This is a genomic window from Pseudomonas sp. DWRC2-2 (assembly GCF_049897885.1).
GTDB lineage: Bacteria > Pseudomonadota > Gammaproteobacteria > Pseudomonadales > Pseudomonadaceae > Aquipseudomonas > Aquipseudomonas azotoformans_A.
The window spans coordinates 1,673,773-1,722,801 of record NZ_JAFCXD010000001.1; the positions used below are offsets into that span (position 1 = coordinate 1,673,773).

Consider the following 49,029-nt stretch of genomic DNA (forward strand, 5'->3'; position numbering starts at 1 on the left):
TGGACGACAGCATCGCCGAGCCGGATCGCACCTGGTTTGCCCTGGCCGCCTACAACGTCGGCACCGGTCACCTGGAAGATGCGCGCACGCTGGCCAAGCGTGAAGGCCTGAACCCGAACAAGTGGCTGGACGTGAAGAAGATGCTGCCGCGTCTGTCGCAGAAACAGTGGTACAGCAAGACCCGCTACGGTTATGCCCGGGGCGGTGAGCCGGTGCACTTCGTGGCGAACATCCGGCGCTACTACGACATTCTCACCTGGGTGACCCAGCCGCAGCTGGAAGGCAACCAGGTGGTCGAAGGCAATCTGCATGTGCCGGGTGTGGATAAGACCAAGCCGCCGGAAGACAACCCGAAACTGTAAGAGTACTACCGAACCTATGTGGGAGCGGGCTTGCTCGCGAAAGCGGTGGGTCAGTCAGCTCATCTGTTTCTGATACACCGTATTCGCGAGCAAGCCCGCTCCCACATTTGAATCTCCATTGGGCTTAGAGGCCGGTGAGCAGATGCACCACGCCGCCCGTCAGCATCATCACCCCCGGCACACCCGCCGCCTTCAACGCCGCCGCATCCAACTTCGCCCCATCCAACAACTGCACCCTCACCCGCGTCAGCGCCACACGCTGCTGTGACTTGAGGTTATCCGCCCCACCCAACGCATTCAGCACCTCGGCCGACAGCAGGCTCTGTGTTGGCACAACGACCGTCTCGGCAATCAAATCCGGCGTCAGGGCTTTCCAGAACGCCCACTGTAATTTCTCGAACATACTCAGTGCTCCACGACAGGTGAGGTTTCAACGGTAGCCGCGTGATACTGGCGCAAGGCCTCACGCACCTGGGCGGCTTCTTCCAGGCCCAGGACCTGGCGGGCGATAATCTGGCAGTCGGCCAGGTCCAGCTCGCGCACGGTGGCCTTGATGGTGGGGATCAACGGCACGCTGACCGACAACTCGTCCACACCCAGCCCGATCAGCACGGGCACGGCCAACGCTTCGGACGCCAACGCGCCGCACACACCCACCCACTTGCCATGGGCGTGGGCGGCCTTGACCGTGGTGGCAATCAGGCGCAGCACCGCCGGGTGGAAACTGTCGGCCTGGCTGGCCAGGCGCGGGTGGTCGCGGTCCATCGCCAGCGTGTACTGGGTCAGGTCGTTGGTGCCGATGGAGAAGAAATCCACATGGGGCGCGAACACATCCGCCATCAGCGCGGCGGACGGCACTTCAATCATGATGCCCAGCTTTGGCAACTCGGTGAGCCCCAGCGCCAGCGCTTCCTCTTCAAGGATTTTGCGCGCCAGGTGCAGCTCCGAGAGCAGGCTGACCATCGGCAACATGATATGCAGCCGCGCAAAACCAGCGCTGGCGAGGATCGCGCGGAATTGTTCGCGCAACAGCTCCGGACGCTCCAGGCACAAACGAATGCCGCGCAGACCGAGGAAGGGGTTGGTCTCGGCGTCCATCGGCACATAGGCCAAGGGTTTGTCGCCACCGACGTCGAGGGTGCGCACCACCAGGTTACGCTCGGTGCCCAGGGCACGGGCGATCGCGGTGTAGGTCGCTGCCTGTTCGTCGGGACTTGGGGCACGGTTGCGATCCAGATACAGGAACTCCGAGCGCAACAGGCCGACGCCTTCTCCACCGAGGGTCAGGGATTGCTCGACTTCCTGCAACGACGCCACGTTGGCAGTGACTTCAACGTGGTGGCCGTCACGGGTCGTGGCGGGTAACGAGGCCTGCGCCACATCGCGCTGATGGCGCAGCCCCTGTTGTTGACGGGCAGCGTCCAGTTGCTCGATTTCGGCCAGGTTCGGGTCGAGGTGCAGCTCGCCTTTGTCGGCGTCGAGCAGCACCTGCTTGCCATTGGCCAACGCCAACACCTCGACCGGAACACCACAAATAGCCGGCAGGCCCAGGGCGCGCGCGAGGATTGCGACGTGGCTGGTCGCGCCGCCCCCGACAGTGACAAACCCCAGCACCTTGCGGGTATCCAGGCTGGCCGTCTGCGACGGCGTGAGTTGCTCGGCGATGAGGATCGCGCGCTCCGGCAAGTCCCAGGCGCTGTCCTGAATACCCAGGATCAGTTTCAGCACGCGCTGGCCGACGTCGGCCAGGTCTGCCGCACGCTCGGCGATCAGTGCGTTGCCCAAGCCCTGGAAGAGCGTGACGGTCGCAAGCGTTGCACTGTTCCAGGCAAAGGCCGCGCTCTTGCCTTCCGCCAGCAGGCGGTGGGCGTGTTCCAGCAAGGTCGGGTCTTCGAGCAGTTCCTGATGGGCACGGAAAATCTCGGCCTGGGCGCTGCCAGCCGCTTTGTCCTGCAACACCTGCAACGCTTCAGTGGCGGCGAGCAGGCCACGGGTCAAAGCAGCACGTTCGGCAGCTTCGCCCGTGCCTTGCTGCGTGATGACCAGCTCGGGCTCGGTCACTTGAACGACCTGACCAAACGCCGAGCCCGGCGATGCACACACGCCCCGCAGCAAGGTCGCCGACGACTGCATTGCGGCTGGCTCGGCAACACTCGCTACCACCTCGCCACAGCCTTCAGCCAACAAGACCACCAGCGCCTTGATCGCCGCCTCGGCGTCCTCGCCCGCCGCGCTCACTTGCAAGGTATCGCCCTGCATGGTTTGCAACGCCATGATCGCCACCAGCGATTTGGCGTTGGCGCTCTGGGTTTGCTTGTGCAGGTAGATGCTGGCGTTGAAACCTTTCGCCGCCTGGGCAAATACCGCTGCTGGGCGCGCGTGCAGGCCGTTGGCGTTGGGCAAGGTCAGCGGTTTGGAGAACAGTGCATCGCCCTCCTCTTCGTCCGCTGCTTGCACGGCCTCACCTGGGGACAACTGCAACAGCGGCTGGCCCGTTTCCACCAGGCCGTCTGCCAACAGGCTGAAGGGCTCGCCGCTGACCACCAGCATCAAGGTCAGCAAACTGCGTGCGTTGAGCGCCACGTAGTCGGCATCGAATTCGATCAACGGCTGCCCGGCCTCCACCCGCTGGCCTTCCTGCACCAGCCGGGTGAAGCCCTGGCCTGCCAGGTTCACGGTGTCCAGGCCGATATGCATCAGCACCTGAACGCCGTTGTCAGCGGTGACACTGACCGCATGCCCACTGTCCTGGATGTTGCTGATCACCCCCGCCAGCGGCGCGCACAGCGTCTGCGACGTGGGGTCGATGCACAGGCCATCGCCGATCAGGCGGCTGGAGAACACCGGGTCCGGCACCTTGTCCAGCGCCAGCAGCACACCCGATAAGGGCGCCAGCAATTCCAGGGGTTGAGTTGTGGTCATGACTTCACCTGCTGTTTTGTTCTGTAGATATCATTGAGCGGAGGAAGGATTACTTCCACCAGTACTCAACCTGCACACCAACGTTCGACCCATGCCGCGCCGTGCCATAGGAGCCGGTATCGGACAACGCCGACCCTGCCGCCAATTCATTCGCAGCACGCTTGGCCGCTTCGTTCCAGGTTGCATAGGTGTAGTACAAGCGCACTTCCGGCCGTGCCCAGAAATCCGGGCCTTTGGGCGACCATGTGGGAGCGAAGGTAAATTTGCTCAGCTTGCGGGTGCCGCCCGTGGCATCGACCTGGTCATGCCCAAGCTCGGTGACCAGTTTGAATTGCTCGCTGATGGCATACGCCGGGCGCACGCCGATGGACATCCAGGTCTGGTCCTGGCTGCCAGGACGGATGTCCTTCTGGTACACCGCTTCGACCTGACCACCGAAACGCGGGGTCACCTGCCAATCGAAAAACTCCACGGCGCGGTAACTTTTGCTGCTGTTGTCGAGGAAGGTATTGCCGGTGTAGCCCAGTCCGGTGCCGGGCCCTTCGCCGTACTGCAAGGCGAACTTGTTCTTGCCACCGAGGAAAGGTTTTTGCACGTGCTGCGCGGTGATCGCCCAACCGCTGTTGGTGTCGCGCCCGCCGGCTTTTTCGATATAGCTCAAGCCCAGTTCCAGCTCGCCGCCGGGGTTGGTCTTGAAGCCCGCGACGTTGAAGTCGTGACGGGTGGCGTATTCCTTCTGGTACAGGTTGTCCTTGCGGGAAATCGCGTAGCTGTACTTGAGGTCGCCGATCAGCACGTCCTCGATACCGCCGCCCGTGGCGCTCTGGTTCCAGTAGTAGAAGTCGGAGATATGGATGTCGTTTCGTTTGTAGTAACGCCGGCCGGCCCACAGCGAACCGCCATTGAGGCTGGGCAGGTTGGACCACTGCGCATACATCTGCGGCATGCGCGCCGAGCCGTTGTTCTCGCCCTGGAACTTCAGCGCACGGTCGTACTTGTTGTAGAGCGACGCCATGGCATCGACGCTGAGTACCGAACCGTCATCGAGGGTGAGCAAGTCCTGGCGCAGTTCCAGCTCGGCGTACTGTTCGCATTCGTTACCCAGGCGGTATTTGGATTGCGCCCCCGGCAGTTGGAAACATTGCTGTGGACCGCTGCCCGTCGAGGTGCCTGCGCCGCTGCGCAGGTAACCGGCAAATTCCAGGGCTTGAGCGCCAAACGGCAGGCTCAGACAAGACGCAACGAGGCCCAGCTTTATAGTTGTTCTCATGAAGCACTCCGATATTTTTATTATGATTTTTGAAGCGCCCCGTGCTCCCACACGGGGTTGCAGCAGGTCTCAGTCCTTGAGGTGCAGCACAAACGATTCGTAGGGGCGCAGCGTTACCGTGGCGGTGCGTTGCGGGCAGTCGGGGTAGTTGCTGATCAGCAGGCGCTGTTCGCTGGCCGGGTTGATCAGGTTGTCCGGCAGCTGGATTTCGCAGGGCGTGCCGTAGAAGTTGTTCAGCACCAGCAGGCGCTCGCCATGGCCCTCGCGCAGGTAGGCCCAGACTTGCAAATGATCCTGCAACAGTTGGCGGTATACGCCTTCCTGGATCAGCGGTTCGTGACGACGCAAGGCAATCAGCGCGCGGTAGTGATGCAGCACTGAATCCGGGTCATCCAATTGGCTTTCGACGTTGATCTGCGCCGCGTTGGCCGGAATACCGATCCATGGCTCACCGCTGCTGAAACCGGCGTTTTCCCCGGCACTCCACTGCATCGGCGTACGGCCGTTGTCCCGGGACTTCTGCATGATCGCCGCCATGCTCGACGCCTCGGACTCCCCGGCATCGCGCTTGAGACGGAAGATGTTCAAGGTCTCCACATCACGGTACTGCGAGATGCTGTCAAAGCCCGGGTTGGTCATGCCCAGCTCTTCGCCCTGGTACACATACGGCGTGCCCTGGAGAAAGTGCAGCGCGGTCGCCAGCATCTTGGCCGAGATCACGCGGTGCTCGCCGTCATTGCCGAAACGCGAGACCACCCGAGGCTGGTCGTGGTTACACCAGAACAGCGCGTTCCAACCGCCACCGGCCTGCATGCCCAACTGCCAGTCAGAGAAGATCTGCTTGAGTTGCAGGAAGTCGAAGTCGGCTTTCACCCACTTTTGCAGGTTCGGGTAATCGACTTTCAGGTGATGAAAGTTGAAGGTCATCGACAGCTCTTTTGACTCCGGCCGCGAGTAGCGGATGCAGTGTTCCAGGCTGGTGGACGACATCTCGCCGACGTTGATCAGGTCATGCCCGTCGAAGACTTCACGGTGCATTTCCTGCAGGTAGTCGTGCACGTTCGGACCGTCGGTGTAGAAGCGGCGGCCGTCGGTGTTGTCTTCGGGGAAATCGGCGGGTTTGGAGATCAGGTTGATCACGTCCAGGCGGAAACCGCCCACGCCCTTGTCGCGCCAGAAACGCATCAGCTTGAACACTTCGGCGCGCACGTTGGGGTTGTCCCAATTGAGGTCGGCCTGGGTGTGGTCGAACAGGTGCAGGAAGTACTGACCGGTTTGCGCCTCGTATTCCCAGGCCGAACCGCCGAACTTGGATTCCCAGTTGTTCGGCTGGTCCCGCCAGATGTAGAAGTCGCGGTACGGGTTGTCGAGGCTACTGCGTGCCTGCTGGAACCATTCGTGTTCGATGGAGGTGTGGTTGACCACGATATCCAGCATCAACTTGATGCCGCGCTTGGCCGCTTCACTGATCAGCAGGTCGCAATCGGCCATGGTCCCGTAGCTGGGATCGATGGCGTAGTAGTCGCTGATGTCGTAGCCGTTGTCCCGTTGCGGCGAGCGCAGGAACGGGGTGATCCACAGGCAGTCGACGCCCAGCCATTTGAGGTAGTCGAGTTTGTCCACGATGCCCAGCAGGTCACCGGTGGCGTTACCCGCGTGGCTGTGGAAGCTTTTCGGGTAGATCTGGTAGATCACCGAGTGTTGCCAGTCTTGCATGGTGGACTCCTTCAATGTGAAAGCGCTGGTTCAGGCGACGCGATAACCAGGGCGCACGATCTTCATGCTCAACGCACAGGTCAGAACAAACGGCACCACGATCGCGATGACCATCCCGATCACAAAACTCGGGATGTACTGCGGAATGATCGAGATGAAGCCAGGCAAGCCACCGACGCCAATGGCCGACGCCTGCACCTTGTTCAGCGAGAGGAAAATGCTGCCCAGTGCCGAGCCCAGCAGCGCGGCATAGAACGGGAATTTGAAGCGCAGGTTCACGCCGAACATCGCTGGCTCGGTGATGCCGAAGTACGCAGAAATCGCAGAAGTGGACGCCATGCTTTTGTCCCGCGCGTTGCGGGTCATGTAGAACACGCCGAGCGCGGCGCTGCCTTGGGCCAGGTTGGACATAACGATCATCGGCCAGATGAAAGTGCCGCCCTGAGTAGAAATAAGCTGAAGGTCCACGGCGAGGAACATGTGGTGCATGCCGGTGATCACCAACGGTGCATACAGCAGACCGAAAATCGCGCCGCCGACCATCGGTGCCAGGTCGAACAAGGTGACCACGCCTTCGGTGATCAGGATGCCCAGGTGACGGGTCACCGGGCCGATAATGGCCAGGGCGAGCACGCCGGTAACGACGATGGTGGTGATCGGCACGACCAGCAACTGAATCGCGTTGGGCACTCGCGCCCGCAGCCATTTCTCGATCACGCTCATCACATAGGCGGCCATCAGGATCGGCAGGATCTGCCCCTGGTAGCCCACTTTCTCAATCTTGAACCAACCGAAAATATCGAAGTACGGCAGGCTCTGGCCGTCCAGACCGGCGACCGCCTTGCCGTAGTTCCAAGCGTTGAGCAGGTCCGGGTGCACCAGCATCAGGCCAAGCACGATGCCGAGGATTTCACTGCCGCCAAAGCGCTTGGCCGCCGACCAGCCCACCAGCGCCGGCAGGAACACGAACGAGGTGTTGGCCATCAGGTTGATCAGGCTCCACAAGCCATCCAGGTTCGGATAGGCCTCGAGCAGCGTCTGGCCCTCGATGAACATGCCCTTGGCGCCCATCAGGTTGTTGATGCCCATCAACAGGCCGGCAATGATCAGCGCGGGCAGGATCGGCATGAACACGTCGGAGAACACCCGCACCAAACGCTGCATGGCGTTGGTTTTGTCGGCGCCTTTCTTCTTCACATCGGCGATGGTGGCGGCGGCGAGGCCGGTCTGCTCGCGCAGGGCGGCGTAGACCTTCTCTACTTCACCGGGGCCGATTACCACCTGGAACAGGCCGCCGGTAAAGAACGAGCCCTTGACCAGATCCACCTGGTTCAGCGCGCTGCTGTTGACCAGGCTCGGATCCTTGAGCGCCAGGCGCAGGCGGGTGACGCAGTGGGCAGCTTGCTCAAGGTTGTCTGGGCCCCCGAGGTTCTCGAGAATCTCGCGGGCGATAGTCGAATAGTCGTGGCTCATGCTTGGTTTCCACTTTGATTTTTTTATTTGGGGGGGCAGTCATTGGCAGCACGCCGAGGGCAAAAGTACTCGTCTGTACGAGTTAAAGCAACAACTCGTACAGACGAGTTTGAAAAAGTTTATTCCGTGTAGGACTTGGCTGACTGTAGGTCGAATGGACAAACCCCAGCCATGCCACTAAGGTTCCTGCCTGAACGCAAAGGCACAGAGCCATCCCCATGAGCAAATACAACCAGATCTACACGGATCTGCTTGCCAGCATCACCACCGAACGCCTGCAGCGCGGCACACGCCTTCCCTCCGAAACCGAACTGATGGACAGCTACCAGGCCAGCCGAGGCACCGTGCGTCGGGCCATCGAGCAGTTGCAGGAGCGTGGGTTTGCGCAAAAGATCCACGGCAAGGGCACCTTCGTGTTGTCGCCCAACCCGATCGAGTTCCAACTGGGCGGCATCGTCAGCTTCCACGAAACCCACGCCGACCTGGGTGATGACGTACGCACCGAAGTGGTCGAATTCACGCAGTTCCCGCTGGAAGGTTCGCTGCTGCAACACATCGAAGCCGAACCCGGCACCCTCATCACCCGCATCAAACGGGTACGGCGCATTGGCGGCAAACGCGTGATCCTCGACATCAACCACTTCGTCGCCGACCTGATCCCAGGCTTGGACCGCGACATCGCCGAACAGTCGATCTACGCGTTTATCGAACAGACCCTGCAGCTGCAAATCAGCTACGCCCAACGCACCATCGAAGCCCTGCCCCGCAGCAAGGACGACCAGGCACACCTGGACCTCGACGGGCAAAGCCATGTGATCGTGGTGAGTAACCAGACGTTTTTGCAGGACGGGCGGCAGTTCGAGTACACCGAGTCGCGGCATACGCTGGATAAGTTTTACTTTTCGGATATTGCGCGGCGGTAAGTCGGACGGCACATCGATTGTTACTGTTGAGGCACACAGCGCTACCTGACAAACAGACAGAACCCTACGTAGAATGCCCACGTGGCTATGGAACACCTTCCTTCTAACCTCCTATGACCTAGGGGTTTCGCTCTCCACACTACGCCTGCAGTTTGCAGGCGTTTTTACATCAGTTGTAAAACCACGCGGCAGCTCGCCCAAGACGGCGATCCAGGGAGAAAGTCAGGCATGAATCAGGGATTGTTCCTGCGGCGCCGCAATAAAGTTCACGTCCCGACGGGCACTGGCGGTGCGACGCGCGCCCAGGTTGCATCAGTGATCCAGGAAGTCGCGGCATTCCGATGCGTACTATCGGAGCCTCTGATTGAACAAATCGGCAGGTTGTCAGCGGCAGAGCTCAAGTCCTGGCTGCGCGAGATTGTCAGGGTCCTTCGGCGGGAGACAGGGGCTCATGTGCACCACTCCCCGCTTTATCCTGACTTCCCAGAGCAGGTGCTGGCTGCCTCAGAGGCGGAGTTGTACCTTAACGCCGTCATTCACTACCTCACACTTTGGCGCCTACCACCCTCTGAACACGCTCGACCGGCGATGCTTGAAGGCAACTACATCGCCCGCGTGATCGAGCCGGGAAGTGTCTCTGAGTTCGAATCATTGTTCGCGCCGCTGGTGTCATCGCGCAGCTCGCTATCCGAAGAGGAAAGCGCCGACGTGATCTGGTTTATCCGGCAGTACAAAGGCGATGTGTTCCGCCTGCTGCCTGAGGCTATACCTTTCCGTGAGATCCGCGCACAGGTTGGCAGCGCACTTCTCTTGCATGTAGCCGGTGATACGCGAGTGAACGCATTCCTGGAACAGAACGTTGAAACAGCGACTGACGTGCTACGACTTGCGGTAGCACTGAACGCAGGCGACGTGTCGCTGGCGACAGCGTCGACACGTTTCACCGCGATGAAGCGCTCGATGCGCCGCCTGCTGTTGCGGCTGCTCGACGCCATACCCAACGCCGTAGAAGACGTGATGCGCCATACCGAGCGCTGGAAGCGCCTGGCTGAAGTACTGCATCCGGGTGACTACGCCGATAAATACCCACGAGCGCTGGCCGCGATCACGGCAGCGCGTCGCAATGATGCGCCCGCTTCGTTTGGGTCACGTGTAGAAACTTTATTTGCCCAGCGCCACATCGCCACGCTCACGTCCCTATTGCAGAGTCGTCCTGGTGAGTTTGCACGGCGGTTGGACGCGACCCTGCGACGTGCAGAAGAACCCGAGCCGGTTCTAGACGCGTTCGAGGCCGTTGCGGCACACGTGTCCTCACCTGTTCTGCTGCAACTGCTGGCCCAGGCACGTTCGCCACGCCCTCTTCCTCTGCGAGCGTTCACGCCAAAAGGTGCACTGGCCAAAGTCTATGCCATCAAAGATCGGCGCGAGTCTCTGACACCGGACGTGTTGGCGCGTGCAGCGCGAATCTGCGAAGACGCTCTCGTAAAGCGTTTTGCATCGCTGCCGCCACTCGGCCGCTGTTTCATCGATCCCGAGTTACGCGAGTACAGAGTACCGCTGGCCCAACGTGCCTCAGCGAAGTCACTGCGTACGCTGGTGCGCGGCAGCCGGTTGCCAATCCCCGATACACGCTTCATTCGCCTGTTCCTATGGTGGAAGAACGATCGTGCACGCACGGACATCGACTTGTCCGCTGCATTTTTCGACGCCAACTTCGTGTTCAGAGAGGCGGTTTCGTACTACAACCTCAAGGGTTACGGCGGCTACCACAGCGGCGATATCGTGGACGCGCCCGAAGGGGCCTCGGAATTCATCGACCTCGACCTTGATGTCCTTGTCGAGAAGGGAGTCCGCTATGTCGTCACATCCATCAACTCCTTCACCCAGCAACCGTATTGCGATCTTCCAGAATGCTTCGCGGGCTGGATGGCCCGTGCGGACGTGGCATCGGGTGAAGTGTTCGAGCCTAAAACCGTGTTCGACCGTATCGATATCGCGTCCGACACCGTTATCTGTCTGCCGTTTGTGATGGACTTGCAGGAGCGACGCATGATTTGGGCCGATCTGGGACTCACTTCATCGCCACGCTGGAACAACGTCGACAACAACCTCAGCGGGGTATCTTTAATGCTGCGAGCGTTAGTGCATACGCCACGGCCAGATTTGGAGACACTATTCGACCTGCACGTTCGAGCACGGGGAGAACGAGTGGCCTCACTGCAGCAGGCACAGGTGGTATTTGCACCTGATCAAGGAATTACGCCTTTCGATACGGATGTGATTCGATCGCAGTTTCTCTGATACCTGCGCCGGCCTTTACTGCTCGTTGAAAACGACGGCTCTTGCCTCCAATCTTTCTTCCCGTACGCCGGTAGAGCTAACGCCGCACCCCATGTAGGAGCCGGCTTGCCGGCGATGGCGTGCTTGAGATCACTACCTCATTCGAGGGCCTCATCGCTGGCAAGCCAGCTCCTACAGTTGGGGCGAGGCGATCCGTTTACCGTATTCCAAAAACACAAAACCCCGGCGCATGGCCGGGGTTTTGTTATTCAGCATTCACCTGCTAGCGCAGGATCACTCCCACTCAATCGTCGCCGGCGGCTTGCTCGACACGTCATACGTCACGCGCGAGATGCCTTCGATCTCATTGATGATGCGGCCGCTGACAGTTTCCAGCAGTTCGTACGGCAGATGTGCCCAACGGGCGGTCATGAAGTCGATGGTTTCTACGGCACGCAGGGCCACGACCCACGCGTAACGACGGCCATCGCCAACCACGCCGACGGATTTCACCGGTTGGAACACCACGAATGCCTGGCTGACCTTGTGGTACCAGTCGGCCTTGCGCAGTTCTTCGATGAAGATATGGTCGGCGCGACGCAGCAGGTCGGCGTATTCCTTCTTCACTTCACCCAGGATCCGCACGCCCAGGCCCGGGCCTGGGAATGGGTGGCGGTAGACCATGTCGTACGGCAGGCCGAGTTCCAGGCCCAGACGGCGGACTTCGTCCTTGAACAGTTCGCGCAGCGGTTCTACCAGCTTGAGGTTCATTTCCTCAGGCAGGCCACCCACGTTGTGGTGGGACTTGATCACGTGGGCCTTGCCGCTCTTGGCGCCAGCCGACTCGATCACGTCAGGGTAGATGGTGCCCTGGGCGAGGTACTTGATGTTGTCCAGTTTGTTGGACTGGGCATCGAACACGTCGATGAAGGTACGACCGATGATCTTGCGCTTCTTCTCCGGGTCGGACTCGCCGGCCAGGTTGTTCAGGAACTGATCTTCAGCGTTGGCGCGGATCACTTTGACGCCCATGTTCTCGGCAAACATGGCCATCACTTGCTCGCCTTCGTGCAGGCGCAGCAGGCCGTTGTCGACGAATACGCAAGTCAGTTGGTCGCCGATGGCTTTGTGCAGCAGTGCAGCAACTACCGAAGAGTCAACGCCGCCGGACAAGCCGAGCAGTACGTTGTCGGTGCCGACCTGGGCGCGAACCTGGGCGATGGCGTCTTCAGCGATTTTCGACGGGGTCCACAGGGCTTCACACTCGCAGATGTCGAGGATGAAGCGCGACAGGATGCGGCCGCCTTGCTTGGTGTGGGTCACTTCCGGGTGGAACTGCACGCCGTAGTAACGACGCTCGTCGCTGAACATGCCGGCGATCGGGCAGCTCGGGGTGCTGGCCAGGATGTGGAAGTCTTCCGGCATCTTGGTGACCTTGTCACCGTGGCTCATCCACACGTCGAGGCCGAACAGGCCGTCGGCGTCGACGTGGTCTTCGATGCCGTCCAGCAGGCGGCTCTTGCCAACCACGTCGACACGGGCATAACCGAATTCACGCAGCTCGGAACCTTCAACCTTGCCGCCCAGTTGCTCGGCCATGGTCTGCATGCCGTAGCAGATGCCGAAGACCGGGACGCCCAGGTCGAAGACGGCTTGCGGGCAGCGCGGGCTGTTGGCTTCGTGCACGGACTCTGGGCCACCGGCGAGGATGACGCCTTTCGGTGCGAATTCGCGGATCGCTTCGTCGTCCATGTCGAACGGATGCAGTTCGCAGTACACGCCGATTTCACGCACGCGACGGGCGATCAGCTGGGTGTACTGGGAACCGAAATCGAGGATCAGGATACGGTGGGCGTGAATGTCGAGGGCCATGAAGTCAGTCTCGTCTAATGAATCAGAAACAACTCGGGGCTGAAGAACAGCCCCGGTTACTTAACAGTTTGCTGGAAGCATCAACCTACGCGGTAGTTTGGCGCTTCCTTGGTGATCTGCACGTCGTGGACATGGGATTCAGCCATGCCGGCGCCGGTGATCCGTACGAACTCTGGCTTGGTGCGCATTTCTTCGATGTCGGCGCTGCCGGTGTAGCCCATCGAGGAACGCAGGCCGCCCATCAGTTGATGGATGATCGCGCTCAGGGTGCCTTTGTACGGCACACGGCCTTCGATGCCTTCCGGGACGAGCTTCTCGGCGCCTGCCGAGGAGTCCTGGAAGTAGCGGTCGGAAGAACCTTGCGCCTGGGACATGGCGCCCAGCGAACCCATGCCGCGGTAAGCCTTGTAGGAACGGCCCTGGAACAGTTCGATCTCGCCTGGTGCTTCTTCAGTACCGGCGAACATCGAGCCCATCATCACGCAGGAAGCACCGGCTACGATGGCCTTGGACAGGTCACCAGAGAAACGGATACCGCCATCGGCGATCAACGGAACGCCCGTGCCTTCAAGGGCAGCGGCGACGTTGGCGATGGCGCTGATTTGCGGCACGCCCACACCGGCAACGATACGGGTGGTGCAGATCGAGCCAGGGCCGATACCGACCTTGACCGCATCCGCGCCCGCTTCGGCCAGGGCCTTGGCGGCAGCGCCGGTGGCGATGTTGCCGCCGATCACTTGCACGTCAGGGAAGTTCTGTTTGACCCAACGCACGCGGTCGATCACGCCTTTGGAGTGACCGTGGGCGGTGTCGACCACCACCACGTCAACACCGGCAGCGACCAGGGCCGAAACGCGGTCGCCGGTGTCTTTACCGGTGCCGACTGCCGCGCCAACACGCAGACGACCTTGGTCATCCTTGCTGGCCAGCGGGTAAGCCTTGGCTTTTTCGATGTCGTTGACGGTCATCATGCCTTTGAGGGCGAATTTGTCGTCGACGATCAGCACGCGCTCGATGCGGTGCTTGTGCAGCAGTTCGCGCACATCGTTCTTGTCGGCGCCTTCCTTGACAGTGACCAGACGCTCTTTGGGCGTCATCACTTCACGGACGGTAACTTCAAGACGGTTCTCGAAACGCACGTCACGGGAAGTGACGATGCCGACCAGGTCGCCATCGTGCAGCACCGGAACGCCGGAGATGTTGTGCAGGCGGGTCAGGTCGAACAGGTCACGCACGGTGGCGTCGGCTTCGATGGTGATCGGATCTTTCACCACACCGGCTTCGTAACGCTTGACCTTGCGCACTTCGGCAGCTTGCTGCTCGATGGTCATGTTCTTGTGGATGATGCCGATGCCGCCTTCCTGAGCCATGGCGATGGCCAGACGGGCTTCAGTAACGGTGTCCATGGCAGCGGAAACAAGGGGAATATTCAGCTCGATGCCACGGGTTAGGCGGGTCTTGAGACTGACTTCGTTAGGAAGCACCTCGGAATAACCGGGCACTAGGAGAATGTCGTCGAATGTCAGAGCTTCTTGGCTGATACGCAGCATCGCGGGGGCTCCCGAGCGGGAAAATGGAAGCGCGCCATTATATACATGCACCCTGCCGGGCTCAATGTAAAACTCTGACAAACTTGGGAATACTGATAGATGGGTTACAACTCGACTTTGACCCAACTCATCTTCTGGTCCAGCCAATCGGCGAATTCGTCGATAAAACTCTGCTTGAACCCGGCCTCAGCCCAGTTGTTGAAGATGAATCCCAGGTTGGAAAACCCGCATTCCTGTAGGAACAGGAACCCGTTGATGTCGTCTTCATGCCCACACAGCGGGCAGGTGAAGTTGTCGGTGTGGCCGGGCATCCAGTCTTCGAGGCTTTCGAACAGGGCTTCGCCAACTTCCTTGCGGCATTCCGGGCAGCCGGCTTCTTCGAGAAAGCCCTTGGCCGGTGTGTAGATGCAGCGCTTGTAGATGATCTCCAGGCCGTTGATCGGCTCGTTGAACGGCAGCGCCTCGGGGTACAACACCACGGCGCGGGCGCCATCGGCCAGGGCATAGCCCATGCGGTTGCCGGTGCGGCCGCAAGTGGTGAGTTCTTCCTTGATGATGTTCTTGCGCACCAGCCAACGCACGATTGCCCGGGCGCGGGGTTCGTGGACGGGCAAGGTGGAGATTTTCGGGACAAGGATGCTTTGGGAGTTCATGAGAGTCCTGCGGTGTGGCGTCTGACGCCTTCGCGGGCAAGCCCGCTCCCACAGGTGACCGCATTCCTACAGGAGAAATGCGGTCGAATGTGGGAGCGGGCTTGCTCGCGAAGAGGCCCTGAAGGCTGGCAGCTTAATCCCTGAAGAAATCAGGTCAAGTGCTCAAGTAACGCCCAATCAACGCAATCCCACTGGCCAGCACCAACCAGGTCACCAACCTTACAAACGCCTCACGCGACATGCGCATCGTCAGCCTGCGCCCACACCACAGCCCGAGCGCCATCGCCGGCAACAGGCACACTGCCAACATCAACAGCGGCCAATCCGCATACACCCCGGCGATCAGAAACAGGCTCAGGCGCACCACCGTGCTGCAACTGATCAACGCACTCTGGGTAGCGCGCGCCGCATCCTTGGGCAGGCGGCTGTTCAGATAGATCGCATAGAGAAAGCCGCCACTGCCAAACAATGCGCCGAATAAACCACCGACAGTGCCCATGGGAACCGACCAACCCGCCGCCATCTGCGCCGGCCGCGCCTTGACCGCCAGGCTGTAGAGGGCGTAGGCACTGATGAACAAGCCCATCAACAGCAGCAACAAATCCGAATGCAGGTTGAGCAAAAACACCACGCCCAGTGTGCAGCCGATCGCCATGCACGGCAGCAACCTCAGCAGCTCGGGCTTGTTCACATCGCGCCGCGATTGCAGCAGGTTGCCAAAGGCCGCGACAAAATCCAGCAACACCAGCAACGGGATGATTTTTGACAGCGGCATGAACAGGATCAGCAGCGGTCCCGCCACCAACGCGGTGCCAAAGCCCGCGACTCCGAACACGATGTAGGCCACGACGATGCCCAATCCGATCACCAGCCAATCCACACCGCCAAACGACCATTGGCTCATCAGCTCAACCGGGGTCATGGGTTATTCCTTATTAGAGATAGCCATCACTTTAGCCATCGGCGAGGGTTGCGACTAATATCTTCAAAGCCATCCACCTATCTCGAAAAGGCATGACGCGTGATTTCCACCCGCCATCTGCGTTACTTCGTCGAAATCGCCGACAGCGGCAGCTTCAGCGCCGCCGCCGAGCGCCTGTTTGTGGCGCAGTCCGCCTTGAGCCGACAGATCAAGGAGCTGGAAACCCAGCTGCAAACGCCCCTGTTCGAACGGACGGCACGCCAACCACGACTCACCGCCGCGGGCGAAGCCTTCTACCCGCGAGCACGCAACCTGCTGAGCGAACTGCTCAAGGCCAGCGAAATAGCGACACAAGTGGGCAATGGCGAACTGGGCACGCTGCGCCTGAGCCATTCAAGCACCGTGCCGATGAGCGGGCCATTGCTGCAAGGCATCAGCACCTGGCTGGAACGCTGCCCAGGGGTGTCGATGGACATCGTCAAACTGTCCTCCGAAGCGCAGTTGGAAGAAATCGCCGACGGTCGCCTGGAGGTCGGGCTGTTGCGCCTACCGGTGTTGCGCCAGCGCGAGGGCGTGCGAGTCGTGCCTTTATATCGCGAGCAACTGTTGCTGGCGGTGCCGCCGAATCATGGGCTGGCGCGCAGCAATGCGCCTGTCGAACTGGCGCAATTGAAGGACGAAGCGTTTATCTCGATCCCCCATCCCCAGCGTGGCGGCTTGAGTTATCTGTCAGCCGAGCTGTGCATGCGTGCAGGATTTTTCCCCAAGGCCGCGCGGGTGATGTCGCGCAAGACCACCCAGTTGCAGTTGATCCAGGCCGGCTTCGGTATTGCCTTGTTACCAAAATCCATGCAGGACATCGCCCCTGCCACTGTGCACTTTTTGCCCCTGGCCGACCCGGACTGCCTCAGCACCGTGGCCCTGGCCTACGCGCAGAAGCCGAGTGCGCTGGTGGAGCAATTCTGCCAAACCTTGCACGAATGCCTATAAACTGCCGCCATGATTAAAGATCCTTTTGCCCGTCTGGGCCTGGACCGCGAAGTCCTGACTGTCAGCCAACTCAACGGTCGCGCGCGGGTGTTGCTGGAAGACGTGTTCACCAATATCTGGGTCGAAGGCGAGATCTCCAACCTCGCCCGCCCGGCCTCCGGCCATGTGTATTTCACCCTCAAGGACAGCGGCGCCCAGGTGCGTTGCGCGCTGTTTCGCAACAACGCCGCGCGGGTGCGGCAGGCGCTGAAAGATGGCCTGGCGGTGAAGGTGCGCGGCAAAGTCTCTTTGTTTGAGGGCCGGGGTGATTACCAGCTGATCCTCGATACCGTGGAGCCGGCCGGTGATGGGGCATTGCGCCTAGCGTTCGACGCGCTGAAGGAAAAGCTCAGCGCCGAAGGCCTGTTCAGCGCTGAACGCAAAGTGCCACTGCCGGCGCACCCTCGGCGCATCGGCATTATCAGTTCGCCGACTGGCGCGGTGATTCGCGACATCATCAGTGTGTTCCGTCGCCGTGCGCCAAACATTGAACTGACCCTCATCCCCACCGCCGTGCAAGGCCGCGAAGCCATCCCACAGATTGTGCGCGCACTGAAACTGGCGGATGCACGCGGCTTCGATGCGCTGATCCTGGCCCGTGGCGGCGGTTCGCTGGAGGACCTCTGGTGCTTCAACGAAGAAGCCGTGGCCCGTGCGGTCGATGCGTGCGTCACGCCAATCGTCAGCGCCGTCGGGCATGAGACCGATGTGTCCATCAGCGACTTCGTGGCCGACGTGCGCGCCCCTACGCCCTCCGCCGCAGCCGAATTGCTCGCGCCGGACGCCAGTCATCTGGTGCGTCAGGTTGAAAACCTGCATCGCCGCTTGGTGATGCTGATGCGCAATCGCCTGAGCCATGACCGCCTGCGCCTGGAAGGCATGGCGCGACGTCTGCGTCATCCTGGCGAACGCCTGCGCCAGCAAGCCCAGCGCCTGGACGACCTGGACATGCGCCTGCGCCGCGCCTTCGAACGTAGCCTCAATACCCGCCGCGAGCGCCTGATCCGCCTGGAAACCCGCCTCGCCGGCCAACACCCCGGTCGCCAACTGGCCCTCTTGCGCCAACGCCTGGACAGCCTCGCTGAACGGCTGCCCCGCGCCATGCGCGAAGGCCTCAAGGCGCGGCGCCTGCAACTGCAAAGCCAGATGCAGACGCTGCACGTGGTCAGCCCATTGGCGACCCTGGGCCGTGGCTACAGCATCTTGCTGGACGAGCGCGGCCAGGCCATTCGCAACGCCGCGCAGACCCACACCGGCCAGCGCCTCACCGCGCGTCTCGGTGAGGGCCAATTGCAAGTGCGGGTGGAAGACAACCACCTGACACCCGTCACCCTTTCGTTATTGGATTGATTGATGCCACGTCTCTTTAGTGTGTTGATGCTGCTGTGCCTTGCCTTTAATGCCCATGCCGATAGCTACATCACCCGCACCTTGAACAAGCCGGTGCCGGGCGGCGTTGCCGTGGTCGAACTGGGCCCTTCCGCCGCCGCGCCCAAGGCCACGTACCTGGGCAAGCCAGTGCTGGTGGTGAAGGAAGCGGACAACTGGCTGGCGATTGTTGGCATCCCGTTGACGGTCAAGCCCGGCAACGAACGCATAAGCAGCGGCGGGCGCAACCTGCCGTTTATCGTTGGCTACAAGAAGTACCCGGAACAGCGCATCACCCTGAAAAACAAAAGCCAGGTAAACCCCGATCCGGCACAGCTGAAACGCATCGAGGCGGAGCTGGCGGTGCAGATCAAGGCTTACCGCAGTTTCAGCCCGAACCTGCCGAGCAACCTGGTGTTGGACAAACCGGTAAACGGGCCGCTGTCGAGCAAGTTCGGCGTACGACGTTTCTTCAACGGTGAAGAGCGCAATCCCCACTCGGGCCTGGACTTTGCCGTGCCGGCCGGTACGCCGATCAAGACGCCGGCCAACGGCAAAGTGATTCTGGTGGGCAACTACTTCTTCAACGGCAATACCGTGTTCGTCGACCACGGCCAGGGCTTTATCAGCATGTTCTGCCACATGTCGAAGATCGATGTGAAAGTCGGTGACCAGCTCACGCGTGGCGCGGTGGTGGGTAAAGTCGGCGCCACGGGCCGCGCGACCGGGCCGCACATGCACTGGAACGTCAGCCTGAACGACGCACGGGTCGACCCGGCGATCTTTATCGGCGCATTCCAACCCTGAAACGCTCGATTGCGCGCCTGATAATGGGTGCGCAATTAAAGCAAGCCCTCGACACATCTTTAGGCACAAAATCTCGTTTCCTACGTAGATAGCAGAACTTCTCTCAATTTTTCGCGACTGCTTGCCATCTTTCACCCCGACGGTTAGGGTTGGGCTTATGAAAACCTCTCACACCCTCATTCAGCTCCGCCAGCACCGCAGCCTGTGCCTTGTCAGCGCACGACTGCCAGGCTGAATCGATCTGCCTCGTCTTTACGTTTTATCCCCAAAAACAGTTCTACGGCAGGCCGCCTTTTCTCGGCCCCTACAACAAAGGAATTCCCGATGAGCATGCTCAAAGACCCGTCTTCGAAGTACCGCGCGTTCCCGACCATCGACATCCCGGACCGCACCTGGCCGTCGAAGACCATCACCGAAGCGCCGATCTGGTGCAGCTCCGACCTGCGTGATGGCAACCAGTCGCTGATCGAGCCGATGGACGCGGTGAAAAAGCTGCGTTTCTGGAAGACCCTGGTTGCCGTCGGCGTGAAGGAAATCGAAGCGTCGTTCCCTGCCGCCTCGCAAACCGACTTCGACTTCGTACGTACCCTGATCGAAGACAACCATATCCCCGAGGACACCACCATCCAGGTGCTGACCCAGGGCCGTGAAGACTTGATCGCGCGCACCTTCGAATCCCTGCGCGGCGCCAAGAAGGCCATCGTGCACTTGTACAACGCCACCTCGCCGTCTTTCCGCCGTATCGTGTTCAACCAGGACAAGGACGGCATCAAGGCCATCGCGGTCAACGCCGCCAAGCTGTTCGTCAAATACGCCGCCCAGCAGCCGGAAACCCAGTGGACCTTCGAATACTCCCCGGAGACCTTCAGTGCCACTGAGCTGGAGTTCGCCAAGGAAGTCTGTGATGCGGTGATCGAGGTGTGGAACCCGACGCCTGAGCACAAGATGATCCTCAACCTGCCGGCCACCGTGGAATGCGCCACGCCGAACATCTATGCCGACCAGATCGAGTGGTTCGGTCGCCATATCAACCGTCGTGACAGCGTGATCATCAGCCTGCACACCCACAACGACCGTGGCACTGGCGTAGCCGCCACCGAGCTGGGCCTGATGGCCGGTGCCGACCGTGTCGAAGGCTGCCTGTTCGGCAACGGCGAGCGTACCGGCAACGTCGACCTCGTCACCGTGGCCCTGAACATGTACACCCAGGGCCTCGACCCGCAGCTGGACTTCTCCGACATCGACGGCGTGCGCAAGGTCGTCGAGGAATGCAACCAGATCCAGGTGCACCCACGTCACCCGTATGTGGGTGACCTGGTGCACACCGCGTTCTCCGGCTCTCACCAAGACGCCATCCGCAAGGGCTTCAGCCAGCAGAAAGACGACGCACTGTGGGAAGTACCGTACTTGCCGATTGACCCGGCCGACATCGGCCGCAGCTACGAGGCGGTGATTCGCGTGAACAGCCAGTCGGGCAAAGGCGGCATCGCCTACCTGCTGGAGCAGGAATACGACATCAGCTTGCCGCGTCGCATGCAGATCGAGTTCAGCCAAGTGGTACAGGCCGAAACCGACCGCGTGGGCCTGGAGATGACTGCACCGCAGATCTACGCCTTGCTGCAGCGTGAATACCTGCAAGCCAACACCCCGTACGCGCTGGTCAGCCATCGCCTGCAGGAAGAAAACGGCAATAGCTTTGTCGAGGTGGAAGTCTCGGGCAAGGGCCAGGGCGAAACCAACCTGCACTGGAAAGGCAAAGGCAACGGCGCGCTGGAAGCGCTGGTGGCAGGCCTGCCGATTGGTGTGGAGATCATGGACTACAACGAACATGCGATTGGTGCAGGCACCAACGCCAAGGCAGCGGCCTACATCGAGCTGCGTGTGAACGGTGAGCGTCCGGTGCATGGTGTGGGGATTGATGAAAACATCACCACGGCCAGCTTCAAGGCGCTGTTCAGTGCATTGAACCGGTCGTTGAGCCAGTTGGAAGCGAAAGCGGCGTAAACCTGATCGCTGCAATTTAAAAAGCCCCTGAGTTAAAACTCAGGGGCTTTTTTATTAACGATTAAAAATCATGCGAACTATTTTTCAACGGACTTAACGCCTACCTGCTTACCTACTCCTGACATAAATTCTCACGGTATGGGTGGAACGTTGAACTTAGCCACAACCACCCAATAAGCGCTCGCAAGGTGAGGAGTACCCTGCACTAATCTCCAAGGGATTGTACTTGCAATAAGCATTGGGGAATCACATGAAACATAGCCATCACTGCGTAAACACCCTGCTAGAAATCTTTTTGATTGACCCACAAAAAGATGACCATACTGAGGGCGCTCGCTCATGATTACGATCGTTCCTTCTCATTCAGTCAATAATCCTTTTTCCGCACGCGCATCTGCACCACCACCAAGCGCTCAACAACTAAGGCAAAGCGAATGGTCAACGGAAAATAAAGAAAACCTCGCACCTGCAAGCAATAGCGCGGCTGAAGGCCTGGGTATAAAAAAAGGGCACACTAAGCTGGCGACATTCATCTACGAAAAGATGTACACCTCGAAATCGGAAAACGATGATTTTTCAAAAACAATAGCTAAAGAGTATGGTGGCAAGGTAATCACTGCCCCAATGAAGACGATTGATCGCGCACTGACCAAAATAAGTAATGACTACGGTGGCGACATGGGCAAAATCAAAGACCTCACCCGTACGACAGTTATTATCAATAGCGATAAAGTAGACAATGTCGTTTCCGACTTGGAGAAAAAAGGCGGTATCAATATAAAAAAGATTGATGGAAATGTGGACCCACTCGGTTACAGCGGCATCAACGCCACCTATAAATCATCGGTTGGCGGCAATTGTGAAATGCAAGTCATCACGCCTGCGATGATCTTCGGAAAGATGAATGCAAGTACCGCCAAATCCATGCTTGGGGAGGACTACTGCAGGCGGCTGGAAGAGACGTCCGGGCAAAAGGGCGGTTTGGGACACAAATTTTATGAGCAATACCGAACACTTGATCCCAGCAGCTCAGAAGCCAAGGACATCGCCCAGCAAAGCAAGAACTACTACGCGGCGATTCGAGGCAGCGAACTTGCCCTTTAAAAGCTAACTCTCCTGATACCTCGTCTGGAAGGTCGAGGTATCAGTAGCCAGGATGGCCCCCATCAATCCAAGTGAAACGTGTCGGCATCCAAATTGGCTGGAAACCGCATGCGGTAATCCGCCAATTCCCTGGCCTCCAGGCTCACCTGAAACACCCCATCCGCCTCCCCCGCACTCAGCAGGGTCTCACCCTGGAAGTCCAGCACCTGGCTATCCCCGGTGTAGGCAAAGCCCTTCCCATCCGTGCCCACCCGATTCACTGCCGCCACATAGCACAGGTTTTCAATAGCCCGCGCCGGCAGCAACCGGTTCCAGTGTGAACGCCGCGCACCCGGCCAATTGGCGGTGTACAGCAGCAGGTCGGTGTCCTGGGCATCGCGACTCCACACCGGGAAACGCAGGTCGTAGCAAATCAACGGGCGAATACGCCAGCCCTTCAATTCGAACTGCACCTGGCGCTCGCCCGGCGTGTAGTGATTGTGTTCACCGGCCATGCGGAACAGGTGGCGCTTATCGTAGTGCAGCACCTCGCCATCCGGACGCGCCCACAGCAGGCGGTTGCGGTGGCTGCCATCGGCGGCCTGGATGATCACACTGCCGGTAATCACCGCGTTGTACTTCGCCGCCTGGGCCTGGAGCCAATGATGGGTCGGGCCGTTTTCAGGCTCTGCAAGGGCTTGCGACTCCATCGAGAAGCCGGTGGTGAACATCTCCGGCAACACAATCAAATCGGCGCCTTTGGCTTGCTCCAACAGCAGTTCGAAATGCTCGAGGTTGGCCTGGCGGTCATGCCAGGCCAGGCTGGTCTGGACCAGGGCGATGTTCAGGTTCGGCAGTGCACTCAGATCACGCATAGTTTTTCCGCCGCTTGGCGCAGCGTTTCCTCGCGTTTGGCAAAGCACAGGCGCACCAGGCGCTGGCCTTGGGGCGGGGTCTGGTAGAACACCGAGACCGGAATGGTGGCCACGCCGTGTTCGCGGGTCATCCACAGGGACATGGCGACGTCATCCAGGTCCGGGCGGATCTGTGAGTAATCCACCAGTTGGAAGTAGGTACCGGTCACTCGGGTAAAGCTGAAACGGGACGGTGCCAGCAGATCGCAGAACAGGTCACGCTTGGCCTGGTAGAAGGCCGGCAGCTCGTCGACATGCTCCGGGTGTTCAGCCATGAAGTCGGCCAGCGCGTATTGCAGTGGGGTCACACCGCAAAAGTTGACGTATTGGTGCACCTTACGCAGTTCGGCGGTGAGGGCTGGCGGTGCGACGACGTAGCCGGTTTTCCAGCCAGTGACGTGATAGGTCTTGCCGAACGAGCTGACCACAAACGCACGCTGGTAGAGCTCTTCATGGGCCAACACGCTGACATGGGCCACGCCGTCAAAGACCAAATGTTCGTAGACTTCATCGCTGACCAGGTAGATATCGCGATCACGGATCAGTTCGGCCAATTGGTCCAGCTCGGCGCGGCTGATCAAGGCACCTGTCGGGTTGTGCGGGGTATTGAGAATGATCATGCGCGTGCGCGGTGACAGCGCCGCCTTGATCCTCTCGAAGTCGAGGGCAAAGCCGTCCAGGGTCAGTTGCACATGCACACAGCGACCGCCCGCCAGCTCCACCGAAGGCTCATAGCTGTCGTAGCTGGGGTCGAACACGATGACTTCATCGCCCGTGCGAATCACCGCCTGGATTGCGCAGAAGATCGCTTCGGTGGCGCCAGGGGTGATGGTCACCTCGCTGTCGGCATTGACCGTTGCGCCGTAACTGCGGGCGATCTTGGCGGCCACTTGCTGACGCAGCACCGGCAGGCCGGTCATTGGCGCATATTGGTTATGCCCGCGGGCGATGTGCTTGCCCACCGCGTCGAGCAAAGCCTGGGGGCCATTGAAGTCCGGGAAGCCCTGGGACAGGTTGAGCGCGCCGGTTTCAGCAGCGAGTTGCGACATGGTGGTGAAAATGGTCGTGCCGACATTCGGCAGCTTACTGGTGATCATCGAAAGGCCCCTGCAGGTGAGCCCCAAGTTTTAAGCTGCCAACTGCACCGGGTCAAGGCACAAACCACCGCGCACAAAAAAGGGCTCCAAAGGAGCCCTCTCTCACAACTCGAAGCTGCCGTTATTTCTTGTCACGGCGCTTCTTGTCGGCCTTCTTGTGGTGAGTCATCAAACGACGCTTCTTGTTCACCTGACGGTCAGTCAGTGTGTTCTTGTTGCCTTCGTATGGGTTCTCACCACCCTTGAACTCGATACGGATCGGCGTACCGACCAGTTTCAAGACACGGCGGTAGGTGTTTTCCAGGTAACGCACATAGGACTTCGGCACCTTCTCGATCTGGTTACCGTGGATCACGATAATCGGCGGGTTGGCACCACCCAAGTGGGCGTAACGCAGTTTGATCCGGCGGTTGTTGACCATCGGCGGCGCGTGCTCGCCAACGGCGTCTTCCAGGATCTGGGTGAGACGGTTGGTCGGCCAGCGGGTGACCGCGGATTTGAACGAGTTCTGTACGGACGCGTAGAGGTTGCCCACGCCGGTGCCGTGCAGTGCCGAGATAAAGTGGATATCGGCGAACTCGACGAAGAACAGGCGACGTTGCAGCTCGATCTTGACGAAATCGCGCTCGCTTGGCGTCATGCCGTCCCACTTGTTGATCGCGATCACTAGGGCCCGACCGGCCTCCAGGGCAAAGCCCAGCAGGTTGAGGTCGTGGTCCACCACGCCTTCGCGGGCGTCCATCACGAAGATCACCACGTTGGCGTCTTTGATCGCCTGCAGGGTTTTCACCACCGAGAACTTTTCAACTTCCTCGTGAATCTTGCCGCGCTTGCGCACACCGGCGGTGTCGATCAGCGTGTACTTTTCCTCGTTGCGTTCGAACGGGATGTAGATGCTGTCGCGGGTGGTGCCGGGTTGGTCGTAGACGATTACCCGGTCTTCACCGAGCATGCGGTTGACCAGCGTCGACTTGCCGACGTTAGGGCGGCCGATGATGGCGATCTTGATACCGTCTTTTTCGCTCGGGCCAGGAATGCGCTTGGCTTCCTCACCTTCGGCAACGATTTCCTCTTCGCCCTCTTCTTCCTCGACATCATCCTTAGGGAAATCGCGCAGGGCAATTTCCAGCATCTGGGTGATACCGCGACCGTGGGCACCGGCGACCGGAATCGCATCGCCCAGGCCCATCGGGCTGAATTCGGCACGGGCCGCTTCAGGATCGATGTTGTCGATCTTGTTCGCGACCAGATAGGAACGCTTGTTGCGCTTGCGCAGGTGCTCGCCAATCATTTGGTCAGCAGCGGTGTAGCCCGCACGGGCGTCCACCAGGAACAAAACGACATCGGCTTCTTCAATGGCCAGCAGCGACTGCTCGGCCATCTTTTCGTCCATGCCATGCTCGTCACCGGAGATACCACCGGTGTCGACAATAATGTAGGAGCGCCCTTGCCACTTTGCCTCACCGTATTGGCGATCACGGGTCAGACCGGACAAGTCGCCGACGATGGCGTCGCGAGTCCTGGTCAGGCGGTTGAACAAGGTGGACTTGCCGACGTTAGGTCGGCCCACCAGGGCGATTACGGGAACCATGCGGCTCTCCACTTCGTTATTTCAGAAAATACAAAAGCCGCTGCAGGGCAGCGGCTGGTGCTCGGGGCAGCATAATCAAATGCCGCATGCCCCGCCGAAGCGGGGCCGCCTGGGTGTTACCCCAAGCATAGTTCTTACTTGATGGTCAGGGCTTCCAGCTTGCCGCTGTTGCCAAACACATAAAGCATGTTACCCACGACCAGCGGACGCGCACGCAGGCCGTCGCTGTCGATACGCTCGCGACCTACGAAGCGACCGTCCACTTGGCTCAGCAGGTGCAGGTAGCCTTCGAAGTCACCGACTGCGACGTAGCTGGAGAACACTTCCGGTGCCGACAGTTGACGGCGAGCCAGGGAGTCGTTGCTCCACAGCGCGGTAGTAGAGCGTTCGTCGACACTTTCAACGGTGCCGGACGCCAGGCTTACATAGACGCTGCCAAACCCTTGGGCGACACCGGCGTAGCTGGAAGCATCACGCTGCCAGTTCACACGGCCGCTCTGCAGGTCCAGTGCCGCAACACGGCCCTGGTAGGTAGCGACGTAGAGGGTTTCACCGGACAGCAGCAGGCCGCCGTCGATGTCCACTACACGGTCCAGCTCGGAACGACCTTGCGGGATGGCCACACGGGTTTCCCAGGCCGGCACGCCGTTCTGGGTATCCAGGGCGACCACTTTACCGGTCGACAGACCTGCAACGGCCAGATTGTTGGTCACAATCGGACCACTGGTACCGCGCAAGGTCAGCACCGCTGGAGTGCTGTCATACAACCAACGCTGTTCGCCGGTGCTGGCGTCGAGGCCGATTACACGATCGTCCTGGGTTTGCACCACGACGATATCGCCGTTGGTAGCAGGCGGTGCGAGGACTTCACTGGTCACGCGAGCGCGCCATTTCTCTTCACCGGTGCTGGAATCCAGGGCCACGACTTCGCCTTTCAGCGTGCCGAGCATCACCATGCCGTAACCCACGCCGACGGCGCCGGAGACTGGCAACTCGAGGTCTTTCTTCCACTTCACGTCACCGTTCATGCGATCCATGGAGATCACAACGCCGGTCACGTCAGCGGCCACAATGTTGTCACCGTCGATTGCCGGCACCAACATGTTGTAGGTTTCGCCCTGACCGTCACCGATGGAGCGGCTCCACTGCTTTTGCAGGACCACTTCTTCCTTGAAGCTGGTCAGCTCGGCCGGAGGCAGTTCTTTTTTACTGTTGCTGCTGCAACCCGCGGCCAGAACGGCCAGAGCCAGCAATGCTGCATGTTTCCAACGGATCACGTCACGCATCCCCTTTGGCCAAGTCGTCCAGCTTGATTTGTAAGCCACCGACCGCTGCTTCATCAGACAGCGCCGCCTTGGCTTTTTGGTACGCAGCATTGGCTTCGTCGGTACGACCCAATTGGACCAACAGGTCGCCCTTGAGCTCTTCGCGAGTGGCTACAAATGCCTTGTCAGCATCGCCGTCGAGCAGTTTGAGTGCTTCGTCAGCCTTGTTCTGTGCCGCCAGTACCTGAGCCAGGCGCTGACGTGCGATTTCACCCAGGGTCGGGTTGGTCGGTTTGTCGGCGATAGCCTTCAGCTCTGCAGCAGCGTCGTCCAGCTTGCCGGTGTCGACCGCGACTTTCGCGACGAACAGGCTGCCGTATTGGGCGTAGGTGCTACCGCCGAATTCGTTCTTCAGCTTGCCGGCCAGGTCTGCAACCTGCGCAGGATCGGGCTTACCGTCCGGCGTCAGGGTGGTTTCCAGCAATTGCTGATAGAGGATCGAGGCGCCTTGGGACTGGTTGGCCTGATACTTGGTCCAGGCTTGCCAGCCGAACACCACCACTAAAGCCAGCAGACCGCCAGTAACCAGGGGCTTGCCATTACGCTGCCACCAGTCCTTGAACTCGGCCAGTTGATCATCATCAGAACTCGACACCCCAATACTCCTTAATCGCTAAATTCGGCTGTTCGACAGCTTCAACCCTGCACAACGCAGGTGGCCAAGTGCGCAGCGAGCGCATCAAAGGCAATGTTCTGTTGCTCGCCCTGGCCACGCAGGGGTTTGAAACCTATCACTTGCTGGGCCAGTTCGTCTTCGCCGAGGATCAGCGCATACAGCGCACCGCTCTTGTCGGCCTTCTTGAATTGGCTCTTGAAGCTGCCGGCACCGGCATTGACCTGCAGGCGCAGGTTTGGCAGTTGGTCGCGGACCTTTTCGCTCAGGGCCAGGGCAGCCAGTTCGGCGGCCTCGCCAAAGGCGCAGAGGTACACGTCCACCTGACGGGCGATCTCTTCCGGGACCTGCTCCAGGGTTTCCAGCAGCAGTATCAGCCGCTCGATGCCCATGGCGAAGCCCACGCCGGTGGTCGGCTTGCCGCCCATCTGCTCGACCAGGCCGTCGTAACGGCCACCGGCACACACGGTGCCCTGGGCGCCGAGTTTGTCGGTGACCCATTCGAATACGGTCTTGCTGTAGTAGTCGAGGCCGCGTACCAGCTTGGTGTTGATCACGAACGGAATACCGGCCGCTTCCAGACGAGCCTTGAGGCCCTCGAAGTGGATACGGGACTCGTCGTCCAGGTAATCAGCCATTTTCGGCGCGTTGACCAGCACGGCCTGGGTGTCGGCGTTCTTGGTATCGAGGACGCGCAACGGGTTGGTCTTCAGACGGCGCTGGCTGTCTTCGTCCAACTTGTCCAGGTGGGCGGACAGGTACTCGACCAGGGCCACTTTGTAGCGACCACGGGATTCGCTGGTGCCCAGGCTGTTGAGTTCAAGCTTGACCGCGTCGCGGATGCCCAACAGGCCCCACAGGCGCCAGGTCAGCACGATCAGCTCGGCGTCGATATCCGGGCCGTCGATGTTGAACACTTCCAGGCCGATCTGGTGAAACTGGCGATAACGGCCTTTCTGTGGACGTTCGTGACGGAACATCGGGCCGATGTACCACAACTTCTGCGGCTGGCCGGCACCGGTGAGGCCATGCTCAAGCACAGCGCGAACGCAGGCGGCAGTGCCTTCCGGACGCAGGGTCAGGGAGTCGCCGTTGCGGTCTTCAAAGGTGTACATCTCTTTTTCGACGATGTCGGTCACTTCACCGATGGAGCGCTTGAACAGCTCGGTGAACTCGACGATCGGCATGCGGATCTGCTTGTAACCGTAGTTATCCAGCAGACGCGCGACAGTGCCCTCGAAATAGCGCCACAGCGGCGTCTGTTCCGGCAGGATGTCGTTCATGCCACGAATGGCTTGCAGAGACTTGCTCACATCAAATCCTTAAATTCGTTCAATCAGCCGCGCGCGATCAGCGCTGCGTCAGCCGCGACCTTTTCGGCCGCTTTCTCGCGGATCAGCTTTTCCAGCTCATCCACCAGATTGTCATTCGTCAACTTCTGCGACGGCTTGCCGTCGATGTAGATCAGGTTCGGCGTACCACCGGTCAGGCCCACATGGGCCTCTTTGGCCTCACCCGGCCCGTTGACCACACAGCCGATCACCGCAACATCCAGCGGCACCAACAGGTCTTCAAGGCGCAATTCCAGATCGTTCATGGTTTTCACCACGTCGAAGTTCTGCCGCGAGCAGCTCGGGCAGGCAATGAAATTGATGCCACGGGAACGCAAACGCAGGGATTTGAGAATGTCGTAACCGACTTTCACTTCCTCTACAGGGTCTGCTGCCAGCGAGATGCGGATGGTATCGCCAATCCCTTCGGCGAGCAGCATACCGAGACCCACCGCAGATTTCACTGTGCCTGAGCGTAAACCGCCTGCTTCAGTGATACCCAGGTGCAGCGGCTGCACGATTTCCTTGGCCAACAGGCGGTAGGCTTCTACCGCCATGAACACGTCGGAGGCCTTTACGCTGACCTTGAAGTCCTGGAAATTCAGGCGTTCAAGGTGTTCAACGTGGCGCAGCGCCGATTCAACCAGCGCCGCCGGAGTCGGTTCGCCGTATTTCTTTTGCAGGTCTTTTTCCAGGGAACCGGCGTTGACGCCGATACGGATTGGAATACCACGGTCGCGGGCAGCATCAACCACTGCACGCACACGGTCTTCACGACCGATGTTGCCCGGGTTGATACGCAGGCAGTCCACACCCAGTTCGGCCACGCGCAAAGCGATCTTGTAGTCGAAGTGAATGTCGGCAACCAATGGCACCTTGACCAGTTGCTTGATGCGGCCAAAAGCTTCGGCAGCGTCCATGTCTGGCACGGAGACGCGCACGATGTCCACGCCCGCAGCTTCCAGACGATTGATCTGGGCAACGGTGGCGGCCACGTCATTGGTGTCGCTGTTGGTCATGCTTTGTACCGCGATGGGGGCATCGCCACCCACCGGCACCGAGCCGACCCAGATCTTGCGCGATACGCGACGTTTGATTGGAGATTCGCCGTGCATGACTATTGTCCCAACTTCAGGCGAGCAGTCTCGCCACTGGTGAACGGCGCCACGTCCACAGGCTGGCCGTTGTAGGCCACTTGCGCGCCACGGGCAAAGCCCAGACGCAGCGTCAAAGGAGGCTTGCCGCCCTGGTCGAGCGTATCTCCCTTACGCTTCAGCCCACTGAACAGCACTTTGCCGTTGCCATCGGTGACTTGCGTCCAGCAGTCAGCGACGAAGGTAATCTGTACACGGCCATCACCGGCGATCAACGCAGGGGTGGTGGGCGGGGAAATCGCAGGGGCTGTCGGCGTAGTTGTCGGCGTCTGCACGGGGGCGGCCGGGGTATGGGCCTGAGCAACCGGGGCAGCCGGAGTGTGGGCTGGCGCAGTTGGCGTCGCAGGTGCCGGTACAGCAGCGGTCGCGGCTGGCGCGGTTTCCGGTGCTGGCTGCTCGGTGGCAACCGGCGCTTCAGGTGCAGCCTGGCTTTCAGCAACCGCCTGGTCTTCAGGCTCATCCAGCGGATGAATCTGAGTGGTGCCGTCGGCGCTTTCGACCTCAACGTGCTCCATGGCGTTGCTGGTCAGGTCCTTGGTGCGCTGGGAGGTCTGGTCTTGCCACCAGACAAAACCGCCACCAATGACCGCGATCAGCAGCAACAGGCTGACAATGCGCAAAATCGTGTGGGAAACCCGCACTGGCTCTTCGATGCGCCCCAGGCCGTGGACATTGCTGCCCTGGGAGTCGGTGCCGGTGAATTGGTCGAACTCCTGGACCAGTATGGCCTGGTCGATCCCCAGCAATTTGGCGTAGGCGCGGATATAGCCGCGGGCAAAGGTGTGCCCAGGCAGCTTATCGAACGCGCCAGCTTCCAGGTTGCCCAGGGACGTCGTGGTCAAATTGAGCTTGAGGGCCACTTCCGCCAGCGACCAACCATTGCTTTCGCGGGCCTGACGCAAGGTGTCGCCTGGGTTTACGCGATTAGCTGCTACAACTTCCGGGTGCGCCGCTTTCATCATTGCTCCGACAGGTATTGCTGATATTCCGGCGTACCGGGATAGAGTCGTTCGAGTTGCTGGCCAAAACGTGCGGCCGTGTCGCGTTCTTCATGAACCGTCGCCAGGCGCACACCGAGCAATAGACTACGTGCATTTTGCCCGCTGAGCAGGCTAAAACGCTCGTAATAGTCACGTGCCGGCACATAATGCCTGTCATCAAAGGATAACTCAGCCATTTCGAGCAACGCCCGAGGCTGGCGACCGTTCAAATGCAGGGCTTTTTCCAGTTGCTGGCGGGCGCTGTCACGCTGACCGAGGCGCATCGAGGTCACCCCAAGGTTCTCGAACACCCGCGAACGCTCAGGATAGAGGGTATCGGCGCTGGCTTGCTGGAAATAAAGGGCGGCCTGGTCATATCGTTTCTGCTCGAACAGAAAGCTGCCGTAATTGTTCAGCAGCCGCGGGTCGGCAGGACGGGAGGCCAGGGCCTTGTGGAAATACTGTTCGGCCAGTTCAGGCTCGGCCTGGGCCTGGAACACCAGGGCCAGTGCGCCATTGGCGTCGGCATCGTCGCTGTCCAGCTCCAGGGCCTTCTTCAACGGCACCTTGGCTTGCTCGCTCATGCCTTGTTGCAGGTAACCCAAGCCCAGTTGCACATAGGCAACCCGCGCCTCGTCACGGCCTTTACCAGTTTGCAAAGGGCTCTCATGGCCCGATGAAACACAACCGGCCGCAAGACCGGTAACAAGCAAAAGCAGCGCAAGGCGCAAGGGCATAGAGATCCTCTCTCAGATTCGATTCACAGCAATCAGCGGCAGATCGTCGGCGGCGTTCAACTCACGCCCGGCGATATACCGTTCGCTGCGGCGGGTACGGTCCATCACCTGCCCGACCAATTGGCCACAGGCGGCATCGATGTCTTCACCACGGGTGGTGCGGACGGTGACGTTGTAGCCGGCCTGGTGCAGTTGATCCTGGAAACGGCGGATAGCGTTGTTGCTCGGCCGCTCGTAGCCAGAATGTGGAAACGGGTTAAACGGAATCAGGTTGATCTTGCACGGGGTGTTCTTGAGCAACTCGATCATCTCGATCGCGTGTTCGACCTTGTCGTTGATGTCCTTGAGCATGGTGTACTCAATGGTCAACACGCGTTTTTCGCCCAAGGTCGCCATGTAACGCTGGCAAGATTCGAGCAGCATCTTAAGCGGATACTTCTTGTTGATTGGCACCAATTGGTTACGCAATGCGTCATTCGGTGCATGCAGCGACAACGCCAGGGAGACGTCGATGTGCTTGGCCAGCTCATCGATCATCGGCACCACGCCGGAGGTCGACAGGGTTACACGGCGCTTGGAGATGCCGTAGCCCAGGTCGTCCATCATCAGGTGCATGGCCGCAATGACGTTGTCGAAGTTCAGCAGCGGCTCACCCATGCCCATCATCACCACGTTGGTGATGGCACGGTCGACGGTCGCCGGGACGCTGCCAAAGGATTTGTTGGCAATCCACACCTGGCCGATCACTTCGGCGGCGGTGAGGTTGCTATTGAAGCCTTGCTTGCCGGTGGAGCAGAAACTGCAGTCCAGGGCACAGCCTGCCTGGGACGAAACGCACAAGGTGCCGCGCTTGCCCTGGGGAATGTACACGGTCTCGACGCAGCTGCCGGACGCCACGCGCACCACCCATTTACGGGTGCCATCGGTGGAGATGTCCTCGCTGACGACTTCGGGACCACGCACTTCAGCAATGGCCTTGAGCTTGTCGCGCAGGGCCTTGCTGACGTTCGTCATGGCGTCGAAATCATCGACACCAAAGTGGTGAATCCATTTCATTACCTGACCGGCACGGAAACGCTTCTCCCCGATTGAGTCGAAGAATTTCTCCATTTCCGGCTGAGTCAGACCCAGCAGGTTGGTTTTAACAGTCGATGTAGTCATGGATTCACCCTCACTCTTTAAGCCGATGCTTAGCGAGCGGTTACTTCAGTAGCAGCGAAAAAGTACGAGATTTCGCGAGCAGCGGCAGCTTCGGAGTCCGAGCCGTGTACAGCGTTGGCGTCGATGGATTCAGCGAAGTCAGCACGGATGGTGCCAGCAGCCGCTTCTTTAGGGTTGGTAGCGCCCATCAGCTCACGGTTCAGAGCAATAGCGTTTTCGCCTTCCAGAACCTGAACAACAACAGGACCGGAGATCATGAAGGCAACCAGGTCGCCGAAGAAACCACGAGCGCTGTGCTCAGCGTAGAAGCCTTCAGCTTCAGCCTTGGACAGTTGCTTGAGTTTCGAAGCTACAACCTTCAGGCCGGCTTTTTCGAAACGAGTGGTGATCTCGCCGATGACGTTTTTTGCAACAGCGTCAGGCTTGATGATGGAGAAAGTACGTTGAACAGCCATGGTGTAACTCCAGAAACGGTAATTTACGAAAAATTAAACCCGCGAATTATACGCGGGTTATTGGGTATTGCCTAACTGCGTAAAGGGAGGCGTCAGTCCTGTTCTTCTTTCCAGGCAGTCTGGATAGCTTCCAGAACCTTCTCACCGCCGCGATCACGCTCATCTTCGAACCCCGGCAACGCCATGACCATGTCACGCAAAGCTACAAAGTTCAGGGAGTAAGGATCCAGATCCTGGTTGGCATCCGCCAACAGGATAGCGATCTCTTGCACATCAACCCATTTAAGACTCATGACACTTCCTTGAATCAATGCGGCGCTTCGGCGGCGTGGTTGAGGGAATATTTCGGAATTTCGACAGTGATGTCTTCCGTGCCGACCTTTGCCTGACAGCTTAGACGCGAAGTCGCCTCCAGGCCCCATGCGCGGTCGAGAAAGTCCTCTTCCAGCTCATCAGCCTCTTCAAGGCTGTTGAAGCCCTCGCGGATGACGCAGTGGCACGTGGTGCAAGCGCACACACCGCCGCAGGCACTTTCGATCTCGATGTGGTTGTCATGGGCAACTTCGAGGATGGACTTGCCGGTCTCAGCCTCCACGACCATACCGTCCGGGCAATGCTCGGCGTGTGGCAGAAAAATGACCTGCGGCATTAATTATTCCTCGATTTCATTCAGGTTGCGTCCCGCCAGGGCGGCTTTGACCGTCTGGTCCATACGACGGGCGGCAAAAGCATCGGTCACTTGCGACAGACGCTTGGTCTGTTGCTCGATGGCATAACCATCGTCGCCTTTCATCAGTTCGGCCAGTTCCTGCATCTGCAGGTCAATGACCATGCGCTCTTCGGCATCCAACAGGCGCTCGCCGTCAGCATCCAGGGCGCCCTGCACCGCTTCGAGCAGGCGCTGGGCGTCGACTTGCTGCTCACGCAATACACGGGCGACCTTGTCGTCACCGGCATATTGGAACGAGTCTTTGAGCATCTTGGCGATTTCACCGTCGGTGAGACCATAGGACGGCTTGACCTGGATGCTCGCCTCAACGCCTGAACCCAGCTCACGCGCGGCCACATTCAACAGGCCGTCGGCGTCGACCTGGAAGGTCACGCGGATCTTCGCCGCACCCGCGACCATCGCCGGGATACCGCGCAGTTCAAAACGCGCCAGGGAGCGGCAGTCGCTGATCAGCTCGCGCTCACCTTGCAGCACGTGGATCATCATGGCCGTCTGGCCATCTTTGTACGTGGTGAAGTCCTGGGCGCGGGCGACGGGGATGGTGGTGTTGCGTGGAATCACCTTCTCCATCAAGCCGCCCATGGTTTCCAGCCCCAAGGACAGCGGAATCACGTCGAGCAGCAGCAATTCGCCGCCATCGCGCTTGTTGCCGGCCAGGGTATCGGCCTGGATCGCAGCGCCAATGGCGACCACTTGATCCGGGTCGATTTCAGTCAGCGGCTGGCGACCGAAGGCTTCGGCGACGGCTTCACGCACGCGCGGCACACGGGTGGAGCCACCGACCATGACCACGGCGCCGACGTCTTCCAGCTCGATACCGGAGTCACGCACGGCACGGCGGCAAGCTTTCAGGCTGCGGGCAACCATCGGTTCGATCAACGCATCAAAGGCTTCGCGCGTCAGTTGGGCCGACCAGGTGCCGTAGGAAACTTCAACGGATGCGGCGTCAGTCAGCGCTTCTTTGGCGGCGCAGGCGGTTTGCAGCAGATTGCGCTGCGCGCCGGGGTCCAGGTCGGCGGACAGACCGGCACTGGTGATGATCCAGCCAGCGATAGCGTGGTCGAAGTCATCGCCGCCCAGGGCGCTGTCGCCACCGGTGGCCAGCACTTCGAAGACGCCGCCGGTCAGGCGCAGGATCGAAATATCAAAGGTGCCGCCGCCGAGGTCGTAAATAGCGACCAGACCTTCTGCGTGCTGGTCGAGGCCATAAGCCACGGCCGCCGCAGTCGGTTCGTTGAGCAGGCGCAGCACGTTCAGGCCGGCGAGTTTCGCCGCATCCTTGGTGGCTTGGCGCTGCGCGTCATCGAAATAAGCCGGAACGGTGATCACCGCACCAACCAGTTCGCCACCCAGGGTTTTTTCCGCGCGCTGACGCAGTACCTTGAGGATATCAGCCGACACTTCCACCGGGCTTTTCGGGCCCTGGATCGTGTCGATGAACGGCATGTGGGATTCACCGCCGACAAAGCGATACGGCAGCTGGTCGCCCAATTGCTTGACGTCGGACAGACCACGACCCATCAAGCGCTTGACCGACAACACGGTATTCAGAGGATCGGTAGACGCCGCCAACTTGGCCGATTCACCGACTTCAGTGCGATCAGCGTGGTAGCGCACGGCAGACGGCAGGATCACCTGCCCGTCAGCGTCGGGCAACGGCTCGGAGAGGCCGCTGCGCAAGGCAGCAACCAGGGAATTGGTGGTGCCCAGGTCAATCCCGACCGCCAGGCGACGCTGGTGCGGTTGAGGGCTTTGGCCGGGTTCGGCGATTTGCAGTAGGGCCATGGTAATCAGGTCTTATCTGTCTATCAGGCGTGCATCACGGGCAGCACACTGGGTTAATCGTCGAGGCGCTCTTCTAGCTGGCGCACTTCGTAGGTGAGCTTGTCGAGAAACTGCATGCGCCGCATCAGGCGTTCGGCCTGTTCACGTTGCGCTGCATCATCCCAACAGGCTGCGAAGCTTTCGTTGAGCTCATCCTGGGCCGTTTTCAGACGACGCTTGAAGACCGCGACGCCAGCAAGATCGGCTTCGTCCTGCAAGTCTTCAAGTTCTTCGCGCCACTGCATCTGCTGCATCAGGAAGTCGGGATCGTGAACCGTGACTTCCAGCGGCAACTCTCCACCGTTCATCGCGAGCAGATAACGCGCGCGCTTGGGCGGACTTTTCAGGGTCTGATAGGCCTCGTTGAGGCTGGCCGACTTCTCCAGAGCAACGCGCTGCTCGCGCTCGGAGGCGTCAGCGAAGCGGTCCGGATGCACCCCACGCGCCAATTCTCGGTAGCGCGTGGCAAGCTGCTCAAGGTCCAGGCGAAAACTCGGCTGCAGCTCGAATAAAGCGAAATGACAAGGAGTACCCACGAATAGCCTCAGATGTTGAAGCTTTCGCCGCAGCCACATTCACCGCGCACGTTGGGGTTGTTGAACTTGAAGCCTTCGTTCAACCCTTCCTTGACGAAATCGAGTTCGGTGCCGTCCAGGTAGGTCAGGCTTTTAGGGTCGATGATCACTTTCTCGCCGTGACTTTCGAACACCTGGTCTTCCGCCACCACCTCGTCGACAAACTCCAGCACGTAGGCAAGGCCGGAGCAGCCTGTGGTGCGAACACCCAAGCGAATCCCCTCACCTTTACCGCGCCCATTCAGGGAGCGGCGAATGTGCTGTGCAGCCGCTTCTGTCATGCTGATAGCCATCGTTGACTCCTTACTCGTCGCCAAATGCTTAGATCAAGCCTTTCTTCTGCTTGTAGTCGCGAACGGCCGCCTTGATGGCGTCTTCTGCGAGTACCGAGCAGTGGATTTTCACTGGCGGCAGGGCCAGTTCTTCGGCCAGCTGGGTGTTGCTGATGGTGACAGCCTCATCCAGGGTCTTGCCTTTCATCCATTCGGTCGCCAGGGAGCTGGAGGCGATGGCCGAACCGCAGCCGTAGGTCTTGAACTTGGCGTCTTCGATAACGCCAGCGTCGTTGACCTTGATCTGCAGGCGCATCACATCGCCGCACGCCGGGGCGCCGACCATGCCGGTGCCGACATCTGGGTCTTCCGCGTCCATCTTGCCGACGTTACGCGGGTTTTCGTAGTGGTCGATGACCTTTTCGCTGTAAGCCATGGTACTGAATCCTCACTCATCAGGGCCGCTCTGGAACCCTGTAGAAACGCCTGCGTTTTCCGCCACGTTGCTACAGAGCTGGGGTGGCGGCTTCTATAGTTAGTGTGCCGCCCACTCGATCTTGGAAATATCGACGCCGTCTTTGTACATGTCCCACAGCGGCGACAGAACGCGCAGCTTGTTGACGGCTTCGCAGACTTTCTGCGCGGCGTAGTCGACTTGTTCTTCGGTGGTGAAGCGGCCGAACGTAAAGCGGATCGAGCTGTGTGCCAGTTCGTCGTTGCGGCCCAGGGCGCGCAGTACGTACGAAGGCTCAAGGGACGCCGAGGTGCAGGCCGAACCGGACGAAACCGCCAGGTCCTTGAGCGCCATGATCAGCGACTCGCCTTCAACGTAGTTGAAGCTCAAATTCAGGTTGTGCGGTACACGGGCGGTCATGCTGCCGTTGATGTACAGCTCTTCAAGACCTTCGACCTGCTTGTAGAAGCGGTCGCTCAGGGCTTTGATGCGGATGTTTTCGGCAGCCATGTCTTCCTTGGCTACGCGGAAGGCTTCGCCCATGCCGACGATCTGGTGGGTCGCCAGGGTGCCCGAACGCATGCCGCGCTCGTGACCGCCGCCGTGCATGGTGGCTTCGATGCGCACGCGAGGCTTGCGACTCACGTACAGGGCGCCGATGCCTTTAGGGCCGTAGGTCTTGTGGGCAGAGAACGACATCAGGTCGACTTTCAGCTTCGACAGGTCGATGTCGACCTTGCCGGTGGACTGAGCAGCGTCGACGTGCAGCAGGATGCCCTTCGAGCGAGTCAGCTCGCCGATGGCCGCGATGTCGTTGATGGTGCCAATTTCGTTGTTCACGTGGATCACGGAAACCAGGATGGTGTCTTCACGCAGGGCCGCTTCGATCATGGCCGGGGTGACGATACCGTCGGTGGTTGGCTCGAGGTAGGTGACCTCGAAACCTTCACGCTCCAGTTGGCGCATGGTGTCGAGGACAGCCTTGTGCTCAATCTTGGTGGTGATCAGGTGTTTGCCCTTGGTCGCGTAGAAATGCGCCGCGCCCTTGATAGCCAGGTTGTCGGACTCGGTAGCACCGGAGGTCCAGACGATTTCACGCGGGTCTGCGCCAACCAGGTCAGCAACCTGGCGACGAGCGTTTTCGACCGCTTCCTCGGCTTTCCAGCCGAATACGTGGGAACGGGAAGCAGGGTTGCCGAAGTTTCCGTCAACCAGCAGGCATTCGCTCATCTTTTGCGCGACACGCGGATCAACCGGGGTGGTCGCTGAGTAATCAAGGTAAATCGGCAATTTCATGGACTTTCTCCTAAATCAGGCTGGCTGGCGTGCCGTTAGCTCTTCGGCTGTCACTCGACGGCGGACGCTTCGATCTTGTCCAGACGCGGCGCCTTGGTGTTGCAACGGCGCTGGTCCTGACGCTGGGCTACTTCTTGCACCTCACGGCGAGTCACAAGATCAGCCAAGCTGATACCACTCAAAAACTCATGGATCTGCAGGCTCAAGTCACACCACAGGTGGTGTGTGAGGCAGGTGTCGCCGGCGTGGCAGTCACCCAGGCCCTGGCATTTGGTAGCGTCGACGGATTCGTTGACCGCGTCGATCACTTGAGCCACTTGGATACCCTGCATGTCGCGGGACAACTGATAGCCGCCGCCTGGACCGCGAACACTGGAAACCAGGTTGCTACGACGCAATTTGGCGAACAGTTGCTCGAGATAGGACAGGGAAATGCCTTGGCGCTCGGAGATATCGGCCAGGGACACCGGCCCAGTTTGCGCATGCAAAGCCAGGTCGAGCATGGCAGTCACCGCGTATCGGCCTTTTGTAGTCAGTCTCATGGACAAGTACCAAGGTGTTTCAGAATGGGGGCAAGTATGCGATTCCCGAGTATTTAAGTCAACTATAAGACCTAGTACTTTAGTCAGGATTACCCGTAAAAAGGGCGCGCGAATCATAGCAGGACGGGGTGGGATCGACCAGCGCAACCGGGGCTGCGCCGATCAACAGCAAACACTTAGCCTGCCTTGGTGGAGGCTTCGTCCTTGATTTCGGCGAAGTCTTCTTCGCGAAGCTCCGGCAGATCTTTCGCACAGTAGGGGCTGCCCAAGTCCTTCAACGCGCCGCACATGCCGTCCAGCTTGCCATCTACTGCCTGAAGGTGATCCAGCAACTGGCCAATGGCTCGCGCCACCGGGTCGGGCATGTCTTCGCTGACGCCATAGGCGTCAAAGCCAATCTTCTCGGCCATGGCTTTGCGCTTGGCCTCCTGCTCGTCGCCGACTTCCGGCTTGACGATGATTCGCCCAGGAATACCCACAACGGTTGCACCCGGCGGCACGGCTTTGGTGACTACCGCATTGGAGCCGACCTTGGCGCCCGCGCCGACGGTGAACGGGCCAAGCACCTTGGCACCCGCCCCTACCACCACACCATCGCCCAAGGTTGGGTGGCGCTTGCCCTTGTTCCAACTGGTGCCGCCAAGCGTCACGCCCTGGTAAAGGGTCACGTCATCGCCGATCTCGGCAGTCTCGCCAATCACGATGCCCATGCCGTGGTCGATGAAGAAGCGACGACCGACCTTGGCGCCCGGATGAATCTCGATCCCGGTCAGCCAGCGACCGAAGTTCGACACTAACCGCGCCAGCCATTTCCAGCCCATGCTCCACAAAGCACCGGACAGGCGATGGATCCAGATGGCGTGCATGCCTGGGTAGCAGGTCAGCACTTCAAAGGCATTGCGCGCCGCCGGGTCACGGTGGAAAACACTCTGGATATCTTCTCGCAAACGCTCGAACATTTTTAATCCTTCCGCTTAAGAAGCTCGCCACGGGCCGCTTTCTGGGTTTCCGTGAGGATGCCACGCAATATATTCATTTCCGCCCGGCTGACCGAGCTACGTCCGTAAAGACGACGCAGGCGTGCCATCAAGTGCCGTGGTTTTTCCGGATCGAGGAATTCGATGGCCACCAGGGTTTGCTCCAGGTGTTCATAGAACCGCTCCAGCTCGTCCATGGTGGCCAACTCGCCACTTTTGGTCGAAGCGACCTCTTCCTTCTCGACCTTGCTCGGCTGACCCGCAGCGGCCAGCCAAGCCATGCGCACTTCGTAAGTCAACACCTGCACCGCCGCCCCGAGGTTCAGCGAGCTGAACTCAGGGTCTGATGGGATATGCACGTGGTAATGACATCGCTGCAGCTCTTCATTGGTCAGGCCGGAGTCTTCACGGCCAAAGACCAAGGCGATTTCAGCGCCGCCGGCAGCCTCCTCGACCACCTTGGTGCCGCACTCACGCGGATCCAGCAAGGGCCAGGGGATACGACGGTCGCGGGCACTGGTGCCGAGCACCAGGTTGCAGCCGACCAAGGCATCTTCCAGGGTGGCGACGACCTGGGCTTTTTCAAGGAGGTCATTGGCGCCGGATGCGCGGGCATCGGCCTCGTGGTGCGGGAACACGCGCGGGTCAACCAGCACCAAACGCGTCAGCCCCATGTTTTTCATGGCTCGCGCCACCCCGCCGATGTTGCCGGGATGACTGGTATTGACCAAGACGACACGAATGTTTTGCAGCAAGGGAGGCGCTCTCGGACACGGGAAAGGGGAGCAAATCTTACAGAACAGCCTAAGGTTATGCCATGAAAGCTCACGTCGTCCTTCACCTGAAGAAAGTTTCTGCTAGAATGCTCGGCTTTCTTTAACAACCTTAGGTGACCTATCCATGCAGCCCATGCTGAATATCGCGCTGCGCGCCGCCCGCAGCGCCAGTGAATTGATCTTCCGCTCCATCGAGCGCCTGGATACCATCAAGGTCGACGAAAAAGACGCCAAGGATTATGTATCCGAGGTGGATCGCGCCGCCGAACAGAAAATCATCGACGCGCTGCGCAAGGCCTACCCGACCCACGGCATCCTCGGTGAAGAAACCGGTTTGCACAAAGGCAGCGGTGAAGGCGAAGACTACCTGTGGATCATCGACCCACTGGATGGCACCACCAACTTCCTGCGCGGCATCCCGCACTTTGCCGTGAGCATTGCGTGCAAATACCGTGGCCGCCTGGAACACGCCGTGGTTCTGGACCCAGTTCGCCAGGAAGAATTCACCGCCAGCCGTGGCCGTGGCGCCCAGCTGAATGGTCGTCGCCTGCGTGTCAGCGGTCGCACCAGCCTGGACGGCGCCCTGCTGGGCACCGGCTTCCCGTTCCGCGATGACCAGATGGACAACCTGGAAAACTACCTGGGCATGTTCCGCGCCCTGGTTGGCCAGACTGCTGGCATCCGTCGCGCTGGCGCAGCGAGCCTGGACCTGGCTTACGTTGCCGCTGGTCGCTTCGATGCGTTCTGGGAGTCGGGTCTGTCCGAGTGGGACATGGCTGCGGGCGCGCTGCTGATCCAGGAAGCGGGCGGCTTGGTGAGCGACTTCACCGGCGGTCACGATTTCCTTGAGAAAGGCCACGTGGTTGCGGGCAACACCAAATGTTTCAAGGCAGTCCTGACGGCGATCCAGCCGCACCTGCCGGCTTCACTGAAGCGCTAAGCGAGCGAGCACAAAAAAGCACCCCGAGGGGTGCTTTTTTTATGCCTGTAGAATCGGTTACTGCTGGTTCTGACCCAGGATCAGACGACCTTCTTTGTCGACTGGAATCTGGCTGCCTGGGTCGCGCTCCATACGCACCGAACCTTCCTTGCCATCCAGGTTGTAACGCACGTCATACCCGACCACCTTGTCACTGATGTCGTTAACGGTGTTACAACGGGTTTGCGTGGTGGTGTAGGTATCACGGTTCTGCATGCCTTCCTGAACCTTGTTACCAGCGTAACCGCCACCCACCGCGCCGGCTACAGTCGCCAGCTTCTTGCCATTACCACCACCGATCTGGTTGCCCAGCAAGCCACCCGCCAGGGCACCTACGACCGTACCGGCGATTTGATGCTGATCCTGCACCGGACGCTGCCGGGTCACGGTGACGTCCTTGCAGACCTCACGGGGAGTTTTAATCTGGGTTTTAACCGGCTGCACCGCCAGCACTTGCGCATACTCAGGGCCGCTTTTTACCAGGCTGTAGGTGGCAACAGCACCCCCGGCAGTCACACCGACAGCACCCAATACCGCACCAACCAGCAACGACTTGTTCACATGAACCTCCTGACCATCACAAGCGGACCGAAACGTCCGCGCTATACCCAGCCTTGGAGCAAAAAAAAAGGCGCGAGTTCAATGCTCGCGCCTTTCTTGTATCAGCGGATCAACAAACGCCCATCAAGGACGGTCGTCAACCTCCTTGCCAGTGCTGACCGGAGGGATCAGGTCTTCGCTGTTGAGGTTCAGCCAGATCAGCACCACATTGGCGATGTAGATCGACGAGTAGGTGCCCGCCAGAACGCCGATGAACAGCGCGAGGGAGAAGCCCCACAGGTTGTCGCCACCGAAGATCATCAACGCAGCGATCGCCAGCAAGGTGGAGATCGACGTCGCCATGGTCCGCAGCAGGGTCTGGGTGGTCGAGACGTTGATGTTCTCGATCAGCGACGCCTTGCGCAGTACACGGAAGTTCTCACGAACCCGGTCAAATACCACGATGGTGTCGTTGAGGGAGTAACCAATGATCGCCAACACGGCCGCCAGTACGGTCAGGTCGAACGTGATCTGGAAGTACGCCAGGATACCCACGGTCACGATCACGTCGTGAATCAGCGACACAATGGCGCCGACACCGAACTTCCACTGAAAGCGGAAGGCCAGGTAGATCATGATGCCGACCAGCGCCATCAGCATGCCGAGGCCGCCCTGGTCGCGCAGCTCTTCACCGACCTGCGGACCCACGAATTCAACACGCTTGACCGACGCCGGGTTGTCGCCGCCGACCTTCTGCAAGGCCTCGGCTACCTGGTGACCCAGTTGCGGGTCTTCGCCAGGCATACGCACCAGCAGGTCGGTGGTCGCACCAAAACTCTGCACGATGGCTTCGTGATAGCCGGCCTTGACCAGCTCGTTGCGCACCAGGGTCACATCGGCCGGCTTCTCGTAGGTCAGCTCGATGAGCGTACCGCCGGTGAAGTCCAGACCGTAGTTCAGGCCCTTATGGAACCAGCTGAACAACGCCAGAACGGTAAGGAGCACGGTGACGCCGAACGCAACGTTGCGAACGCCCATGAAGTTGATTGTACGTAACATGGCAGCCCCTTAAATCCACAACTTCTTGAAGTCACGCCCGCCAAAGATCAGGTTGACCATTGCGCGGGTCACCATGATGGCCGTGAACATCGAGGTAAAGATACCGAGGGACATGGTCACCGCAAAACCTTTGACCGGGCCAGTGCCCATGGCAAAGAGAATCCCGCCGACCAACAGTGTGGTCAGGTTGGAGTCGAGAATCGCGGTAAATGCCCGGCCGAAGCCTTCGTTGATTGCACGCTGTACGGTCATGCCCGCCGCGATCTCTTCACGGATCCGCGAGAAGATCAGTACGTTGGCGTCTACCGCCATACCCATGGTGAGTACGATACCAGCGATACCTGGCAGGGTCAGTGTAGCGCCCAGCAGCGACATCAGTGCCAGCAGCATCACCATGTTGCCCGCCAGGGCCACGGTGGCGATGATGCCGAAGAAGCGGTAGATGGCGATGATGAACAGGGACACGAACAGCATGCCCCACAAGGCCGCGTCGATACCCTTGGTGATGTTGTCGGCACCCAGGCTCGGACCGATGGTACGTTCTTCAGCGAAGTACATCGGGGCAGCCAGGCCACCGGCACGCAGCAGCAGCGCCAGTTCCGAGGATTCGCCCTGGCCGTTCAGGCCGGTGATACGGAATTGAGCACCCAGCGGCGACTGGATGGTCGCCAGGCTGATGATCTTCTTCTCTTCCTTGAAGGTCTGTACCGGCACGTCTTTCTCGACGCCGTTGACCATCTGCTTGGTGTAGGTGGTCACCGGGCGTTGCTCGATGAAAATCACCGCCATGCTGCGACCGACGTTGCTGCGCGTAGCGCGGCTCATCAGTTCGCCGCCATGGCCATCCAGGCGAATGTTCACTTCAGGGGTACCGTGCTCGCCAAAACCAGCCTTGGCGTCGGTCACCTGGTCACCGGTGATGATCAAGCCACGCTCGATCAACGCAGGGAGACGGTTACCTTCGCGGAACTCGAATTCTTCAGCAGTCGCACGGGTAGCACCCGGCTCAGCCGCCAGACGGAATTCCAGGTTGGCGGTTTTACCCAGGATACGCTTGGCTTCAGCAGTGTCCTGTACGCCCGGCAATTCAACCACGATGCGGTTGGCACCCTGGCGCTGAACGATCGGCTCGGCTACACCCAGCTCGTTGACGCGGTTACGTACCGTGGTCAAGTTCTGCTTGATGGAGTATTCGCGGATTTCCGCCAGCTTGGCTGGGGTCATCGCCAGACGCAGTACAGGTTGACCGTTGAGGTCGGTCGGTACGATGTCGAAATCGTTGAAGTTCTTGCGGATCAGCGCACGAGCCTGTTCGCGGGATGCTTCGTCAGAGAAGCCCAGCTGGATGGCACCGTTGAGCTGCGGCAGGCTGCGATAACGCAGGCGCTCTTTACGCAGCAGGCTCTTCACGTCGCCTTCGTAGACCTTCAGGCGCGCGTCGAGGGCCTTGTCCATGTCGACTTCCAGCAGGAAGTGCACACCACCGGACAAGTCCAGACCCAGCTTCATTGGGTGCGCACCGATCTTGCGCAGCCAGGTTGGCGTGGTCTGTGCCAGGTTGAGCGCGACCACATAGTCGTCACCCATGGCCTTGCGCACGACATCTTTGGCCGGCAATTGGTCTTCTGCCTTGGTCAGGCGCAGCAAACCGCCCTTCGCATCAGCCGCCAAGGTTGCCGCCTTGACCTGGATACCCGCGTCAACGAGCGCTTTGCTCGCGCGTTCCAGATCGGCCTGATTGACCTGCAGCGAAGTGCTGGCGCCAGTGATCTGGATCGCCGGGTCATCAGGATAGAGATTGGGAGCGGAATAAATAAAACCGATCGCCAGCACCGCCAGGATCAGTACGTATTTCCACAGAGGGTATTTGTTCAGCATCACGCCGCCCGCTTATAACGCGGGGCGCCTTGCGCGCCCCGTCGATTGGTAAAGGTTGTTACTCAGATCGCTTTGAGCGTGCCTTTTGGCAGCGTGGCGGCGATGGCGCCCTTCTGGAACTTCATTTCTACGGTGTCGGAAACTTCCAGAACCACGAAAGCATCGGAAACCTTGGTGATCTTGCCAGCGATGCCGCCGGTGGTCACAACTTCGTCACCTTTCTGCAGGCTGCCCAGCAGGTTTTTCTGCTCTTTGGCGCGCTTGGCCTGTGGACGCCAGATCATCAGGTAGAAGATGACCAGGAAGCCGACCAGGAAAATCCACTCGAAACCACCGCCCATAGGGCCGGCAGCAGCAGGCGCAGCGGCATCAGCCATGGCGTTAGAGATAAAAAAGCTCATTTAGCACTCCAGTTGCAAATAGTGAATCTTAGGGTCGGAAAACTCAGTCCAAGGGCGGCACAGGAAGCCCGCGCTTGGCATAGAAGGCATCGACGAAGGCGGCCAATGTACCCTGTTGAATAGCCTCGCGCAAACCAGCCATCAGGACTTGGTAGTGACGCAAATTGTGGATGGTATTCAACATGCTACCCAGCATTTCCCCACACTTGTCCAGATGGTGCAGATAAGCACGGGAGAAGTTCTGGCAGGTGTAGCAATCACAGGTGGGATCCAGCGGCGAATCATCATGGCGATGGAACGCGTTACGGATCTTCAGCACGCCTGTATCGATGAACAGATGCCCATTGCGGGCATTACGGGTTGGCATCACGCAATCGAACATGTCCACACCGCGGCGCACACCCTCTACGAGATCTTCCGGTTTGCCAACGCCCATAAGGTAACGAGGTTTGTCAGCCGGCATCAGGCCCGGCAGGTAATCCAGTACCTTGATCATCTCGTGCTTGGGCTCGCCCACCGACAAACCGCCGATGGCCAGGCCGTCAAAGCCGATTTTGTCGAGGCCTTCCAGCGAGCGCTTGCGCAGGCTTTCGTGCATGCCGCCCTGGACAATACCGAACAGCGCAGCGGTGTTGTCGCCGTGGGCATTCTTCGAACGCTGGGCCCAACGCAGGGACAACTCCATCGAAATCCGCGCGACGTCTTCGTCAGCCGGGTACGGCGTGCACTCGTCGAAAATCATCACGATGTCGGAACCCAGGTCGCGCTGCACCTGCATCGACTCTTCCGGCCCCATGAACACCTTGGAACCGTCCACCGGCGAGGCGAAAGTCACGCCCTCTTCCTTGATCTTGCGCATGGCGCCCAGGCTGAACACCTGGAAACCACCCGAATCGGTCAGGATCGGGCCTTGCCACTTCATGAAGTCATGCAGGTCGCCGTGCTTCTTGATCACTTCCGTGCCCGGACGCAGCCACAGGTGGAAGGTGTTACCGAGGATGATCTCGGCGCCGGTGGCAACGATGTCGCGCGGCAGCATGCCCTTAACGGTGCCGTAGGTGCCGACCGGCATGAAAGCCGGGGTCTCGACGGTGCCGCGCGGAAAGGTCAGGCGACCGCGTCGGGCCTTGCCGTCAGTGGCAAGCAGTTCAAACGACATACGACTCATAAGGTTCCCTCTGGGCCGCGTGGCGCCGGGTTACGGGTGATAAACATCGCATCACCGTAGCTGAAAAAACGGTACTCGTTGGCGATGGCGGCTTGATAAGCGGCCATGGTTTCCGGGTAACCGGCAAATGCCGACACCAGCATCAACAGCGTGGATTCGGGCAAATGGAAGTTGGTCACCAGGCAATCGACCACATGGAAAGGTCGGCCTGGGAAGATAAAGATATCGGTGTCGCCGCTGAACGGTTTGAGCACGCCGTCACGGGCCGCGCTTTCCAACGAACGCACGCTGGTGGTTCCCACGGCGACGACTCGCCCGCCACGCGCCTTGCACGCCGCGACAGCGTCCACGACTTCCTGGCTGACCTCCAACCACTCGCTGTGCATATGGTGGTCTTCGATGTTATCCACACGTACCGGCTGAAACGTACCGGCCCCCACGTGCAGGGTCACATAGGCGGTCTCGACGCCCTTGGCGGCAATCGCATCCAGCAGCGGCTGATCGAAGTGCAGGCCCGCAGTCGGCGCGGCAACGGCGCCGAGGCGCTGGGAGTACACTGTCTGATAGCGTTCGCGGTCCGAGTCTTCGTCAGGGCGATCTATATAGGGCGGCAGCGGCATATGGCCGACGCGCTCCAGCAGCGGCAGTACTTCTTCGGCAAACTTGAGTTCGAACAGCGCATCATGACGCGCCACCATCTCGGCTTCGCCACCGCCATCGATCAGGATGCTTGAACCCGGTTTCGGCGACTTGCTGGAGCGCACGTGAGCCAGTACGCGATGACTGTCCAGCACCCGCTCCACCAGGATTTCCAGCTTGCCACCGGAAGCTTTCTGGCCAAACAGCCGCGCCGGAATCACCCGGGTATTGTTGAACACCATCAGATCGCCTGGGCGCAAATGCTCAAGCAAATCAGTGAATTGACGGTGTGCGAGGGCGCCACTCACCCCGTCCAGGGTCAGCAGTCGACTGGCGCGACGCTCGGCCAAAGGATGGCGAGCGATCAGCGAATCAGGGAGTTCAAAAGTAAAGTCAGCAACGCGCATGATGGAGTTCGTCTAGCAGGGCCGGGAAGTCTAGCGGAAATAGTGAAAATTGACCATGAAAGGTGATTGACCAACGGTAATCTCATCTCTATACTTCGCCGCCATTGAGCCCTGATGGCGGAATTGGTAGACGCGGCGGATTCAAAATCCGTTTTCGAAAGGAGTGGGAGTTCGAGTCTCCCTCGGGGCACCATCTTAAAAAAAGACCTTGAAATTCAAGGTCTTTTTTTTCGTCTGTAGAAAAGTACATCACCTGCAAAGTTGTTCTTTTGTGAGCGGCACTCCATTCCAACCGCCCCTCCAGGCGCGCCCTGACACGTCCTGTCAGCGCAATGCTCGCTTACCATTCATCGCGCGCCCAAGTGCCTCTAGCAGCTACCGGAGAGCGCTCAGCGTATTTGGGTGCCAGCGCTGCTGCCCCTTATAAAAAACCCTTACTAATGCAGAGCTGAAAACGCCTATGGAAGCGGTCACTCCGGGCTTTTCGGGACTTTTCGACCGTCCAAAACAAAACCCCATCTGCTTTCGCAAATGGGGTTTCGGAATTTAATCTTGACGATGACCTACTCTCACATGGGGAAACCCCACACTACCATCGGCGATGCATCGTTTCACTGCTGAGTTCGGGATGGGATCAGGTGGTTCCAATGCTCTATGGTCGTCAAGAAATTCGGGTACTGAGTCGTGGCAGGTGCCTCGCTTCAGCAAATTGGGTATGTGACAGCTTTCGGTGTTTTTGTGAGATCGAACTTTCGGTTCTATCGTCTTCACACACCGCAATCTGATGCTCTTTCGAGTAGTCAAATTGCTTGGGTGTTATATGGTCAAGCCTCACGGGCAATTAGTATTGGTTAGCTCAACGCCTCACAGCGCTTACACACCCAACCTATCAACGTCGTAGTCTTCGACGGCCCTTCAGG

General features: G+C 59.6%; 45 protein-coding genes, 1 tRNA gene and 2 rRNA genes (1 of these 48 only partly in view). 10 read left to right on the forward strand and 38 right to left on the reverse strand.

All coding sequences use genetic code 11. The annotated features are described in order from the left end of the window. A protein-coding gene (gene mltF / locus ACP7EW_RS08195; RefSeq protein WP_033898602.1) for a membrane-bound lytic murein transglycosylase MltF crosses the window boundary here: on the forward strand, positions 1–362 show its end. The gene continues 1,099 nt to the left of window position 1, outside the view; 362 of the gene's 1,461 nt are visible here — the last part of the coding sequence; its start codon lies beyond the left edge, outside the window; its stop codon occupies positions 360–362. A 124-nt stretch (positions 363–486) separates the two neighbouring features. Here the strand turns inward: mltF and ACP7EW_RS08200 are convergent, their stop codons facing one another. From ACP7EW_RS08200 to treP, 5 genes are all read right to left on the reverse strand, one after another. Further along, positions 487–765: a PTS transporter subunit EIIB gene (locus tag ACP7EW_RS08200; protein ID WP_426216314.1), complete on the reverse strand. Its 279-nt coding sequence runs from the start codon at positions 763–765 to the stop codon at positions 487–489. A 2-nt stretch (positions 766–767) separates the two neighbouring features. Then, positions 768–3,284 carry a phosphoenolpyruvate--protein phosphotransferase gene (ptsP, locus tag ACP7EW_RS08205; RefSeq protein WP_426216316.1) on the reverse strand — a complete coding sequence of 839 codons (2,517 nt, stop codon included), beginning with the start codon at positions 3,282–3,284 and terminating at the stop codon, positions 768–770. 49 nt (positions 3,285–3,333) lie between these two features. Further along, positions 3,334–4,554, reverse strand: coding sequence for a maltoporin (locus tag ACP7EW_RS08210; protein WP_426216318.1), 1,221 nt, complete (start codon positions 4,552–4,554; stop codon positions 3,334–3,336). Between the two features lie 69 nt (positions 4,555–4,623). Beyond that, the gene (gene treC, locus ACP7EW_RS08215) at positions 4,624–6,270 is read right to left on the reverse strand and encodes an alpha,alpha-phosphotrehalase (protein ID WP_426216320.1); all 1,647 of its coding nucleotides are present in this window, start codon (positions 6,268–6,270) and stop codon (positions 4,624–4,626) included. A gap of 30 nt (positions 6,271–6,300) precedes the next feature. After that, positions 6,301–7,743, reverse strand: coding sequence for a PTS system trehalose-specific EIIBC component (gene treP, locus ACP7EW_RS08220; protein ID WP_426216322.1), 1,443 nt, complete (start codon positions 7,741–7,743; stop codon positions 6,301–6,303). A gap of 218 nt (positions 7,744–7,961) precedes the next feature. Here treP and treR point away from each other — a divergent pair, with 218 nt between their 5' ends. Both treR and ACP7EW_RS08230 read left to right on the forward strand, forming a co-directional pair. Further along, positions 7,962–8,666 (forward strand): trehalose operon repressor, encoded by a 705-nt coding sequence (gene treR, locus ACP7EW_RS08225; RefSeq protein ID WP_176994407.1) that lies wholly within the window; start codon positions 7,962–7,964, stop codon positions 8,664–8,666. A 228-nt stretch (positions 8,667–8,894) separates the two neighbouring features. After that, positions 8,895–10,967, forward strand: coding sequence for a TerD family protein (locus ACP7EW_RS08230; RefSeq protein WP_426216324.1), 2,073 nt, complete (start codon positions 8,895–8,897; stop codon positions 10,965–10,967). 273 nt (positions 10,968–11,240) lie between these two features. On the opposite strand, the gene guaA is transcribed toward ACP7EW_RS08230, so the two are convergent. The 4 genes from guaA to ACP7EW_RS08250 form a co-directional block, all read right to left on the reverse strand. Next, positions 11,241–12,818 (reverse strand): glutamine-hydrolyzing GMP synthase, encoded by a 1,578-nt coding sequence (guaA, locus tag ACP7EW_RS08235; RefSeq protein ID WP_016977685.1) that lies wholly within the window; start codon positions 12,816–12,818, stop codon positions 11,241–11,243. 80 nt (positions 12,819–12,898) lie between these two features. Then, entirely contained in the window at positions 12,899–14,368 is a 1,470-nt protein-coding gene (gene guaB / locus ACP7EW_RS08240) for an IMP dehydrogenase (protein ID WP_016977684.1), read from the reverse strand. A gap of 104 nt (positions 14,369–14,472) precedes the next feature. Further along, positions 14,473–15,021 carry a hypothetical protein gene (locus ACP7EW_RS08245; protein ID WP_021492272.1) on the reverse strand — a complete coding sequence of 183 codons (549 nt, stop codon included), beginning with the start codon at positions 15,019–15,021 and terminating at the stop codon, positions 14,473–14,475. A 154-nt stretch (positions 15,022–15,175) separates the two neighbouring features. Beyond that, positions 15,176–15,943, reverse strand: coding sequence for a sulfite exporter TauE/SafE family protein (locus ACP7EW_RS08250; protein WP_426216326.1), 768 nt, complete (start codon positions 15,941–15,943; stop codon positions 15,176–15,178). 99 nt (positions 15,944–16,042) lie between these two features. Here ACP7EW_RS08250 and ACP7EW_RS08255 point away from each other — a divergent pair, with 99 nt between their 5' ends. From ACP7EW_RS08255 to ACP7EW_RS08275, 5 genes are all read left to right on the forward strand, one after another. Continuing rightward, on the forward strand, positions 16,043–16,933 hold the full coding sequence (locus ACP7EW_RS08255; protein WP_426216328.1) for a LysR family transcriptional regulator: 891 nt from the start codon (positions 16,043–16,045) through the stop codon (positions 16,931–16,933). A 9-nt stretch (positions 16,934–16,942) separates the two neighbouring features. After that, positions 16,943–18,322 carry an exodeoxyribonuclease VII large subunit gene (gene xseA / locus ACP7EW_RS08260; protein WP_033898617.1) on the forward strand — a complete coding sequence of 460 codons (1,380 nt, stop codon included), beginning with the start codon at positions 16,943–16,945 and terminating at the stop codon, positions 18,320–18,322. A 3-nt stretch (positions 18,323–18,325) separates the two neighbouring features. Continuing rightward, positions 18,326–19,147, forward strand: coding sequence for a M23 family metallopeptidase (locus ACP7EW_RS08265; RefSeq protein WP_061433992.1), 822 nt, complete (start codon positions 18,326–18,328; stop codon positions 19,145–19,147). Between the two features lie 324 nt (positions 19,148–19,471). Continuing rightward, the gene (gene leuA / locus ACP7EW_RS08270; RefSeq protein ID WP_269131947.1) at positions 19,472–21,151 is read left to right on the forward strand and encodes a 2-isopropylmalate synthase; all 1,680 of its coding nucleotides are present in this window, start codon (positions 19,472–19,474) and stop codon (positions 21,149–21,151) included. 339 nt (positions 21,152–21,490) lie between these two features. Then, positions 21,491–22,255 (forward strand): hypothetical protein, encoded by a 765-nt coding sequence (locus tag ACP7EW_RS08275; protein WP_426216331.1) that lies wholly within the window; start codon positions 21,491–21,493, stop codon positions 22,253–22,255. Between the two features lie 62 nt (positions 22,256–22,317). Here the strand turns inward: ACP7EW_RS08275 and ACP7EW_RS08280 are convergent, their stop codons facing one another. The 21 genes from ACP7EW_RS08280 to trmJ all read right to left on the reverse strand — a co-directional run bounded on the left by ACP7EW_RS08280 (position 22,318) and on the right by trmJ (position 41,017). After that, a complete protein-coding gene (locus ACP7EW_RS08280) occupies positions 22,318–23,109 on the reverse strand; it encodes an amidohydrolase (RefSeq protein ID WP_426216333.1) in 792 nt (263 codons plus the stop codon). Further along, complete coding sequence (locus tag ACP7EW_RS08285) at positions 23,097–24,245, reverse strand: pyridoxal phosphate-dependent aminotransferase (protein WP_426216335.1); 1,149 nt, start codon at positions 24,243–24,245, stop codon at positions 23,097–23,099. The genes ACP7EW_RS08280 and ACP7EW_RS08285 overlap by 13 nt, the downstream gene beginning before the upstream one ends. A gap of 121 nt (positions 24,246–24,366) precedes the next feature. Next, complete coding sequence (gene der / locus ACP7EW_RS08290) at positions 24,367–25,836, reverse strand: ribosome biogenesis GTPase Der (RefSeq protein WP_016977675.1); 1,470 nt, start codon at positions 25,834–25,836, stop codon at positions 24,367–24,369. Positions 25,837–25,970: 134 nt separating this feature from the next. Continuing rightward, positions 25,971–27,122, reverse strand: coding sequence for an outer membrane protein assembly factor BamB (bamB, locus tag ACP7EW_RS08295; RefSeq protein ID WP_033898622.1), 1,152 nt, complete (start codon positions 27,120–27,122; stop codon positions 25,971–25,973). Continuing rightward, a complete protein-coding gene (locus ACP7EW_RS08300) occupies positions 27,115–27,756 on the reverse strand; it encodes a YfgM family protein (RefSeq protein WP_016977673.1) in 642 nt (213 codons plus the stop codon). The genes bamB and ACP7EW_RS08300 overlap by 8 nt, the downstream gene beginning before the upstream one ends. Before the next feature lie 41 nt (positions 27,757–27,797). Continuing rightward, the gene (gene hisS / locus ACP7EW_RS08305) at positions 27,798–29,087 is read right to left on the reverse strand and encodes a histidine--tRNA ligase (RefSeq protein WP_038848797.1); all 1,290 of its coding nucleotides are present in this window, start codon (positions 29,085–29,087) and stop codon (positions 27,798–27,800) included. A 23-nt stretch (positions 29,088–29,110) separates the two neighbouring features. Then, positions 29,111–30,220, reverse strand: coding sequence for a flavodoxin-dependent (E)-4-hydroxy-3-methylbut-2-enyl-diphosphate synthase (gene ispG, locus ACP7EW_RS08310; protein WP_003175952.1), 1,110 nt, complete (start codon positions 30,218–30,220; stop codon positions 29,111–29,113). 2 nt (positions 30,221–30,222) lie between these two features. After that, the gene (locus tag ACP7EW_RS08315) at positions 30,223–31,218 is read right to left on the reverse strand and encodes a RodZ domain-containing protein (protein ID WP_061433995.1); all 996 of its coding nucleotides are present in this window, start codon (positions 31,216–31,218) and stop codon (positions 30,223–30,225) included. Beyond that, positions 31,218–31,976, reverse strand: coding sequence for a type IV pilus biogenesis/stability protein PilW (gene pilW, locus ACP7EW_RS08320; RefSeq protein ID WP_033898625.1), 759 nt, complete (start codon positions 31,974–31,976; stop codon positions 31,218–31,220). Before pilW ends, ACP7EW_RS08315 begins: the two co-directional genes overlap by 1 nt. 12 nt (positions 31,977–31,988) lie before the next feature. Then, positions 31,989–33,137, reverse strand: coding sequence for a 23S rRNA (adenine(2503)-C(2))-methyltransferase RlmN (gene rlmN, locus ACP7EW_RS08325; RefSeq protein ID WP_033898629.1), 1,149 nt, complete (start codon positions 33,135–33,137; stop codon positions 31,989–31,991). A 29-nt stretch (positions 33,138–33,166) separates the two neighbouring features. Further along, on the reverse strand, positions 33,167–33,592 hold the full coding sequence (gene ndk / locus ACP7EW_RS08330; protein ID WP_003175956.1) for a nucleoside-diphosphate kinase: 426 nt from the start codon (positions 33,590–33,592) through the stop codon (positions 33,167–33,169). Positions 33,593–33,684: 92 nt separating this feature from the next. Continuing rightward, complete coding sequence (gene iscX / locus ACP7EW_RS08335; RefSeq protein WP_426216338.1) at positions 33,685–33,885, reverse strand: Fe-S cluster assembly protein IscX; 201 nt, start codon at positions 33,883–33,885, stop codon at positions 33,685–33,687. A gap of 14 nt (positions 33,886–33,899) precedes the next feature. Continuing rightward, positions 33,900–34,241 carry an ISC system 2Fe-2S type ferredoxin gene (gene fdx, locus ACP7EW_RS08340; RefSeq protein WP_015885743.1) on the reverse strand — a complete coding sequence of 114 codons (342 nt, stop codon included), beginning with the start codon at positions 34,239–34,241 and terminating at the stop codon, positions 33,900–33,902. 3 nt (positions 34,242–34,244) lie between these two features. Continuing rightward, on the reverse strand, positions 34,245–36,107 hold the full coding sequence (gene hscA / locus ACP7EW_RS08345; protein WP_426216340.1) for a Fe-S protein assembly chaperone HscA: 1,863 nt from the start codon (positions 36,105–36,107) through the stop codon (positions 34,245–34,247). Between the two features lie 53 nt (positions 36,108–36,160). Then, complete coding sequence (gene hscB, locus ACP7EW_RS08350; protein ID WP_426216342.1) at positions 36,161–36,682, reverse strand: co-chaperone HscB; 522 nt, start codon at positions 36,680–36,682, stop codon at positions 36,161–36,163. Between the two features lie 8 nt (positions 36,683–36,690). Next, positions 36,691–37,014: an iron-sulfur cluster assembly protein IscA gene (iscA, locus tag ACP7EW_RS08355; RefSeq protein ID WP_003175963.1), complete on the reverse strand. Its 324-nt coding sequence runs from the start codon at positions 37,012–37,014 to the stop codon at positions 36,691–36,693. Between the two features lie 28 nt (positions 37,015–37,042). Further along, positions 37,043–37,429: a Fe-S cluster assembly scaffold IscU gene (gene iscU, locus ACP7EW_RS08360; protein ID WP_028617851.1), complete on the reverse strand. Its 387-nt coding sequence runs from the start codon at positions 37,427–37,429 to the stop codon at positions 37,043–37,045. Between the two features lie 99 nt (positions 37,430–37,528). Beyond that, entirely contained in the window at positions 37,529–38,743 is a 1,215-nt protein-coding gene (locus tag ACP7EW_RS08365; RefSeq protein ID WP_016971998.1) for an IscS subfamily cysteine desulfurase, read from the reverse strand. 50 nt (positions 38,744–38,793) lie between these two features. Further along, positions 38,794–39,285 (reverse strand): Fe-S cluster assembly transcriptional regulator IscR, encoded by a 492-nt coding sequence (iscR, locus tag ACP7EW_RS08370; RefSeq protein WP_003194020.1) that lies wholly within the window; start codon positions 39,283–39,285, stop codon positions 38,794–38,796. Between the two features lie 176 nt (positions 39,286–39,461). Further along, on the reverse strand, positions 39,462–40,244 hold the full coding sequence (gene cysE / locus ACP7EW_RS08375) for a serine O-acetyltransferase (RefSeq protein ID WP_426216344.1): 783 nt from the start codon (positions 40,242–40,244) through the stop codon (positions 39,462–39,464). Between the two features lie 2 nt (positions 40,245–40,246). Continuing rightward, the gene (gene trmJ / locus ACP7EW_RS08380; RefSeq protein ID WP_016977661.1) at positions 40,247–41,017 is read right to left on the reverse strand and encodes a tRNA (cytosine(32)/uridine(32)-2'-O)-methyltransferase TrmJ; all 771 of its coding nucleotides are present in this window, start codon (positions 41,015–41,017) and stop codon (positions 40,247–40,249) included. Between the two features lie 145 nt (positions 41,018–41,162). Here trmJ and suhB point away from each other — a divergent pair, with 145 nt between their 5' ends. Next, positions 41,163–41,978 (forward strand): inositol-phosphate phosphatase, encoded by an 816-nt coding sequence (gene suhB, locus ACP7EW_RS08385; protein ID WP_003175971.1) that lies wholly within the window; start codon positions 41,163–41,165, stop codon positions 41,976–41,978. A 57-nt stretch (positions 41,979–42,035) separates the two neighbouring features. Here suhB and ACP7EW_RS08390 read toward each other — a convergent pair whose 3' ends face one another. From ACP7EW_RS08390 to queA, 6 genes are all read right to left on the reverse strand, one after another. Next, complete coding sequence (locus tag ACP7EW_RS08390; RefSeq protein ID WP_010207894.1) at positions 42,036–42,578, reverse strand: glycine zipper 2TM domain-containing protein; 543 nt, start codon at positions 42,576–42,578, stop codon at positions 42,036–42,038. A gap of 123 nt (positions 42,579–42,701) precedes the next feature. After that, a complete protein-coding gene (gene secF, locus ACP7EW_RS08395) occupies positions 42,702–43,616 on the reverse strand; it encodes a protein translocase subunit SecF (RefSeq protein WP_426216346.1) in 915 nt (304 codons plus the stop codon). Between the two features lie 9 nt (positions 43,617–43,625). After that, a complete protein-coding gene (gene secD, locus ACP7EW_RS08400; RefSeq protein WP_426216348.1) occupies positions 43,626–45,494 on the reverse strand; it encodes a protein translocase subunit SecD in 1,869 nt (622 codons plus the stop codon). 62 nt (positions 45,495–45,556) lie between these two features. Then, a complete protein-coding gene (gene yajC, locus ACP7EW_RS08405) occupies positions 45,557–45,895 on the reverse strand; it encodes a preprotein translocase subunit YajC (RefSeq protein ID WP_003175975.1) in 339 nt (112 codons plus the stop codon). 43 nt (positions 45,896–45,938) lie between these two features. Beyond that, positions 45,939–47,054: a tRNA guanosine(34) transglycosylase Tgt gene (tgt, locus tag ACP7EW_RS08410; RefSeq protein ID WP_003175976.1), complete on the reverse strand. Its 1,116-nt coding sequence runs from the start codon at positions 47,052–47,054 to the stop codon at positions 45,939–45,941. Positions 47,055–47,059: 5 nt separating this feature from the next. Then, positions 47,060–48,109 (reverse strand): tRNA preQ1(34) S-adenosylmethionine ribosyltransferase-isomerase QueA, encoded by a 1,050-nt coding sequence (gene queA / locus ACP7EW_RS08415; RefSeq protein ID WP_034115902.1) that lies wholly within the window; start codon positions 48,107–48,109, stop codon positions 47,060–47,062. A gap of 108 nt (positions 48,110–48,217) precedes the next feature. On the opposite strand from queA, the gene ACP7EW_RS08420 reads away from it, so the two are divergent. Beyond that, a tRNA-Leu gene (locus tag ACP7EW_RS08420) sits at positions 48,218–48,302 on the forward strand. A 357-nt stretch (positions 48,303–48,659) separates the two neighbouring features. Here ACP7EW_RS08420 and rrf read toward each other — a convergent pair. Both rrf and ACP7EW_RS08430 read right to left on the reverse strand, forming a co-directional pair. Further along, positions 48,660–48,775, reverse strand: a 5S ribosomal RNA gene (rrf, locus tag ACP7EW_RS08425). A 154-nt stretch (positions 48,776–48,929) separates the two neighbouring features. Beyond that, positions 48,930–49,029 (reverse strand): 23S ribosomal RNA (locus ACP7EW_RS08430); the annotation flags it as partial.

Excerpts from the sequence above, each read along its gene's own strand:
- pilW (WP_033898625.1), bottom strand. The coding sequence starts at position 31,976 with ATGCCCTTGCGCCTTGCGCTGCTTTTGCTTGTTACCGGTCTTGCGGCC.
- ACP7EW_RS08365 (WP_016971998.1), bottom strand. The coding sequence starts at position 38,743 with ATGAAATTGCCGATTTACCTTGATTACTCAGCGACCACCCCGGTTGAT.
- ptsP (WP_426216316.1), bottom strand. The coding sequence starts at position 3,284 with ATGACCACAACTCAACCCCTGGAATTGCTGGCGCCCTTATCGGGTGTG.
- ispG (WP_003175952.1), bottom strand. The coding sequence starts at position 30,220 with ATGCACGGCGAATCTCCAATCAAACGTCGCGTATCGCGCAAGATCTGG.
- hscA (WP_426216340.1), bottom strand. The coding sequence starts at position 36,107 with ATGGCCCTACTGCAAATCGCCGAACCCGGCCAAAGCCCTCAACCGCAC.
- iscA (WP_003175963.1), bottom strand. The coding sequence starts at position 37,014 with ATGGCTATCAGCATGACAGAAGCGGCTGCACAGCACATTCGCCGCTCC.
- treR (WP_176994407.1), top strand. The coding sequence starts at position 7,962 with ATGAGCAAATACAACCAGATCTACACGGATCTGCTTGCCAGCATCACC.
- rlmN (WP_033898629.1), bottom strand. The coding sequence starts at position 33,137 with ATGACTACATCGACTGTTAAAACCAACCTGCTGGGTCTGACTCAGCCG.
- tgt (WP_003175976.1), bottom strand. The coding sequence starts at position 47,054 with ATGTCGTTTGAACTGCTTGCCACTGACGGCAAGGCCCGACGCGGTCGC.
- yajC (WP_003175975.1), bottom strand. The coding sequence starts at position 45,895 with ATGAGCTTTTTTATCTCTAACGCCATGGCTGATGCCGCTGCGCCTGCT.
- iscU (WP_028617851.1), bottom strand. The coding sequence starts at position 37,429 with ATGGCTTACAGCGAAAAGGTCATCGACCACTACGAAAACCCGCGTAAC.
- leuA (WP_269131947.1), top strand. The coding sequence starts at position 19,472 with ATGAGCATGCTCAAAGACCCGTCTTCGAAGTACCGCGCGTTCCCGACC.
- guaB (WP_016977684.1), bottom strand. The coding sequence starts at position 14,368 with ATGCTGCGTATCAGCCAAGAAGCTCTGACATTCGACGACATTCTCCTA.
- cysE (WP_426216344.1), bottom strand. The coding sequence starts at position 40,244 with ATGTTCGAGCGTTTGCGAGAAGATATCCAGAGTGTTTTCCACCGTGAC.
- ndk (WP_003175956.1), bottom strand. The coding sequence starts at position 33,592 with ATGGCTGTTCAACGTACTTTCTCCATCATCAAGCCTGACGCTGTTGCA.
- secF (WP_426216346.1), bottom strand. The coding sequence starts at position 43,616 with ATGTTACGTACAATCAACTTCATGGGCGTTCGCAACGTTGCGTTCGGC.
- bamB (WP_033898622.1), bottom strand. The coding sequence starts at position 27,122 with ATGCGTGACGTGATCCGTTGGAAACATGCAGCATTGCTGGCTCTGGCC.
- treC (WP_426216320.1), bottom strand. The coding sequence starts at position 6,270 with ATGCAAGACTGGCAACACTCGGTGATCTACCAGATCTACCCGAAAAGC.
- ACP7EW_RS08210 (WP_426216318.1), bottom strand. The coding sequence starts at position 4,554 with ATGAGAACAACTATAAAGCTGGGCCTCGTTGCGTCTTGTCTGAGCCTG.
- iscR (WP_003194020.1), bottom strand. The coding sequence starts at position 39,285 with ATGAGACTGACTACAAAAGGCCGATACGCGGTGACTGCCATGCTCGAC.
- ACP7EW_RS08265 (WP_061433992.1), top strand. The coding sequence starts at position 18,326 with ATGCCACGTCTCTTTAGTGTGTTGATGCTGCTGTGCCTTGCCTTTAAT.
- fdx (WP_015885743.1), bottom strand. The coding sequence starts at position 34,241 with ATGCCGCAGGTCATTTTTCTGCCACACGCCGAGCATTGCCCGGACGGT.
- treP (WP_426216322.1), bottom strand. The coding sequence starts at position 7,743 with ATGAGCCACGACTATTCGACTATCGCCCGCGAGATTCTCGAGAACCTC.
- ACP7EW_RS08230 (WP_426216324.1), top strand. The coding sequence starts at position 8,895 with ATGAATCAGGGATTGTTCCTGCGGCGCCGCAATAAAGTTCACGTCCCG.
- ACP7EW_RS08245 (WP_021492272.1), bottom strand. The coding sequence starts at position 15,021 with ATGAACTCCCAAAGCATCCTTGTCCCGAAAATCTCCACCTTGCCCGTC.
- queA (WP_034115902.1), bottom strand. The coding sequence starts at position 48,109 with ATGCGCGTTGCTGACTTTACTTTTGAACTCCCTGATTCGCTGATCGCT.
- ACP7EW_RS08285 (WP_426216335.1), bottom strand. The coding sequence starts at position 24,245 with ATGATCACCAGTAAGCTGCCGAATGTCGGCACGACCATTTTCACCACC.
- iscX (WP_426216338.1), bottom strand. The coding sequence starts at position 33,885 with ATGAGTCTTAAATGGGTTGATGTGCAAGAGATCGCTATCCTGTTGGCG.
- secD (WP_426216348.1), bottom strand. The coding sequence starts at position 45,494 with ATGCTGAACAAATACCCTCTGTGGAAATACGTACTGATCCTGGCGGTG.
- xseA (WP_033898617.1), top strand. The coding sequence starts at position 16,943 with ATGATTAAAGATCCTTTTGCCCGTCTGGGCCTGGACCGCGAAGTCCTG.
- ACP7EW_RS08200 (WP_426216314.1), bottom strand. The coding sequence starts at position 765 with ATGTTCGAGAAATTACAGTGGGCGTTCTGGAAAGCCCTGACGCCGGAT.
- ACP7EW_RS08280 (WP_426216333.1), bottom strand. The coding sequence starts at position 23,109 with ATGCGTGATCTGAGTGCACTGCCGAACCTGAACATCGCCCTGGTCCAG.
- ACP7EW_RS08250 (WP_426216326.1), bottom strand. The coding sequence starts at position 15,943 with ATGACCCCGGTTGAGCTGATGAGCCAATGGTCGTTTGGCGGTGTGGAT.
- guaA (WP_016977685.1), bottom strand. The coding sequence starts at position 12,818 with ATGGCCCTCGACATTCACGCCCACCGTATCCTGATCCTCGATTTCGGT.
- suhB (WP_003175971.1), top strand. The coding sequence starts at position 41,163 with ATGCAGCCCATGCTGAATATCGCGCTGCGCGCCGCCCGCAGCGCCAGT.
- ACP7EW_RS08275 (WP_426216331.1), top strand. The coding sequence starts at position 21,491 with ATGATTACGATCGTTCCTTCTCATTCAGTCAATAATCCTTTTTCCGCA.
- ACP7EW_RS08315 (WP_061433995.1), bottom strand. The coding sequence starts at position 31,218 with ATGAAAGCGGCGCACCCGGAAGTTGTAGCAGCTAATCGCGTAAACCCA.
- der (WP_016977675.1), bottom strand. The coding sequence starts at position 25,836 with ATGGTTCCCGTAATCGCCCTGGTGGGCCGACCTAACGTCGGCAAGTCC.